Origin of the sequence: Methanobacterium sp., from assembly GCA_012838205.1 — an archaeon.
GTDB lineage: Archaea > Methanobacteriota > Methanobacteria > Methanobacteriales > Methanobacteriaceae > Methanobacterium.
This window is the reverse complement of sequence record DUPR01000065.1, coordinates 1-57,671: the sequence shown is the minus strand read 5'-3', so window position 1 is coordinate 57,671 and position 57,671 is coordinate 1. Positions and strand designations below refer to the sequence as shown.

Annotated in this window: 54 protein-coding genes and 1 tRNA gene (1 of these 55 running past the window's edge); 26 read left to right on the top strand and 29 right to left on the bottom strand. The window is 37.1% G+C overall.

Annotated features, from left to right (window positions below; translation table 11 throughout):
• The 3 genes from GXZ72_09430 to ilvD all read right to left on the bottom strand — a co-directional run.
• On the bottom strand, nt 1–1,024 hold the 5' portion of the coding sequence (locus tag GXZ72_09430; protein ID HHT19765.1) for an arginine--tRNA ligase. 671 nt of this gene lie to the left of the window's left edge; only the first 1,024 of its 1,695 coding nucleotides appear in the window; it begins with the start codon at nt 1,022–1,024; its stop codon lies off the left edge, out of view.
• An 81-nt stretch (nt 1,025–1,105) separates the two neighbouring features.
• Nucleotides 1,106–1,531, bottom strand: a complete 426-nt coding sequence (locus tag GXZ72_09425) for a signal peptidase I (GenBank protein HHT19764.1) — start codon at nt 1,529–1,531, stop codon at nt 1,106–1,108.
• Between the two features lie 68 nt (nt 1,532–1,599).
• Entirely contained in the window at nt 1,600–3,264 is a 1,665-nt protein-coding gene (gene ilvD, locus GXZ72_09420; protein HHT19763.1) for a dihydroxy-acid dehydratase, read from the bottom strand.
• An 827-nt stretch (nt 3,265–4,091) separates the two neighbouring features.
• Between ilvD and GXZ72_09415 the strand changes: the two genes are divergently transcribed.
• From GXZ72_09415 to GXZ72_09400, 4 genes are all read left to right on the top strand, one after another.
• Complete coding sequence (locus tag GXZ72_09415; GenBank protein HHT19762.1) at nt 4,092–5,927, top strand: threonine--tRNA ligase; 1,836 nt, start codon at nt 4,092–4,094, stop codon at nt 5,925–5,927.
• A gap of 86 nt (nt 5,928–6,013) precedes the next feature.
• Nucleotides 6,014–7,180 carry an aminopeptidase P family protein gene (locus GXZ72_09410; GenBank protein HHT19761.1) on the top strand — a complete coding sequence of 389 codons (1,167 nt, stop codon included), beginning with the start codon at nt 6,014–6,016 and terminating at the stop codon, nt 7,178–7,180.
• Between the two features lie 124 nt (nt 7,181–7,304).
• Nucleotides 7,305–8,090, top strand: coding sequence for a ParA family protein (locus GXZ72_09405; GenBank protein HHT19760.1), 786 nt, complete (start codon nt 7,305–7,307; stop codon nt 8,088–8,090).
• Nucleotides 8,090–8,482: an AAA family ATPase gene (locus GXZ72_09400; protein HHT19759.1), complete on the top strand. Its 393-nt coding sequence runs from the start codon at nt 8,090–8,092 to the stop codon at nt 8,480–8,482. The genes GXZ72_09405 and GXZ72_09400 overlap by 1 nt, the downstream gene beginning before the upstream one ends.
• 244 nt (nt 8,483–8,726) lie before the next feature.
• On the opposite strand, the gene GXZ72_09395 is transcribed toward GXZ72_09400, so the two are convergent.
• Nucleotides 8,727–9,857: a radical SAM protein gene (locus tag GXZ72_09395; GenBank protein HHT19758.1), complete on the bottom strand. Its 1,131-nt coding sequence runs from the start codon at nt 9,855–9,857 to the stop codon at nt 8,727–8,729.
• A gap of 149 nt (nt 9,858–10,006) precedes the next feature.
• On the opposite strand from GXZ72_09395, the gene cfbB reads away from it, so the two are divergent.
• The 5 genes from cfbB to GXZ72_09370 all read left to right on the top strand — a co-directional run bounded on the left by cfbB (nt 10,007) and on the right by GXZ72_09370 (nt 16,236).
• Nucleotides 10,007–11,359: a Ni-sirohydrochlorin a,c-diamide synthase gene (gene cfbB, locus GXZ72_09390; GenBank protein ID HHT19757.1), complete on the top strand. Its 1,353-nt coding sequence runs from the start codon at nt 10,007–10,009 to the stop codon at nt 11,357–11,359.
• Nucleotides 11,360–11,866: 507 nt separating this feature from the next.
• Nucleotides 11,867–13,048 (top strand): oligosaccharide repeat unit polymerase, encoded by a 1,182-nt coding sequence (locus GXZ72_09385; protein ID HHT19756.1) that lies wholly within the window; start codon nt 11,867–11,869, stop codon nt 13,046–13,048.
• 586 nt (nt 13,049–13,634) lie between these two features.
• Nucleotides 13,635–14,465 carry a F420-dependent methylenetetrahydromethanopterin dehydrogenase gene (locus GXZ72_09380; GenBank protein HHT19755.1) on the top strand — a complete coding sequence of 277 codons (831 nt, stop codon included), beginning with the start codon at nt 13,635–13,637 and terminating at the stop codon, nt 14,463–14,465.
• Nucleotides 14,466–14,592: 127 nt separating this feature from the next.
• Nucleotides 14,593–15,789: an HD domain-containing protein gene (locus tag GXZ72_09375; GenBank protein HHT19754.1), complete on the top strand. Its 1,197-nt coding sequence runs from the start codon at nt 14,593–14,595 to the stop codon at nt 15,787–15,789.
• Between the two features lie 72 nt (nt 15,790–15,861).
• On the top strand, nt 15,862–16,236 hold the full coding sequence (locus GXZ72_09370; protein ID HHT19753.1) for a hypothetical protein: 375 nt from the start codon (nt 15,862–15,864) through the stop codon (nt 16,234–16,236).
• Nucleotides 16,237–16,276: 40 nt separating this feature from the next.
• Here GXZ72_09370 and GXZ72_09365 read toward each other — a convergent pair whose 3' ends face one another.
• The 6 genes from GXZ72_09365 to GXZ72_09340 form a co-directional block, all read right to left on the bottom strand.
• Nucleotides 16,277–16,753 carry a flavodoxin gene (locus GXZ72_09365; GenBank protein HHT19752.1) on the bottom strand — a complete coding sequence of 159 codons (477 nt, stop codon included), beginning with the start codon at nt 16,751–16,753 and terminating at the stop codon, nt 16,277–16,279.
• A gap of 56 nt (nt 16,754–16,809) precedes the next feature.
• The gene (hisB, locus tag GXZ72_09360; protein ID HHT19751.1) at nt 16,810–17,388 is read right to left on the bottom strand and encodes an imidazoleglycerol-phosphate dehydratase HisB; all 579 of its coding nucleotides are present in this window, start codon (nt 17,386–17,388) and stop codon (nt 16,810–16,812) included.
• On the bottom strand, nt 17,372–17,578 hold the full coding sequence (locus GXZ72_09355; GenBank protein ID HHT19750.1) for a 4Fe-4S binding protein: 207 nt from the start codon (nt 17,576–17,578) through the stop codon (nt 17,372–17,374). The genes hisB and GXZ72_09355 overlap by 17 nt, the downstream gene beginning before the upstream one ends.
• Before the next feature lie 158 nt (nt 17,579–17,736).
• Complete coding sequence (locus GXZ72_09350) at nt 17,737–18,330, bottom strand: flavodoxin family protein (protein ID HHT19749.1); 594 nt, start codon at nt 18,328–18,330, stop codon at nt 17,737–17,739.
• A gap of 244 nt (nt 18,331–18,574) precedes the next feature.
• Nucleotides 18,575–19,795, bottom strand: a complete 1,221-nt coding sequence (locus GXZ72_09345) for a bifunctional 5,6,7,8-tetrahydromethanopterin hydro-lyase/3-hexulose-6-phosphate synthase (protein ID HHT19748.1) — start codon at nt 19,793–19,795, stop codon at nt 18,575–18,577.
• 194 nt (nt 19,796–19,989) lie between these two features.
• On the bottom strand, nt 19,990–21,282 hold the full coding sequence (locus GXZ72_09340) for a TrpB-like pyridoxal phosphate-dependent enzyme (GenBank protein HHT19747.1): 1,293 nt from the start codon (nt 21,280–21,282) through the stop codon (nt 19,990–19,992).
• Between the two features lie 267 nt (nt 21,283–21,549).
• On the opposite strand from GXZ72_09340, the gene GXZ72_09335 reads away from it, so the two are divergent.
• The 7 genes from GXZ72_09335 (at nt 21,550) to albA (ending at nt 27,960) form a co-directional block, all read left to right on the top strand.
• Entirely contained in the window at nt 21,550–22,572 is a 1,023-nt protein-coding gene (locus GXZ72_09335) for a DUF1786 domain-containing protein (protein HHT19746.1), read from the top strand.
• Nucleotides 22,573–22,575: 3 nt separating this feature from the next.
• On the top strand, nt 22,576–23,223 hold the full coding sequence (locus GXZ72_09330) for a PHP domain-containing protein (protein ID HHT19745.1): 648 nt from the start codon (nt 22,576–22,578) through the stop codon (nt 23,221–23,223).
• Between the two features lie 71 nt (nt 23,224–23,294).
• Nucleotides 23,295–24,089: a DUF63 family protein gene (locus GXZ72_09325; protein ID HHT19744.1), complete on the top strand. Its 795-nt coding sequence runs from the start codon at nt 23,295–23,297 to the stop codon at nt 24,087–24,089.
• A 106-nt stretch (nt 24,090–24,195) separates the two neighbouring features.
• A complete protein-coding gene (locus GXZ72_09320) occupies nt 24,196–25,713 on the top strand; it encodes a 2-isopropylmalate synthase (GenBank protein ID HHT19743.1) in 1,518 nt (505 codons plus the stop codon).
• Between the two features lie 125 nt (nt 25,714–25,838).
• On the top strand, nt 25,839–26,579 hold the full coding sequence (locus GXZ72_09315; GenBank protein HHT19742.1) for a response regulator: 741 nt from the start codon (nt 25,839–25,841) through the stop codon (nt 26,577–26,579).
• Nucleotides 26,580–26,628: 49 nt separating this feature from the next.
• On the top strand, nt 26,629–27,387 hold the full coding sequence (locus GXZ72_09310; protein HHT19741.1) for a response regulator: 759 nt from the start codon (nt 26,629–26,631) through the stop codon (nt 27,385–27,387).
• Nucleotides 27,388–27,675: 288 nt separating this feature from the next.
• Nucleotides 27,676–27,960 carry a DNA-binding protein Alba gene (albA, locus tag GXZ72_09305; protein HHT19740.1) on the top strand — a complete coding sequence of 95 codons (285 nt, stop codon included), beginning with the start codon at nt 27,676–27,678 and terminating at the stop codon, nt 27,958–27,960.
• A gap of 226 nt (nt 27,961–28,186) precedes the next feature.
• On the opposite strand, the gene GXZ72_09300 is transcribed toward albA, so the two are convergent.
• From GXZ72_09300 to GXZ72_09285, 4 genes are read right to left on the bottom strand one after another with little or no spacing between them, the layout of a single operon-like run.
• Nucleotides 28,187–29,425 carry a PQQ-binding-like beta-propeller repeat protein gene (locus tag GXZ72_09300; GenBank protein HHT19739.1) on the bottom strand — a complete coding sequence of 413 codons (1,239 nt, stop codon included), beginning with the start codon at nt 29,423–29,425 and terminating at the stop codon, nt 28,187–28,189.
• 46 nt (nt 29,426–29,471) lie between these two features.
• On the bottom strand, nt 29,472–30,674 hold the full coding sequence (locus tag GXZ72_09295) for an ABC-2 transporter permease (GenBank protein HHT19738.1): 1,203 nt from the start codon (nt 30,672–30,674) through the stop codon (nt 29,472–29,474).
• Entirely contained in the window at nt 30,675–31,757 is a 1,083-nt protein-coding gene (locus GXZ72_09290) for an ATP-binding cassette domain-containing protein (protein ID HHT19737.1), read from the bottom strand.
• A 3-nt stretch (nt 31,758–31,760) separates the two neighbouring features.
• Nucleotides 31,761–32,213: a PadR family transcriptional regulator gene (locus tag GXZ72_09285; protein HHT19736.1), complete on the bottom strand. Its 453-nt coding sequence runs from the start codon at nt 32,211–32,213 to the stop codon at nt 31,761–31,763.
• 191 nt (nt 32,214–32,404) lie between these two features.
• On the opposite strand from GXZ72_09285, the gene GXZ72_09280 reads away from it, so the two are divergent.
• The 3 genes from GXZ72_09280 to GXZ72_09270 all read left to right on the top strand — a co-directional run bounded on the left by GXZ72_09280 (nt 32,405) and on the right by GXZ72_09270 (nt 35,029).
• Nucleotides 32,405–33,190, top strand: a complete 786-nt coding sequence (locus GXZ72_09280; protein HHT19735.1) for a sugar phosphate isomerase/epimerase — start codon at nt 32,405–32,407, stop codon at nt 33,188–33,190.
• A gap of 16 nt (nt 33,191–33,206) precedes the next feature.
• Nucleotides 33,207–34,310, top strand: coding sequence for a DUF362 domain-containing protein (locus GXZ72_09275; GenBank protein HHT19734.1), 1,104 nt, complete (start codon nt 33,207–33,209; stop codon nt 34,308–34,310).
• Nucleotides 34,311–34,498: 188 nt separating this feature from the next.
• On the top strand, nt 34,499–35,029 hold the full coding sequence (locus tag GXZ72_09270; GenBank protein HHT19733.1) for a hypothetical protein: 531 nt from the start codon (nt 34,499–34,501) through the stop codon (nt 35,027–35,029).
• A 456-nt stretch (nt 35,030–35,485) separates the two neighbouring features.
• On the opposite strand, the gene GXZ72_09265 is transcribed toward GXZ72_09270, so the two are convergent.
• The 3 genes from GXZ72_09265 to GXZ72_09255 form a co-directional block, all read right to left on the bottom strand.
• Entirely contained in the window at nt 35,486–36,274 is a 789-nt protein-coding gene (locus GXZ72_09265) for an HAD family hydrolase (protein ID HHT19732.1), read from the bottom strand.
• Nucleotides 36,275–36,351: 77 nt separating this feature from the next.
• The gene (locus tag GXZ72_09260; GenBank protein ID HHT19731.1) at nt 36,352–36,984 is read right to left on the bottom strand and encodes a LysE family transporter; all 633 of its coding nucleotides are present in this window, start codon (nt 36,982–36,984) and stop codon (nt 36,352–36,354) included.
• 132 nt (nt 36,985–37,116) lie between these two features.
• Entirely contained in the window at nt 37,117–38,100 is a 984-nt protein-coding gene (locus GXZ72_09255) for an alanine dehydrogenase (protein HHT19730.1), read from the bottom strand.
• Nucleotides 38,101–38,338: 238 nt separating this feature from the next.
• On the opposite strand from GXZ72_09255, the gene GXZ72_09250 reads away from it, so the two are divergent.
• The 3 genes from GXZ72_09250 to GXZ72_09240 all read left to right on the top strand — a co-directional run bounded on the left by GXZ72_09250 (nt 38,339) and on the right by GXZ72_09240 (nt 42,189).
• Complete coding sequence (locus tag GXZ72_09250; GenBank protein HHT19729.1) at nt 38,339–39,118, top strand: DUF1624 domain-containing protein; 780 nt, start codon at nt 38,339–38,341, stop codon at nt 39,116–39,118.
• Nucleotides 39,119–39,251: 133 nt separating this feature from the next.
• Complete coding sequence (gene gatA, locus GXZ72_09245; GenBank protein ID HHT19728.1) at nt 39,252–40,628, top strand: Asp-tRNA(Asn)/Glu-tRNA(Gln) amidotransferase subunit GatA; 1,377 nt, start codon at nt 39,252–39,254, stop codon at nt 40,626–40,628.
• Nucleotides 40,629–40,689: 61 nt separating this feature from the next.
• Nucleotides 40,690–42,189: an AAA family ATPase gene (locus GXZ72_09240; GenBank protein HHT19727.1), complete on the top strand. Its 1,500-nt coding sequence runs from the start codon at nt 40,690–40,692 to the stop codon at nt 42,187–42,189.
• Between the two features lie 46 nt (nt 42,190–42,235).
• On the opposite strand, the gene ribB is transcribed toward GXZ72_09240, so the two are convergent.
• The 4 genes from ribB to sepS all read right to left on the bottom strand — a co-directional run bounded on the left by ribB (nt 42,236) and on the right by sepS (nt 45,788).
• Nucleotides 42,236–42,913, bottom strand: a complete 678-nt coding sequence (gene ribB, locus GXZ72_09235; GenBank protein HHT19726.1) for a 3,4-dihydroxy-2-butanone-4-phosphate synthase — start codon at nt 42,911–42,913, stop codon at nt 42,236–42,238.
• A 119-nt stretch (nt 42,914–43,032) separates the two neighbouring features.
• Nucleotides 43,033–43,425, bottom strand: a complete 393-nt coding sequence (locus GXZ72_09230) for a CTP-dependent riboflavin kinase (GenBank protein HHT19725.1) — start codon at nt 43,423–43,425, stop codon at nt 43,033–43,035.
• Between the two features lies 1 nt (nt 43,426).
• Nucleotides 43,427–44,092: an endonuclease V gene (locus tag GXZ72_09225; protein ID HHT19724.1), complete on the bottom strand. Its 666-nt coding sequence runs from the start codon at nt 44,090–44,092 to the stop codon at nt 43,427–43,429.
• A gap of 34 nt (nt 44,093–44,126) precedes the next feature.
• Nucleotides 44,127–45,788, bottom strand: a complete 1,662-nt coding sequence (gene sepS, locus GXZ72_09220; GenBank protein ID HHT19723.1) for an O-phosphoserine--tRNA ligase — start codon at nt 45,786–45,788, stop codon at nt 44,127–44,129.
• Between the two features lie 134 nt (nt 45,789–45,922).
• Here sepS and GXZ72_09215 point away from each other — a divergent pair, with 134 nt between their 5' ends.
• Nucleotides 45,923–47,569: a fumarate reductase subunit A gene (locus GXZ72_09215; protein HHT19722.1), complete on the top strand. Its 1,647-nt coding sequence runs from the start codon at nt 45,923–45,925 to the stop codon at nt 47,567–47,569.
• Nucleotides 47,570–47,584: 15 nt separating this feature from the next.
• On the opposite strand, the gene GXZ72_09210 is transcribed toward GXZ72_09215, so the two are convergent.
• The 6 genes from GXZ72_09210 to cfbD all read right to left on the bottom strand — a co-directional run bounded on the left by GXZ72_09210 (nt 47,585) and on the right by cfbD (nt 52,221).
• Nucleotides 47,585–47,656: transfer RNA gene (locus tag GXZ72_09210), tRNA-Arg, on the bottom strand.
• A 174-nt stretch (nt 47,657–47,830) separates the two neighbouring features.
• On the bottom strand, nt 47,831–48,298 hold the full coding sequence (locus tag GXZ72_09205; GenBank protein ID HHT19721.1) for an HIT family protein: 468 nt from the start codon (nt 48,296–48,298) through the stop codon (nt 47,831–47,833).
• Nucleotides 48,299–48,638: 340 nt separating this feature from the next.
• Nucleotides 48,639–49,070 carry a hypothetical protein gene (locus tag GXZ72_09200; GenBank protein HHT19720.1) on the bottom strand — a complete coding sequence of 144 codons (432 nt, stop codon included), beginning with the start codon at nt 49,068–49,070 and terminating at the stop codon, nt 48,639–48,641.
• A gap of 44 nt (nt 49,071–49,114) precedes the next feature.
• Nucleotides 49,115–50,479, bottom strand: a complete 1,365-nt coding sequence (locus GXZ72_09195) for a hypothetical protein (protein HHT19719.1) — start codon at nt 50,477–50,479, stop codon at nt 49,115–49,117.
• Nucleotides 50,480–50,545: 66 nt separating this feature from the next.
• Nucleotides 50,546–51,154 carry an imidazole glycerol phosphate synthase subunit HisH gene (gene hisH / locus GXZ72_09190; protein ID HHT19718.1) on the bottom strand — a complete coding sequence of 203 codons (609 nt, stop codon included), beginning with the start codon at nt 51,152–51,154 and terminating at the stop codon, nt 50,546–50,548.
• The gene (gene cfbD / locus GXZ72_09185; protein ID HHT19717.1) at nt 51,151–52,221 is read right to left on the bottom strand and encodes a Ni-sirohydrochlorin a,c-diamide reductive cyclase catalytic subunit; all 1,071 of its coding nucleotides are present in this window, start codon (nt 52,219–52,221) and stop codon (nt 51,151–51,153) included. The genes hisH and cfbD overlap by 4 nt, the downstream gene beginning before the upstream one ends.
• A gap of 300 nt (nt 52,222–52,521) precedes the next feature.
• Between cfbD and GXZ72_09180 the strand changes: the two genes are divergently transcribed.
• From GXZ72_09180 to sfsA, 3 genes are all read left to right on the top strand, one after another.
• On the top strand, nt 52,522–53,262 hold the full coding sequence (locus GXZ72_09180; protein HHT19716.1) for a hypothetical protein: 741 nt from the start codon (nt 52,522–52,524) through the stop codon (nt 53,260–53,262).
• A gap of 75 nt (nt 53,263–53,337) precedes the next feature.
• Nucleotides 53,338–53,487 carry a hypothetical protein gene (locus tag GXZ72_09175; GenBank protein ID HHT19715.1) on the top strand — a complete coding sequence of 50 codons (150 nt, stop codon included), beginning with the start codon at nt 53,338–53,340 and terminating at the stop codon, nt 53,485–53,487.
• A gap of 127 nt (nt 53,488–53,614) precedes the next feature.
• Nucleotides 53,615–54,352, top strand: a complete 738-nt coding sequence (gene sfsA / locus GXZ72_09170) for a DNA/RNA nuclease SfsA (protein ID HHT19714.1) — start codon at nt 53,615–53,617, stop codon at nt 54,350–54,352.
• A gap of 181 nt (nt 54,353–54,533) precedes the next feature.
• Here sfsA and GXZ72_09165 read toward each other — a convergent pair whose 3' ends face one another.
• Nucleotides 54,534–57,269: a cation-transporting P-type ATPase gene (locus GXZ72_09165; protein HHT19713.1), complete on the bottom strand. Its 2,736-nt coding sequence runs from the start codon at nt 57,267–57,269 to the stop codon at nt 54,534–54,536.
• Between the two features lie 232 nt (nt 57,270–57,501).
• Nucleotides 57,502–57,671 (bottom strand): hypothetical protein (locus GXZ72_09160; protein HHT19712.1); only part of this gene is annotated, 170 nt, incomplete at its 5' end.

The window sequence follows — 57,671 nt, the reverse complement described above, 5'->3', positions numbered from 1 at the left end:
TAAGTTGATCAATAGCCAGCTTATGGTCAGAACCAAGAACATCTACCACCCAATCCGCTTGTTCAGATTTTTGGAGGTGATAAGCGAGATCTCGGGTGGTGTAAAGAGAAGTTCCATCTGAACGGGTGAGAATTAGTTCTTTTTCAATACCATAATCTGTAAGATCTAGGTAACTCACATCGTTATGGCTAATATGATCTTTCAGATTTTCCATAATTAGGTTCACCGAACCATCCCTGATAAACTGACTTTCCCAAACGAAACGGTCGTGGGTGATCTGAAGGCGATGTGATGTTTCTTTCACTCCTTCCAAACACTTGTTAACCACGTTTTTAAACATGAATTCCAATTTTTCCGGGTTTTCTTCTTCATAAGTTCTTAGAATCGCACTTACCTGATTTTTAACATCAGGATCTGCTTTTAATTCCTGGTTAACCTCGAAATAAAGTTTACCTATAGCTATATCTGATTTTTCATCAGGATTCAGATGGTAATCCAAGTTTTGAAGGCCCCATACGATCATTGCAATCTGTCGCCCCATATCATTCACGTAGTATTGTGTTTCTACTTGGAAACCAGCTGCTTTAAGGATACGGGCCAAAGAATCACCAATTATTGCATTACGAATGTGGCCTATGTGTAAAGGGCCGTTAGGATTGGCAGAAGTGTGTTCAAGAATCACTTTAGTGTTTTTATCTTCAAGTGAACCATAATTTTCTTGTACAGATTTTAAAACCAACTTAAAAAAAGTTTCATTATCTAAAAAGAAGTTTAGATATGGGCCTATGGATTCTACCTTTTTGAATGGAGATTCTACATTCAATACTTCTTTAATTCGCTTTGCAATGTCAACTGGGGAACTTTTTCGCTGGCTTGCTATTTGGAATGCCACTGAAGTGGCCAGATCACCCATATTGGGATTGGGGGGTTGTTCAAATGCGATATCTTCAATTACTTCCCATTCTAGGGATTTCAATGCCTTTTCAACTGAATTACGGGCATTTTTTTCCAGAATTCTGTACATAACTTCACCTTAATGAGCTTAAATTCATGTAATAATAAGTTACTCTTTAGAATAAATTATCAAAAATTATGTCTCTGTGGATTAAAGTCCACGAATTAATAGGGTGATATAACCTATTTTAGGGATCACCAGTGGATGGTTCCCAATTGTAATTACTTTAGCTTTAACTTGGGCTCCTGAAACTAGTGCAGGGTCTGCATTAGAGTTATTATCTCCTTTGGTAATATAATATTTTTTTCCATCTGAACCTTGTTTTATTCCAACAATTCGATGAATAACCGGTTCTGCAAACCAAGTAGCATCATATATTATAATGTCTCCTATTTTAAGATCTTCGGCATCCATCTCACTGAAACCCATGAAGTTTGTTTTTTCAATTATCACCACATCTCCACGATAGAAGACCGGTTCCATGCTCCCAGATACCACTACGTTAAGGTGTTGTGCCAGAATTAATCCCAAAAGTATTATGGCAAGGTAACTAATTATTTCTCGCTCTGTAGCAATATCATTTTCTTCAGAGTAGTTTGAATTTTCATCAACCTTTCTTTGGCTTCCTGAACGCCTTTTGACCATTAAACCACCCAATCTAAAATGGCTCCTTTATCTGCAGAGCTTACTAATTTACTATATCGTGATAACCATCCTTTTAATTTTTTTTCAGGGTGTTTTACTTTACTAAACCTTTTCTGGATTTCTTCCTCTTCTAACATTATTTCCAGTTTCCTGTTCGGTATGTCAATTTTTATTATGTCTCCGTTTTCAACAATAGCGATTGGGCCATTTGCCATGGCTTCTGGAGAAACATGACCTATGCATGGTCCTCTAGTACCGCCAGAAAATCTACCATCAGTAATCAGCGCAACTGAGTCTAATCCTCTTCCAGATATGGCTGAAGTAGGGTTTAACATTTCCCTCATTCCAGGACCTCCTTTGGGACCTTCATAACGGATAATGACTACATCACCATTTGTGATCTTGTTTTGAAAAATGGCTTGCACACATTCTTCTTCACTGTTATAAACTTTGGCTGGACCTTCATGTATTAACATATCTTCAGTAACAGCAGCTTGTTTAACAACAGAGCCATTGGGAGATAAATTGCCTTTAAGAACTGCAATACCTCCTTCACTGTGCACCGGATTGTTAATTGGGCGGATAACCTGGTCATTTTTGACTCTAGCAGCACTGATATTTTTTTTCAAGGATTGTCCAGTACAAGTTAGATTTCCTCCTTTGATTTCATCTTCTAGAACCTTTAAAATCGCAGGTATGCCTCCTGCTTTGTCTAAATCCATCATTGTATGGCTTCCGGATGGACTTATAGCAGTTAAATGAGGTATTTTTCGACTGAGTTCATCAAAAATGTCTAAATTAATTTTAACTCCTTTATCAGATAGTTCATGGGCTATGGCGGGTAAATGAAGGGTGGTGTTACTGGATCCTCCTAGGGCTAGATCAACAACTACTGCATTATAAAATGCGTCTTGGGTCATAATCATGGAGGGGGTGATGTTTTTTTCCACCAATTCTATTATTTTTTCTCCGGATTCCCTGGCCATCTGGATCTTCTTAGAATCCACTGCATGAGTAGTTGCACAGTAGGGTAGGCTCATTCCCATAGCTTCAGTAAGACATGCCATACTGTTGGCGGTGAAAAGACCAGCACACGATCCTGCTCCAGGACAAGCGCAGCGTTCCAACTCATCTAATTCTGTTTCACTCATATTTCCTGCTGAAACTTTTCCCACACCTTCAAAAACATTAATAAGATCCACAGCTTCACCTTTGTACTCTCCAGGTAGCATTGGACCACCAGTAACTACAATAGCAGGAATATCTAGCCGGGCCGCACCCATAAGCATTCCTGGGACAATTTTATCACAAGTTGGTAAAAGAACCAAGGCATCCAAGCTATGGGCTTGCGCCATACTTTCCACGGTGTCAGCTACAATTTCACGGCTGGCCAGGGAATAACGCATTCCCTCATGGTTCATGGCGATTCCATCACAAATAGCCATGGTGTTGAATTCGAAGGGAACGCCTCCGGCTTGACTTATCCCAAGTTTAACTGCATTTGCAATCTGTTTTAAATGAATATGTCCTGGTACTATGTCTGTAAAACTGTTAGCCACTCCTATAAATGGTTTTTCCATCTCGGCATCAGTCACGCCGCATGCTCTCAAAAGGGAACGATGTGGGGCCCGCTGCATTCCCTTTTTTATTTTATCACTTCGCATTATATCACCTGTGAGTTAGAACAAATGGTAAATTGTAATAATATAAATATGTCATTTTATCTTTTAAATGCTATCTTTATAAACAATTTTAATATTAATTCATCAAATCTCAATCTTATTAATACTCATTCATCAATCAATTCCTTTTTTGGAAAATTTTTTATAGAATTTGATGTTTATGAACTAACAATTATTGTCTTCACATCCTCAAATTTTTAATCCTAATGAAATGCTTACATCCTATTTAAAGACAAAAATACGTGAAAAAACCTACAATTTAGATTATTATATTTTTAATCATATTATTGCTAAGATTACTACCATTTTTTCCGGTTATTCTTTCTTTTTGGATTATTATTTTGATTGATGGCTACAGAATGTTTTTAGGGTAACGGTTGGTTAAAATAGGGATTTGAGCATCTGCCCAATTTTTATCTTAAGTTTTCCATAAGGTGTTATGCTGTACTAATGGAGGCATAGTAATGCATATTACTGACTTTCAGCAACGCTTTTAAAACAGTTTTTAATGTTTATTTATCATTAATCATCCTTCAACGTAATATTAATGCACGGAATCTGCGGATAATGGGATATTGTGATCATATTAAAAATTACGATTTTTGGCAAACAGTTGTGTTAAATCTTTTTTTTTAAGGGTTAATATTCTGAGAATTAAATTCATGATAAATCCGAGATGAATAAAAATTCTAGTTATTTTACCAGTTAGAGGTAGCTTATAAATAACATCATGACAGAACTTTATTTTTAGTGAATCATTCTTGACAGGAATAAATACTATTACAGTTATTTAATTTACAGGTGGTTACATGCGCATACTTTTGATTCATTCTGATCATTTGAAGTACCAAACCAAATCTAAAACACGAATTGCAGAGAAAATTAGCGAAAATAAGAAAAAAGGCGAATTTCAAAATGCACTGGTTGTTTTCACTGCAGTTGAGAAAGAAGATGAGCCAAAACCGGAAGAAGTAGCTGAAAATGCAGTAAACGAGATAATCAACGTTTTTAGGAATGTCAAAGCAGAAAACATTGTAATATATCCCTATGCCCATTTAAGTTCCTCTTTAGGCTCACCAGAATCTGCTAAAAAAATTCTCAACAACCTAGAATCAAAACTGGCCAAGATGGATTTACCAGTTAGCAGAGTTCCTTTTGGATGGTACAAATCTTTCGAAGTGTCATGTAAAGGGCACCCCTTATCAGAGCTTTCAAGAAGTATTACTCCCGAATCAACTCCAAAAGAAGAAGAAAACGTGGAAAAAGGGGAAAAATCACACTTTTTTATTTTATATGATGGAGAATGCGCTGATCTTGACCAATTCAGTGATCTTAATCAAGATATGAATAAACTGATAGATTATGAATTGGGTCGAGGTGAATCAAGTGGAGAAGAACCACCCCATGTTAAACTCATGAGGGAAAAGAAATTGGCAGATTATGAACCTTCTGCTGATGTAGGACATCTTAGATGGTATCCTAAAGGTAGATTGATAAGAGATCTTCTTTCTGATTATGTTTACACACTGGTAACTGACCGAGGAGCAATGCCAGTTGAAACTCCTATCATGTACGACTTGGCTGATGATGCAATCCGTGTGCATGCTGAAAAATTTGGAGAACGCCAGTACCGTATGGGTGGAGGTAAAAAAGATCTCATGCTCAGATATGCTTGCTGTTTTGGAGCGTTCAGAGTCCTGTCTGATTCCTTTTTAACTTGGAAAAACCTCCCAGTAGGCATATATGAGTTATCAACTTACAGTTTCCGATTGGAGAAGAAAGGTGAAGTGGTAGGTTTAAAAAGACTAAGGGGATTTACCATGCCTGATTTACACACTGTTTGTGCTGACTTAACCCAATCAATGGAAGAGTTCCAAAAACAGATCGACATGTGTAAAAAGACCGGTGAAGACCTGAAAGTTAATTATGAAGTTATTTTCCGGACTACAGCTGAGTTCATGCAAGAAAACAAGGATTGGATCCACCATGCCGCACAAAAGATAGGCAAACCAGTTCTTTTGGAAATTTTACCTGAAAGAAAGCATTACTGGATATGCAAAATGGATTTCGCAGCCATTGATTACCTAGGAAGGCCAATTGAAAATCCTACAATTCAGATGGACGTAGAAAGCGGAGAAAGATTTGGAATTACATATATTGACCAAAAAGAGCATGAAAATCATCCTATAATATTGCATTGCAGCCCCACTGGAAGTATTGAACGGGTTATCTGTAGTTTGCTTGAAAAATCGGCGCTAGACATGAAAGAAAAAGCCCCCATGCTGCCTTTGTGGCTTGCACCCACTCAAGTCAGGATTATTCCCATTGCCGAAAGACACTTAGAATACGTTGCCAAGTTAGCTCAAGAACTCCGTGATGCTCATATACGGGTGGATGTAGATGACCGGCCTGAAACAGTGGGTAAGAAAATCAGAAATGCTGGGGGAGAATGGGTACCATTCGTGGTAGTAATTGGAGATCGTGAACTCGAAGGTGCAGAATTAACTATAAATGTTAGAGAAACTGGTCAAAAGGTTTCCATGGGCCTTAAAGAACTAATCGACATTATTCAGCTTGAAACTAAAGGAATGCCATATCGACCATTACCTCTCCCCTTGAATATTTCTAGAAGGATCAATTTCTGATAATTATATCTTTCCAGTCCTGATGTTGCATATGAATTAATGATATATAGGGGGTTATTCCTTTGAAAAAAACTCCGGTATCTGAAATGGAAAATAGAATGGGTAAATTTAAGGAGGTCATGTCTGCAGTTGATCCTGAATGGGATATGGCTGTAATTTTTAGTAATATTAATCTTTTTTATTTCACTGGAACCATGCAAGATGGGATGCTGCTTATTCCTAGAGATGAAGAACCCACATTTTGGGTGAGGCGTAGTTACCAGAGAGCACTGGATGAATCATTTTTTCCAGATATAAAGCCAATGAATAGCTTTCGTGATGCAGCAAAACATATGTGTACACTTCCAAATAGCATACATCTTGAAACAGAAGTTGTTCCTTTAGCGCTATATCACAGATTCAAAAAACATTTTCCTTTTCAGAATTATAAACCTTTAGATTCTTGTATAGCTTCTGTCAGGGCCGTTAAAAGTGAATACGAGCTTTCATTAATGAGAAAGTCTGGAAAGATACATCAGCATGTATTGGAAGATATAGTGCCGAATATACTTTGCGAAGGGATGAATGAGGCTACTCTCGCATCCAAACTTTTTTCTATTTTAATAGATGAAGGGCACGATGCGGTTACTCGTTTTGGAATGTTTGACACCGAAATTATTGTTGGGCATGTGGGGTTTGGTGAAAGTTCACTTTATCCAACATATTTTGATGGTGCTAGTGGAAATAAGGGGCTTAGTCCCGCGGCACCAGTTTTGGGAAGCCGTGACCGGAAATTGAGGAGGGGAGATCTTGTTTTCGTAGATGTTGGTTGTGGAGTTGATGGTTATAACACTGATAAGACTATGACTTACATGTTCGGCTGTTCATTGCCTCAGCACGCCATTGAAGCACACCAAAAGTGTGTTGAAATACAAAATGAGATTGCAAAAATGCTTAAACCAGGAGCAATTCCTTCTGAGATTTATAGGAAAATAATGGATAATTTGGATGATAAATTCCTTGAAAACTTTATGGGTTTTGGAGAACACAAGGTAAAATTTATTGGACATGGAATAGGTTTATTAATTGATGAAACTCCAGTTATTGCAGAAAAATTTGACGAACCAATTCAAGAGGGGATGGTATTTGCGGTGGAACCTAAAAAAGGCATCGAAAATATTGGAATGGTTGGAATCGAAAACACTTTTTTGGTTACTCCCTATGGAGGGGAATGCATTACTGGAACTAGTCCTGGTTTGATTCCAGTTTTTTAGATATACGCATTTTCTCATTTAAATTTATGATATTAGCATTTTTATCTAGATCTCCCCAGACTTGGTGAAAACTATAAATATTATAACTTATAACTTATAATTTATAAGATTTAGGAGATCAATTATGGCGGAAGTTATAGCAATTTTAAATCAGAAGGGAGGTTGTGGTAAAACCACCACTGCAGTTAATCTTTCTACTTCATTAGCACTTTATGGAAAGAACATATTGGTTATAGACATGGATCCTCAAGCTAATGCTACCACTGCATTTGGTTTGGAGAAAAATGAAGATAATTCAATATATCGAGTTTTAACAGGACAACAAACTCTGGATGAGGCTATTGTTGCAACTAAAATATCAGGATTAGATCTTCTTCCCAGCCACATCTCTCTGAGTGGTGCCGAAATCGAACTTAGCAAGGATATAGGATTTCCATTTATTCTTAAAGAGACTATGGATGATGTTCAGGAGAATTACGATTATATTTTTTTGGATGTGCCGCCTTCCTTAGGTATACTGACAATAAATTCATTAGTAGCTGCTGATAGTGTCATAATTCCAATTCAAGCTGAATTTTATGCATTAGAAGGAATGGCTGATCTGTTAGATGCCATGAACTTAGTGGAAACTCGTTTAAACAGTCCTTCACCCATCAAAGGAATCTTAATCACCCTTTATGATTCTCGAACTAGGTTAGGTAGGGATGTTTACCAGAATGTAAAGCAATTCTTTGGTGAGACAGAGTATATCTTTAACACAACGATCCCTCGTAATGTGAAGCTGGCTGAAGCACCTAGCCATGGCAAACCATGTGTAATTTATGATGAGGAATGTGTTGGAACTGAAGCATATAATGACCTTGCCAAGGAAATTTTAACAATGAACGGGCAAGGAACGGAGGAAGCATAATGACTCCATCAAAAAAGAGTGAAAAAGCATTAGGTAAGGGATTAGACGCTTTAATTCGTAAAGAAAAATCAGAATCTACCGTAAATACGAAAAAATCTCCTATGAAGGGGAACGTTTCGATTAAAGGTTCTGCTATAGAAAAACCAAAGACAAGAAAAGTCAGGAAAACTCAAGAAGATCCTTACAAAATGATTTTTGAAGGTGTTGTACTAGAAGTTCGCAAGAATCCGCGCATATCCCTTTGGTCAGCAAAATCCGCAGCCGTTTTTAGATTTTTAAAAAAAACTAAACCTGCATTTAGTATTAGCAAAGAGGCGTCAGTGCTTATTGAAGAAGCCGTGCAACAGAAGTATCCTGAAATCTGGGAATTGTTTGAAGACGAAGAATTTTAATTTTTTTAAATTTTCTCATGAGGTTACGATTATCAGAGAAAAAAATCTTTCAATATCCTGTTCAACATATTAATTAATAGCTATACTACTTTAAAAATTGATTAACTATTTGACACATTGATCTTGATAAAAGATGATTTTTGATTTGAATATCACAAAAATTGATTTTCTATTGTTGCGTCTAGAACTCTAATCAAAAATATGAAATGACATGAATTATAACATATAAGTTATAACTAATAACTTAGAACTTATAAGACAATGTTGTTTGATGATTTTTATCAAGTTTTAAGAATGGCTCTGCTCTTTTAACAACCACCCCTAACCTTTTAATCTCATCCAATTTCGTAAATTTCATTCCATTTTTCCTTGCTTCAATAATCTTTCTCGCAGAAATTTTACCTATTCCTGGAACACGAAGTAATTCTTTAAAACTAGCTTCATTTATTTCCATGGGGAACAATTCTTTATGGAGTTTGGCCCAGACCAATTTTGGATCATCATCCAAGAAAAGAAATCCATCATCATCCAACACCAACTCATCAAAAGAAAAACCATACGAATTTAAGAGAAACTGAGCCTGATACAAACGAGGTGTTCGATTATCAGCAGGTTTTTCATGCTCTTCCATCGGAGTCTTTTTCAGAGGTTCAAAGGGGCTTAAATAACTTAAATTTATATTCAGATGTTTATTCAGCCATTCGGCCCGTTTGAGTATGTCTTGATCTGTTTCATCATTAGCACCCACAATTAACTGTGTACTTTGGCCAGAAGGCGCCATTTGAGGGTGGCGTTTCTTCAAACGTTCGATCCATTTCATTCTACGCAAAACATCATTATGATAATCTTTGGTACTAGTGAGTTCTTCAAAACCAGAAGAAGTAGCTGATTCGAGGTTTACACTGACCCGGTCAGCAAGGCTCATTGCCCTTTTTATCATATCATAAGAAGCCCCTGGAATTATTTTCAAGTGTATATATCCACGGTATTCATATTCTAATCGTAACTTCCTGGCCACAGCAATCATTTTTTCCATGGCTTGATCAGCATCTCCCGGCATTCCTGAACTTAAAAAAAGTCCTTCCGCATAATGATTCTGATAGTAATGAAGGAAAACCGTTATTAATTCTTCTGGAGTGAATTCAATTCTCTCAAAACGATTGTGGCAATGGTTTATGCAGTAATTACAATCATTAGTGCAAAAATTACTCATTAAAACCTTGAATAATGGAACTTGACAACCACCTTGTGTTCGTGCATTATAAATTCCTGGAAGATTTTTGGATGTGAAATTTTCCTGGTTTAAACTCACATAGTTACAAAGGTCGTATTGTGAGGCCTCCCCTAGAATGCGTAGTTTTTCTATGTCCATCATTTTTTTTATGTTTTTAATGATTAATATACAATTTCAAAAAGAGGTATTGGGAAGTATTTAACCTTCTTTGTCTGAAATAAACATCTATCTATAATTTAGCATCTATTAACCCTCTATGTTTTTAAAGCATTGATAACAATTCATAGTATATGCGTATTGTCTTAGCTGGAACAGGAAGTGCAGTGGGGAAAACAACAGTCTCCACAGGAATTATGAAAGCTCTCTCAGAAGAACAGAGAGTTCAACCTTTCAAGGTAGGTCCGGATTATATTGATCCCACTTACCATACTCTAGCCACAGGCAATATCAGCCGAAACCTGGACTCATTTTTCATGAGTTACCCCCAGATCAGGGAGGCTTTTGAAAGGGCTTTAAAGATCTCAAACTCCAACATGGGAATTATTGAGGGTGTAAGGGGTCTTTATGAAGGTATTAGTCCTATTGAGGACGTTGGCAACACAGCTTCCATAGCAAAAGCACTTAATTCTCCTGTTATCCTTATTTTGAACTCTCGAAGCTTAGTGAAAAGTGCTGCTGCAGTGGTTATTGGATTTAAAACTCTAGATCCATCTATCAAGATTGAAGGGGTCATTTTGAATTTAGTAAAAAATCGTAAACACTACCTTAAAACCAAGGAAGCTGTTGAAAAACTAGCTAATACTCAAGTCATTGGAGGAATACCACGTGATGAATCTATTAGTGTGGAACAAAGACATTTAGGTTTGGTGCCGGCCGTTGAACATGATAGCATATTACGCAACATCGAAGATTGGGGTCAGGTTATGGGGGAAAATATTGACCTAGACGCCCTCATGGCCATAATGAAAGCAGCAGGAAAACTCCCTGATGGACGTGAGCCACTATTCCATAAAAAAAATAAGAAAAAGCTTAAAATCGGCATAGCAAAAGATGAAGTATTCTCTTTTTATTATCAGGATAATTTGGAATCTTTCGAAGCTAACAACGCTGACTTAGTATATTTCAGCCCTTTACATGATGATGCTGTGCCAGATGTGGATGGTATCTACATTGGTGGGGGTTACCCTGAAATTTTTGCCAAAGAACTTTCAGCTAACCAGTCAATGCGCACTTCTATGAAAAAATATCATGAAAACAACCAACCTATATATGCTGAGTGTGGAGGGCTCATGTACTTAACCCGTTCAATAAACCATCAGGAAATGTGTAATATTTTTCCTTATCAATCCCACATGACCAAAAAACCACAAGCATTAAGTTACGTTGTTGCCAAAGCGATTCAAGATAATATTATCATCCCAGGGGGGGAGATGTTCCATGGTCACGAATTCCACTACTCGAAACTGGAATTGGAAGGTCAAAAACCAAAATTTGCATTCGATATTTTGAGGGGTCGAGGAGTGACTGATTCCATGGACGGGCTTATGAGTAAGAACACTTTAGCCAGTTACGTTCATACTCATGTGGCAGCTTGCCCAACTTTCGCCACTCAAATTATTAAAAGTGCATTAGGAGATTTTTAATATATTTTTTACATTTTCCAATGTAAATGAGTGGTCTTTTGTTTAAAAACTTGCAGTGATTGATTATATAAGGTCTACAGTAGAAACAAAAATCTTGTAGATCTCAAAATTGCTATTATTCATCTTATTATTTGTGCCAGAAAATGTAAGAAACATTTCTACTGTAGACCGATAGTGCTCGGTGAATTTGCTGAATTTGTGATTTTGCACTGTATTTATTCTACAGTAGAAGTAAATAAGTTGGATCAGCATAACAAATAATGTCATATTGTTAGAATCCCGCAGGAGCTTAAACACAAACGAAATAATATAAGCTAAAAAAGGCAATAAAAGAATTTGAGATTAAGTAGTAGATAATTTAAAAATATAAAATTCTGGATATTCAATTTAGACCACTACAATCTGCATCAAAAATAGCAATTCTAATTAAGAATACACTCATATCTTAATCCACATCATATCATATACCTTACTTCATCATGAAGAATATATTCAGGAGCATTATTCATGAAGTTTTCAGAATTAAAAAGAGTTGATCTATTTTCACCATACATTTTGGTGCTAATAATTGTAATATATGTATTATTAGCAGCCATTGCATATCAAGAGCACTTGAGAAATCTTCAATGGATTTCAAGCACATCTTTTCTCTACATTTTTATTGGAACCTTATTTTTCACAATAGGTGTATTTGTTCCTAAAATAATTCACGATCATAGTGTGAAACTAAAATCTATTTTTAGGGATCTTAAAGTCACTGAAGATAATTCTGAACAATGGTACAACAAATGCCGTGTCTTGTTAGATGAAAGGGTATTGTTAGCCGCAGTATTCATTGCTATTTTTCTACAAGGTCTTAACATCTATCTTCTGGGAGGCATACCAATTTTAAGTGGATATCTGAAATTTAAAGCCACCACTGACTTATGGCGCATTGCATATCCCCTTTTTTTGCCTGCCATTACAATTCTACTGGCTAAATATCCTCGTAAATGGTACTATGTAATCTTCATAATAGGTCTGGTTGTATTTGCCATTAATGGATATCGTACCACTACCATGGCCATTCTCATAAGTGCTTTCATCACCTTATATTACACTCGCAAAATGAAAACCACCTATGTATTAATTTCAATACTTATTATTGCTTTAATTGGAATAGCAGCAGGATATATAGCTGTAATGTCAATTCAATGGCAACAATGGAGTTTAAACCCATTACAACTAGTTGCTTACCGCGCTGGATTCACCATGATGGTATTTGACAAGATCGTGCACATGGCTGGAGCTACTGGAGGAGACTTGATCCATCAAGCCCTTACCACTGGACACCCACGAGTTACTGTGGGACATGTCGTTTTGAACTATCCAGTAGGGGGAAATACTCCCACAACCAGCATTACATCCACAATTTTTGGACCAGCAGTACTGGACTTTGGATTATATGCCATGATTGTGCAGATGTTTGTTATGGGAGTGGTGTTGAAAATAATCCATGCCACACACCAGAAAGCAAACGGAGCGCTCACAGCTTTATATGCAATTGTACTCACCCATACGATGATTTGGGTCGAGACTGGCCCCACCGATAGTGTAGTCTATCTATTCTATATTTTAGCCATTGTTGCAGTGATAATATATGCAATCCAGCTTTTTAGAATATCCCAGAAAAACCAACAAATTAAATGACTTTCATTTTTTTGGGGTGATTTAAATATTTTTTAAATCATTATCAAATTTTTTAGATAAAAGTTACACTTGAAACCCATGTCTAACTTGTTGAAATAGTATCACAAAATTCTTGAAAAAAAAACAACTATACGTATATAAATAAAATTAATTCTCGTTTGGTGTTATTGAGATATGTTATTGGGAATACAAATCTTTGGAAACCGCAGTGGTTTTTGTAACTCTGTTGGTATATACTAACCTCCAAATTGGCATGCAATATAAAAGTTAACACCCTAATAGAAAAATTTTCTATTTATTTACTATTATCCATGTGAACTATCATCAACACATCCAGAGACGGATATTAGGGCTCAAAATATAATAATCATTAGAATATTTACAAAAAATTTCATAATAATGCCTATTCAAATAGTGTTTTTTTTTATAAATGTATTTTAAATCAATTCATTGTAACTCCTTTATATCACAGCAATCTGTTTTTAAACTTTTTCGCAAACTCAAAAATCTCATATATAAATCTTCCCCTATAAATTAAATGAAAAAATACTTATGCCGATCTTCCAAATAGCAAAACGGTGATAATATGGTAGTAAAAATAGGAGTTATTAAATGCGGTAACTTAGGTACCTCTCCTGTCATTGACTTAGTACTAGACGAGAGGGCCGATAGGCCTAACATAGACGTTAGAGGTGTAGGTTCTGGAGCAAAGATGAACCCAGAACAAATCGAAGAAGCCGTGCCAAAAATAAAAGATTTCGACCCAGATTTTGTTGTATTTATCAGCCCAAACCCTGGTGCTCCTGGCCCTGCCCGAGCAAGGGAACTGTTATCTGAATTCGACATCCCGGCAGTCATCGTTGGTGACGCTCCTGGAATGGGTAAAAGAGAAGAAATGGATGAACAAGGCTTAGGATACATGATCGTACTAGGTGACCCAATGATTGGTGCCCGAAGAGAATTCTTAGATCCTACTGAAATGGCATCATTCAACGCTGATGTGATCAAGGTTCTAGCTGCTACTGGAGCATACCGTGTTGTCCAGGAAACCCTAGACGGAATGATCGCTGCCTGTGAAGCTGGAAGCGATGTGGAACTACCAAAAGTAGTCATCGACGCAGCAAAAGCCACAGAAGCAGGTGGATTCACCAACCCATACGCCAAAGCCAAAGCCATGGCAGCATACGAAATCGCCGCCAAAGTAGGTGATGTTGACCTCAAAGGATGTTTCATGGTTAAAGAAATGGAAAAATACGTACCAATAGTGGCTTCTGCCCACGAAATGATTGCAGCCGCCGCCAAGTTAGCTGTGGAAGCTCGTGAAATTGAAAAAGCTAACGACACTGTACTACGTAAACCACACGGTGGAGAAGGCCAGACCTTATCCAAAACCGAGTTAGTTTCCAAACCACAGTAAATGAGTATTTGAGCGGTCCATCTGGGCTGCTTATTTTTAATTTTAATTTATTATTTTTCAAATCCTTTTTTTAATCATAATCTCATTCCTTCATACCAGTTTTCACATAACATGCTCAGGCGGTATAATGATTGAAAATATTATAGAACGATTTTCTAAAGCAGCCAGCATGCAACGCTGGAACGACCACATTCGCCCTGTTGAATTTACTGAATTGGATAAACAGGCACATAAAATGGTTATAGCGTATGTAATAGCTAGATTTGAGGAAGAACGCATGGGTCAGGGTAGTGTGGACTGGATAGCCCTAATAGAAGGTGGAATTTTTGAATTTTTGCACCGAACAGTTTTAACTGATATTAAACCACCAGTATTTCATCGAATGATGAAAGAAAAAGGTTATGAACTTAATAAACATGTTTTTGAAAAGCTTGAGATGGATATGGATGGTTTGGATAAAAACTTTCAGCAAAGATTTAAAGATTATTATCTAAAAAGTACCAACACTCTTGAACGGCGGATTTTAAGAGCAGCTCACTATTTAGCCACACAATGGGAGTTCAAAATTATCTATCATACCGCGCCTTTCATTTATGGTATTGATAAGACCAAAGAGAACATTGAAAACCAGATTGAAGATCATTATGACCTAATTGGTGTTCAAAAGATACTCTTGGGTAAAAAATCCTTTGGGTTCATTGATCTTTGTGGCCAGCTCCGTTTTCAGAAGCGTTGGGCTCATATTCCTAGAATACCAGAGACTTCGGTGCTGGGGCACATGTTCATTGTAGCCGCCACCAGTTACCTCTGTACTATGGAGATGGGTATTGAAGCATGCTCCAAACGTTTATATAACAACTTCTACGCTGGTCTCTTCCATGATTTGCCAGAAGTTCTTACAAAAGACATCATATCACCAGTTAAAGGATCTGTTGAAGGGCTTAAAGATATTATTAAGGATTATGAAGATTTTCAAATGAATGAAGAGCTTTTACCTCTTTTACCGCGGCCTTGGCATGAAGACATGAAATATTTTTCTGAATCAGAATTTAACAATAAGATAAAAAAGAACCAAAAAGTCTTGTTAGGTATTAGTTTCCATGATATTAATGAAAAATACAATAAAAACGAATATCATCCTTTGGATGGAGAACTTCTTCATGTTGTTGATCGTTTAGCTGCTTTCATCGAGGCTAAACTTTCCATTGATCATGGTATCAAATCTGAAGAACTAGAAAAAGCAGCAGAAAATATATTTCAGGAATACAATGGGCTGAAGATTTCAGGAATAGATTTTGGAAGGATTTTTAATTATTTCAGATAGATTTAAAGAAATACATTAGGTTTACAATAAAGAACTTCAAAAGATTAGACTTTATAAAGGAGAGAACTCGAAATGGAACCTCAATTTGTAACTTGTCTAAACTGTATAGATGGTCGAGCTCAGTTGCCAGTTATACAATGGATCGCTAAGAATTACCCAGTTGACTTTGTGGACATGATCACTGAACCCGGTATGGATGGAATACTGGCAGACGAAGATTCCAACCTGGACGAAATTTTAAGAAAGTTGGATCTTTCCAGGGATGCCCATAACACTGATGAACTGTTTATAGTAGGACATTACGATTGTGCTGTAAATCCAGTGGATACGCAAACTCACCATGAACAAATTAAACAAGCAGTGATGCGAGTGAAAATGCTACGACCTCACTTTGAAGTTTATGGATTATGGCTAGCAAATCAACATTCAGTTGAATTAGTATTTTAAAAAAATTTATTCAACTATATAAAAAAGCATAACTCCCCTTTTAATTCTCGTTAATTAGTTTTTGGGCAAATTCTTTAGTCATTGTTTCCCATTCACCACTTTTTTGTGCACTGCCACCGATAATTAGTTTGTCAATAAACTCCATTTCTTTTGCTTCCAGACCATTCCGTATCTGAATGGTGGCTAATTGATTCCCATCCCCTCCCATGGTAACCAGAACTGCAAATTTTTTGCCTGAAGTGTTAACCAATTCATCTAAGTACTGGATAACACCAGGAGTTGTACGACCGGCCCAGATAGGGCAACAAACAATCAAACAATCATAGTCATCAATATCTGTAGTGCAAGGTTTGATTGGCCATTTTTTTTCTAAATATGCGTGTATGGCTTTTATCAAATACCACCGATCTTTAACAGGTTCAATACGTGTGAAATCTGCATTTATCTCTTTTTGTAGTTTCTCAGCAACAGTCAATGTTTTCCCGGAATGGGAGTAGCAAGCAATTAAACTTTTCATGTTTTTCTTCTCCTTAGTTTCTTAATCTCTTTAAATTCAGCATTAATTATATTTTTTTATAAAACACCTTTGGTGCTGGGCATTTGTTCGTGAACCACGCGAGTTGCGTCAAACAGAGCCCGAGCCAATGCTTTGAACAGAGCTTCTACTTGATGATGGTCATTTTCCCCTTCACAGCGGGCATGAAGGTTTATTTTCCCGGTTTGGGCAAAAGACTCAAAAAAATGACTTACATTTTCAGTACTGAGATCTCCTACTTTATATTGGTGAAAATTCATGTCTAAAACAGTGTAATTCCGACCAGAGAGATCTATGGCCACCATTGCCAGAGATTCATCCATAGGTATCAGTGCATGGGCCATTCGCCTGATTCCTTTTTTATCTCCCATGGCTTCTTGAAGGGCCTCTCCCAGCACTATTCCCACATCTTCTATTGTGTGGTGGTCATCTATTTCAATATCCCCGATGGCTTCAACTTTAAGATCAAAGAGGCTATGTCTGGCAAATGATTCTAGCATATGGTTGAAAAAATGGATTCCTGTTTCCACACTGTATTGGCCGGTACCATCGATATTTAGTTCAAGACATATTTCTGTTTCAGAAGTTTTCCTTTGTATTTTACTTTTTCGCATCATTTGGGGCATCCCTCACTATAGTAATTGCATCTTCCGGGCATTTAGAAGCACAAATAGTGCACAAGTGACAGTAACGGAGATTAGTGGCCACGGCATTCTGATTCACATTCCAGATCTTGGGGCCTTTGGGGCATGATTCTTTACAGATCCCACAACCAGTGCATTTTTCTTCATCAACATCAATCCTCATGAAATCTCCTTTACTAATAACTTATAACTTATAATTACTAATTCATTTTTTAAAATTTGATTTAATTTACGTTTGAAACATTTAATCTTATTAACGCTCTTATGGAGTTATAAGATATAACTTATAACTTATAATTTTTATACCAGATTCATGTTCATTCACTGGTATTTTTCCAAAAATTCATGAAACCTCTTAATTGTTTTATTGAGACTTCTGAATCCTTCTTCATCTTCTTTAACACCTTTTAAAGTGTCATGAGACCAAAAATTTGCTCCAAGATTGGAACCGAAAGGCCCCCCACTAACTGGTATGGCACCATTTAAAATGAAAAAAGTCATTATCTGTTGAATTGCCAATTCTTGACCTCCAATACGATCTCCACCAACAGTGATTGCCATTCCCACTTTATGTTTAAGGAAGTCGATGTCAGCTGCTGCCGCCGCCCTGGTACGGTCCATGATTGCTTTGATCTGGGCAGTGACACCACCATTATAAACTGGGGTGGCTATTATAATTCCTTGAACATCTTTAAAAATCGGATAAAGTTCATACATGTCATCTTTCAAAATACATTCTTTTTCACGTATGCAATAGTCACAGTTTCGGCAGGGGCTTATGTTTTTCCCCCGAACCGTGAATAATTCGGTTTTGCAACCCCTTTCTTCCATCAAATTCAGAGCTTCTCTTAATACATGTTCTGTGGACTGTTTCCTAGGACTCCCGGATATTCCTAAAATTGTCTTGTTCACCATTAATTCCCCCACATAATGATTATTTGAATTTATTAAGTTTTAACTTTTTTCTCATCAACATTAAATTTTTATTGCCTTTAACTTAACAATTTTAAAAAAGTACATCTAATTTAATTCCAAAATCAGAAATCTGTTTTTATTTTGTTGGAAAAATCTAGTAATTATAGAATTATAGATTTTTTTAATGTTTATTTAAAGAATAATGTAAAAAATGAATTAAGAGCAATAAAAAGAAAAGTTCTTATTATAATGATTCGTCTTCGTCCAGTGCTAACCGCATGGTATCTGGGTCTTGGGGCATCTTCTCCAGGAAGTCGTCTGCTGCTCTACGAACATCTCGGGAGCCGATAATGTAACGACCCACCACAATTATATCTGCATTGCTATTTAATGCTTGTTCCATTTTATTTGGCACAATTCCTCCAGCAACAGCCACCAAACCATTATTGCCAATAATTTCTTTAATCTGGTTAATGTTGCCCCACTCTGTTAGGTCTTCTTGTTCTTCACCACGTTCCGCTTTCATAGTTTCCAAATCCACATTGCGGTGAAGTAGCACAATATCAGGTTTGTAACTGAGCATTTCGAGCTTTTCAGTGAAGTTTTCCACATTCATCATGTCCAAAATGGAATAAATACCTTGTTTTTGAGCTTCATGCACTGCTTTTTCAATTGACTCCTGAGTACCAAGGCCAGATATAGCCACAGCATCGGCAGTCTCATCAGCAGCCATTTTAACTTCTATTCGGCCCACATCGAGGGTTTTAAGGTCGGCAATGATAAATGCATCTTTTTTGAGCTCTCGGATTTTGCTGACAATTCCCACTCCAAATTTCTTAACCAGTGGAGTACCTGCTTCAATAAGGATTCGTTCCCTGTCTGGTAGGCTGTCAATAATGCGCTCCATTTCCTGTAAGTTATCTAAATCAAGAGCCACTTGCAAGTATGGAGGTTTCCATAATCTTGTAACTTTGAAGCCCATTATAGGATGTGCTCCTCTGTCTTTTTCTGCCAACACTTTTTCCACAGATGGATATCCTTCCATGGCTCTTCTTATGGCCAATTTAGTAGCCCCATAATTGTACTGGTAGATTTTACGGAAATCTGAAGCTTCAGGATGGATGAACACGCTGATAATTATGACTAGTTCTTCTGCATTTTCCGCAGGCAAAATTCCTTCTTCCACAGCATCAGCTACTGCCCTACCCACTGCAGTTTGAGCAGGTCCAAAAATTTTGTTAGCATCATCAAGGCAGCGTACACTGACTTTAGGCACTATGAGAGTTGCTGGTTTGGTCATCAAGTTAGGCCTGACCACTGACAGTAAGGGTGTGTGGCCCAGTGAGAGGTTGGCCATGTTGTTTACAAAGGCTGTCCCAGCAGGACCGTTTTTATCTCCAATTACCAAATCAATGTGAGCTATTTCATTACCATTTCCGATCAAAGCTTCCCCTATTAGGTACATAAACATGATCCTCCTTTTCTAAGTCTCTATTTAATCTATTGGTTAACTGGTATAAATAGGGTTTGATGAAATGGTTCATCCGCGATTATGAAAACTACAAAGAAATAAGTAAAAGTGTTAAAAATGATGAATGACTGAATTTGCGAGTAAAGGAAATAAATTCAAAAAAAAAATAAAAAAAAGAAGTAAGATGATTAATCTACTATTTTACCTTCTAGATAATCATCGTAACCTGCTAGATCCAAGAGACCGTGACCTGAAAAGTTTATAACAATATTTTTTTCTTCACCAGTCTTCTTACATTTAAGGGCCTCATCAATTCCAGTTTTTATAGCATGACAAGTTTCTGGGGCGGGAACAATTCCTTCAGTTCGGGCAAAAAGCACTCCACTCTTGAATACTCCGGTTTGAGGAATTGCTCTTGGCTCCACAATGCCTTCATGTACAAGTAAAGCAACTAATGGTGACATGCCATGGTAACGCAAGCCGCCAGCATGATCTGATGGTGGTATGAAATCATGGCCCATGGAATACATCTTGATGAGGGGTGTAAGTCCGGCAGTGTCTCCAAAGTCGTAACAGTATTCTCCTTTGGTTAGGGTTGGGCAGTGAGATGGCTCAACTGCAATGAATTTGCAGTCTATTTTTTCGTCTAAATGGTCTTTGATGAAGGGGAATGTAGCTCCAGCAAAGTTACTTCCACCACCAACACAACCAACCATTACATCGGGAGTTTCATCGAATACTTCAAGTTGTTTTTGTATTTCCTGACCAATAACTGTTTGATGCAACATCACATGATTTAGGACACTTCCCAAGGAATAATTCACTTTTTCATCATTTAAAGCATCTTCAATAGCCTCCGAAATAGCCACACCAAGGGTTCCAGGATGGTCTGGATTTTCTCTTAGAACTTTTCTACCAAAATCAGTCTTATCACTGGGTGATGGTAATATTTCCCCATCATAAAGTTCCATAATAGTTTTACGGTATGGTTTTTGGTCAAAGGACACTCTAACCATATAAACTGTGCAATCAATACCCATAAGTTTGCATGCTAATGAAAGCGCAGTTCCCCATTGTCCTGCACCCGTCTCAGTAGTTAAACGTTCTATTCCATCTTGTTTAGCATAGTAAGCTTGTGCTATAGCAGTGTTTAACTTGTGACTTCCAGTGGGGGAGGTGTCTTCTCTTTTGTAGAATATTTTTGCCGGGGTTTCTAGATATGCTTCCAAGGCTTTAGCTCTGACTAGGGGGCTGGGCCGCCCCATTTGCATGTAAATATCTCTTACTTCCTTTGGAATATCAATATACCTTTCTGTGGATAATTCCTGCTCTAGCACACCTTTTGAAAATATTTTTGGAAGATTTTCAAGTTGTTTACCTTCTTCGGTCTGATCATATGGTGGAAATTCAACAGGAAGATCCGCTGCTATGTTATACCATTTTTTCGGGATTTCTTTTTCGGTTAATTTTACACTGTACATGCATTTCACCTCATTTTTGCATAGTATTAAAAAATTTATTATATTATGACAATCATCACAATTGGGATTTAATATAAAAATCAAATTATAATATCTTCCATCCAGTTTTTGTCATTTATAAATCTTTTTAAACATTAATTTTTTTGGCAAATATTATTAGGTCTAACACCAAAATATAACCAGAGTACTATTTAAATCTTTGTTGTATATATTTGTACTTCATCTTGTGATTCTATTATATAATGCGCATGAACATAACAGTAAAACATGAAAATACTGGCAATTGATGTGGGTACAGGGACCCAAGATATAATGCTGCATGACACTAACCACTCTATTGAAAACTCAGTGAAGATGGTTCTCCCTTCTCCCACCAAAATAATGGCGGATAGGATAAAAAGACATCATCATGATCTTTTCTTAACTGGTGATACCATGGGTGGTGGTCCAGTAAACAAAGCCATTAAAAATCACCTTGATAAAGGTTATCGGGTACTGATGACAGAACAAGCGGCTCGAACAGTTAGGGATGATTTAGAACGAGTAAAATCAATGGGCATTGAAATTGTTCCATCTGGGGCAACACACCCCCAAATTGCAAAATTAGAGCTTAAAGATGTTGATTTACAAGCTATTAGTGGGGCATTATCCAATTTCGATGTCAAAATGGAATTCGACCATATTGGGGTGGCAGTACAGGATCATGGTTATCAAGAGGGAACTGGTGACAGAAACTTTCGGTTTGAAAAGATCAAAGAGAACCTTGATGTTCCTCGCTCTCCTGAAAATTTTGCATATCATGATAAAGTCCCAGAATACTTCACCCGTATGCAAGGGGTTTTAAGGACTCTCAAAGAATACCATCCAACAATTATGGACTCCAAATTTGCATCAATATCTGGAGCCACTCTTGACACCACGGTTGCTGAGATGAATAGATATGTGGCTATGGATGTGGGCAATGGGCATACATTAGCTGCTTCATTTAAAGAAGGAAAAATTAATGGAGTTTTTGAACACCACACCGGACTTCTTACTCCTCAAAGGATAGAAGAACTAGTGACCCGTCTTTCAGAAGGATCAATAACTCATGCGGAGGTTCATAGTGAAGGTGGGCATGGGGCATGGGCAGTCAAAGGAATAGGGACTTTTGACTGTGTAGTAGCAACTGGGCCAAAACGTGCTATTCTTAAAGAAACAGATCTGGAAATTTACAACGCTGCACCAGGAGGGGACGTGATGATGACTGGTCCTGCTGGACTAATACAAACAATTATGCATAGGAGATAATTAATGATCATTGACCCCCACATTCACAGTACATACTCTGGAGACTCTACCGCATCTGTAAAAGACATTATAAAACATTCCCGAAAAATTGGTTTAGATGCAATAGCCATTGCTGACCATAATTCCCTCAAAGGTTCTGAAGTAGCTTTAAAAAATTATGGGAAAATGGATGATCTGGTGATCATACCCGCCATGGAGGTATCAACAAGTAAAGGACACATTGTGGCCTTAGGCATAAGTGAAGAGATACCGAAAGGAATCTCTCCTGAAGAAACTGTTGATCTCATTCGAATTCAGGGAGGAATTGCAGTGGCAGCCCATCCATTTGTTACTTATCGTGAAGGACTGTTTACCCAAGTAAAATATGTAGATGTGGATGCCATGGAAACTCTGAACTCACGTTACATTTTTGGATATTCAAATTGGCGAGCTAAAAAAATGGCCATAGAAAAGAAAATTCCCCAAATAGGTGCTAGTGATGCACACTTTCTAGGGGCCATAGGCAGCTGTGTTACCCAACTGGAAGCAGATTTTTCAGTAGATGGCATTATCAAAGGAATTCTATCTGGGAAGACCAATGTTTTCGGAGATCGGACTCCCCTACCACTCATCCTGAAAGAAGTTATAAACAAGAAGATCAAACGAATTTAAGAGATTTTTCATTTTAATAATATTTAACAAGTCAAGATAAGTATAAATATTCTAAATCCCTACCTAGTGTCATGTTGTTTGATTCTATCCTACAGTACATCCAGGAAAACTTTATATACTTACACCCTGGTTACACTACCTTGAATACTATAGTCTTTGGAATAATATTGGGTCTAGTAATCCTAGTAATAATCAAAATGTTCAGATGGATAGAAAAAGACCCGAAAGATCTTTTGATACCATTAATTCCCTTCATATTCTTCGGGTCCAGTGCTCGAGCACTAGTCGATAATGGAATATATCCTTTAACCTACATCATGGTAACTCCTGGAATATATGTTTTAACTGGATTATCAGCTATTTTCACATTATTAGCATCAGTTTTCATTGAACGCAAGATGGGATGGAATTATCGTTACATTATATTTATAATTGGTGCAGTTATTTGTCTTCCAAATATATATCACACTCCACACCTCAACCTCACAGCAAGTATTGAGATTTTGAGCTCATGGGGTCTAATATCACTCCCATTTATATTATTAAGTAAAAAATGGAGTCTTCTAAAGGACAAATTCAATTTAAGTATTTTATTAGCTCATTTATTAGACGCAAGCACTACCTTTATAGCTGTGGACTACTATGGGTATGCTGAACAACACGTTCTACCCAACGCACTCACTCAATTAGCAGACACTGCTATTATAATGTATCCCTTGAAAATTGCAGTCATATTACCGGCTCTTTATGTTATAGACACTTATGTTGAAGATCGAACTATTCGAAACATGTTAAAATTGGCAATATTCATTTTGGGCTTGGCACCAGGTCTCAGAAATTTCTTGAGCTTGAGCATGGGAACCTAAAATTTATTACCACTATCAAGTTTCAAGATTTTTTTCCATCACAATTTTTTTATCTAGTCCCATCTAAAGATCAGATTGACATGTCAAACCATATAGGGGACTTCCCATGTACATAGATGAGATTAAAAAAGAAATGAAAATACCCGAAAAGGTGCTAATATTCGATACCACCCTTCGTGATGGTGAACAAACGCCGGGAGTAGCTATAACTCCGGATGAAAAGATTAGAATAGCCAAAAGGCTGGACCGCTTAGGAGTAGATGTAATAGAAGTGGGATTTCCAGCTGCATCACAGGGTGAACGGAAAGCAGCCCAGCAAATTAAAAGTTTAGGTCTCAATACGCAAGTTTGTGGTTTGGCAAGAGTACTACAGGAAGACCTGGATGCTGCCTTAGACTCGGATGTGGATTACATTCACACCTTCATTGGAACATCTCCACTTCACCGGAAATACAAATTAAAGATGGACCAAGATGAAATACTCCAAAAATCAGTGCAAGCAGTGGAGTACATTAAAGACCATGGAATAATTGCTGAATTTTCAGCAGAAGATGCCACCCGCACCGAACTGGAATTCCTCCAAAAAATTTATTCTGCAGTAGAAGAAGCAGGAGCCGACATAATCAACGTGCCAGACACAGTGGGGGTCATGCTCCCAGTATCTATGCATAAACTAATAACAGACATCAAAAAAGCAGTAAAAATTCCAATCAGTGTGCACTGTCATGATGATTTTGGTTTGGCAGTGGCTAACAGCCTTTCGGCAGTGGAAGCTGGTGCTCAGCAAGTTCATGCAACAATCAACGGATTAGGGGAAAGAGCAGGAAACACTTCCCTGGAAGAGGTTGTAATGGCCCTTATGATCAATTATGGAATTAAAACTAACATCAACACTGAACTTTTAGTGGGAACTTCTGAACTCGTTTCCAGAATCACTGGAGTGAAAATGCCTCCAAATAAGGCTATAGTTGGAGATAATGCCTTTGCCCACGAAGCAGGAATACATGTCCACGGAGTTTTGCAGAAAGCAGAGACATATGAGCCCTTGAAACCAGAAATGGTAGGTCACACCCGCCGCATAATCATGGGAAAACATACTGGGGCCCGTGCAATACGGTCTAAACTGGATGATTATGGAATTGAAATGGATGAAGATCAGTTCTGCAGCCTATATGATCAAGTGAAAAAACTGGGAGATAAGGGAAAAATGATTACAGACGCAGATCTGCAAGCACTGGCTGAAACAGTAATAGGAAGACCTAAAGAGGAAAAAGTAAGATTAGAAGGTTTCACTGTGATTACTGGGGACAACGTTCTTCCCACAGCCACGGTGAAACTTAACATTGACGGCCAGATAAAAACCGCAGCTAAAACAGGGGTGGGTCCAGTTGACGCTGCCATAAATGCTATTCAAAGTTTAGTGGGAGAAACAGCTGATATAGAGCTAAAAGAATACCATATTGAAGCGATAACTGGGGGAACAAATGCACTAGCTGAGGTATTTGTAATTCTAGCAGATAACGAAGGTAACAGCGCTACAGGACGATCTACTGTGGAAGACGTGGTAATGGCCAGTGTTGAAGCTGTTTTAGATGCAATAAACAAGATTCTTATAGGAAGATAAAACTACTGGAATTCATTACTACTTTAAAAATCCTTATATTAAAGCAACGATATAGTAAAGAAAGAATATCATATTTACCTAACCATTGTATATTTGTATATAATATAGTCAGGAGTGCAGATGGTGTGACTCGTGCAACAATTTTAGTGGTGGAAGACGAAAGGATCACCGCCGAAGATATCAAAGCAGGACTGGTATCTGCCGGATATAAGGTGCCTATTATTTGTTCTACAGGGGAAGGCGCAGTTCGTCAAGCAGCTAGGCTGGAACCTGATTTAGTTCTAATGGATATTAAATTGAAAGGAGAAATGGATGGTATTGAGGCAGCTGCTGAGATCAGAAAGGTACAAGATATTCCAGTTATCTACCTAACTGCTTATTCCGATGAAAAAACAGTAGAAAGAGCTAAACTAACTGAACCATCAGGGTTTTTGGTTAAAGGGCAAGGAATGTTAAGCAAACCATTTGAAGAACGTGAACTTCATGCTGCCATAGAAATAACTCTTTACAGGCACCAGATGGAGAAAGAGCACGATCAAATTTCTGGTGCTATGTTACAGAAAACATCAGAAGCAGTTATTGCCACCAATTCCACAGGACAAATCAGATTTATTAATGCTTTAGCAGAGAATTTAACTGGTTGGACTAAAGCAGAAGTTCTTGGAAAGGATATAACAGAAATTTTCCCGCTTTTGAAAGAAGTAACTTATGAGTGTTCACTGGCAGAGGCTTTAACATCAGATGAAGAACCTAAACTCATTTCACAGGGAGGGGGTCATGTTTTTGTAAACGGCACCATTACTCCTATCAAAGATAACCAACAGCGTGTAAATGGGTTGGTAGTAGCATTTACCGCTAAACAATAGTGTTAAGCATATTCTGATCATAGGGGAGTAGAATAGGGAGGTAAATAAAGTGTCGACTGTGAAAATTCTTGTAGTGGAAGACGAAAGAATTACTGCTGAAGATATGAGAAAAGCCCTCAATAGTGTGGGTTACGAGGTTCCAGCCATTGTTTCTTCAGGAGAAGATGCAATCAAAGTCTCGGAAGAAATAAAACCAGATCTAGTTATAATGGATATCAAGTTGGAAGGAGAAATGGATGGTATTGAAGCGGCAGAAAAAATACGATCCAAACTAGGCATTCCAATTATCTATTTAACAGCTTATTCTGATGAAAAAACAGTTCAAAGAGCTAAAATAACTGAACCATCAGGATTTATCCTAAAACAACCGTACGGATTTTTACGTAAACCATTTGAAGAGAGCGAACTTAACACTGCTATTGAAATTACCCTATACAGGCACCGATTGGAGAAAAGACTCCGTAAACATGACCAATGGTTGGGAGCAACACTTAGGAGCATAAGTGACGCTGTGATTGCCACTGATCCCCAAGCACAAGTGCGTTTTATGAATTCCATGGCTGAAGAATTAACAGGATGGCTAGAAGAAGACGCATTAGGGCATGATGTTCGTGATATTTTCAAACCAATAGGGTTTAAATTTCCCCTTGGTGAAGATATCTCCTTGAAAGGCGAATATTCATTCAACATGGCTTCACTCACAGCCAAAGATGAAACCACTATTACTGTTAATGGTAGTGTAACACCGATTAATAACATCGATGGCAAAATGGATGGTTTTGTAATAATATTTCGTTCAGTGGAATAAAAAATATGTTTAAAGATCATCTATGTTTTTTAGAGAAAATTAGAACAAAAGTACTCGTGGATAGTGATATTTAGTAGTTTGATAACAAAACTCGTTTTTTCATTATATTCTCATTTTTTTCTATGTTAATTCGATAATAATCATTTTAACAATTCAAATGGATTAATTTTCAATATTTTAATCATTTACATGCAGAAAAGCTTTTATTTCCTTAAAAAAGGGTGTGCATAAAATATATATAATACTAGTAACACAAAACAACAATAGTATAATCATGGAGGTTAAGTGATGTCAGAGGAAAATGTGGTGTACATTGGAAACAAACCGGTAATGAACTATGTATTAGCTGTAGTAACACAAATGAACGGTGGCACAAATGAAGTAATTCTCAAAGCAAGGGGAAGAGCTATTTCTAGGGCAGTTGATGTTGCAGAAATAGTCAGAAATAGATTCATAACCGACGTGACTATTGCCAGCATTGACATATGCACTGAAGAAATCATGAGCAATGAGGGTACTTCAACTAATGTTTCTGCCATTGAAATACAACTTTCGAAGGATTTCAGCAAATAGTTAAATAAACCTCCTATTTTTTATTTTTTATCTTTTTTTAACTATATATTAATAAATATATTCCTTTTAGAATTGATATATAGTGATAGTAGGCTAAAACAACAATTTTAAATCAAATAATTGATTAAAAAAAATTTTTGAATCAAAAAAAAGTAAGACTGAAGACATTTTTAAACATACGTCTTCAATCTGGTCAGTTTTTTTTTTAAATGTTTCTTAAAAGTATTCATTCTGCTTTCTTACTTCGTTTACGGATTATTTTAACTGCAACCAAGAAAATGGCCAAGATCACAAGAGTTCCACCTATGTAATAAGCGTATACTGAGGTTGGTCCATTCATTTTGTCATTGTTCAAGGCATACAGGGATCCATCATCAGCACCGATGTAGATCATGTTTCCATAAACTGCTGGAGATGATTGAATGGCTTGGTTAATTATGCCATAACCTGGATTATAATTCCATTCAAGGTTGCCATTATATTTGTTTACAATGTAAACAGTGCCTCCATCTGATCCGAAGACTATTTTATTTTTCACGATAGCTGCTGATGTTTTGACAGCGCCAGTAGCATTATAACTCCATTTTTCGACTCCATTTCGCGTGTCTAAGCAAACCATTTTCCCATTATCAGCTCCTACAAATAAGCTATTGTCATTGGTATCAATTGTTGGTGATGAATATACTGGTTTTCCCATGTCATAGTTCCATTTGAGCGTCCCATTATTGATATTAATAGCATATAGTTTACCATCATCTGATCCAACATAGGCAACATTATTCATCACAGCGGGGGATGATTGTACCTTATCCCCAGTGGTGTATTCCCATTTTTTATCCCCAGTTTCCATGTTTAATGCGTAAATTTTCCCATCATCTGAACCGATAATCAAATAATCATTTATGATAACGGGGGATGATTTAACTGCGTTGCCAGTGTTATATTCCCAATTTTTAGTCCCATTTGATTTATATATGCTATAAACTCTTCCGTCATTTGAACCAATGAATATCATGTTGTTTTGGATTAGGGGGGATGATTCTATGGAATTTCCAGTTTTATATTTCCATTTAACATTTCCATTTTTAATATCTTGTGCGTAAATGTATCCGTCCTTTGATCCCACATATAAATAGTCTCCAGAAATTGAAGGGGATGATACTACAGCTCCGTCGGTTTTATAATCCCATAATTTACTACAGTCTTCTAGGTTCACCGCATACACATGGCCATCTGATGATCCGAAATAAGCTACTTTGTTTAAAATTGCGGGTGATGACTTTATTGAGCCTTGAGTGCTGAAATACCAGACAGTGGGGGTGAAATCAGCGGGTTGTTCAAGATATCCTGTTCGTTGGGGGTTTTCATGGAACATATTCCAATCAGCCCCTGCAACTAGAGCTGGTGATGCCAAAATGCAAGTTATCAGAAATCCTAATAAAATTTGTTTAGTACGTACGTTCATATTATCACCTTATTCAATTTTTAAATTTTCAATTAGATTTAAACTCCTAAATATCTCTGTTAAACCTAGTTACACCCATTGCAAAGAACAAAAATGTGAAACCCAAAAGAACAGCGACATCGATCCATATATCCCCTATAGTCGCTCCTTTTAACATAACTCCTCGCATTGCGTCATTAGCATAGGTTAAAGGTGCTATGTATGCTATTTTTTGGAATATCCAAGGCATAGTTTCCAGTGGATAGAAAACTCCAGAGATGAACATCATGGGCATGGTAAAGGGCATGACCATCTGAACGTAGTCTTCTTGAGTACCAACTCGGGCTGAAACCATTATGCCGAAACCCACAAAACACAATGCAATCAGTATTAGCAAGACGATGGTGAGTAACAAACTACCAGATATTGTAATATTAAACAGTAAAATGGCTGAACCAAGCAATATCATGGCTGTTGTGGTTTGAATGACGAGTCTTGATATAATTTTACCTGCTACCACTGTGGCAACACTGGTGGGAGTCATGAAAAGTCTGGCAAGCTCACCTCGCTCTCGTTCTCCTGCCAAAGACTCGCCCATACTCATCATTGCCCCCATCATAACTGTCATGGCCAGAATTGCTGGTACAAGGAAGTCAATATATTTTGTGTCTCCATAAATCTTGTTGACTTGGAAGTTGATGGAGTTCATAATGTTCTGGAAGTTAAGAGAAGGTAATGATGAACTGGACTGAACTTCTTGGGATTGTACTTGCATGGAAGACAATTGAGTTGATTGAGCTTGTAATGCGTCGAGTTTTTTCATTCCAATTTGAGATGATATTTGGCTAAAGAGGGCTTGGGTTGCTGGGACCAACATTTGTGTGGCCATTTGATCGGATGAATCAACGTAAACAACCACGGACTTTGAGTTGCTGCTATTAATATTCTCATAATCTGGAGGCAACAAGATAGCTGCTTTGATCTGTCCTGTTTCAACCATTTCTCGACCCCGCTGGGGGTCACTGATAATATCCTTAACATCGTATAGTGACATTTCTTTAATAGCGTTAAGGGTTGCGTCGGTCACCGGACCATCAGTCTGTTTAACCACAACCACCGGAATGTTTTCAATTTCTCCCCCCATGCCATAACCAAAAAGGGCGATCATAAGAATTGGGAATAGTAATATGGATGCTAAACGGGGTTTATGCCTCCATAGAACTAATAAATCCTTTTTAATCATCCACCAAATTTTTTTTGTTTCAGACATTTAATCACCCTCCTTTTCTATTTTTTTGGCCTTTTTCGCAGTTACTTTGATGAACACATCTTCTAAAGAGGGATCTTTAGTTGAAATTGAGTTTATGTTACTTCCTGTCTCCATAATTGCAGATATCACTTGAGTGATTGCAGTTTCGGTATTGGCTAATTTAAAAGTAAGCCTACCTGATCGGTGAGTTTCAATGTCCAGAACACAAGGAATTTGGAATAATTTCTTAATCAACTTGTTATCTGAATTATCTACTATCAAGCTCATTTCCCTGGCTTCATCCATTTCAGATTTATTTATCGCTTTTTTAAGTTTATTAAAAGAAGGATGGGTATTAGCATCGGATTTTTCAATTTCCTGCATAATTTCATTCACATTGCTTTTAATAGTATTTTTTTGCTTTAATATGGTGTCTTTTAGACCTTGTGGGGTGTCATAGGCTGATAATTTTCCCTGGTTAATTATGCCTACATGATCACAGAGCATGTCCACTTCGTACATGTCGTGGGAGCAGAGAATGATGGTATGGCCTTTTTGGTTTAGTTCATCAATAAGGTTCCATAGGACGCTTTTAGTTGTAGGATCTAATCCGATGGTGGGTTCATCCAAAAATAGAATTTCTGGCTGATGTACAAGGCTAGCAACCACCGATACTTTTTGTTTTTGTCCTCCTGATAGTTGTTTAACTAGTTTATTCTCAGCATATTTGATATCAACTAATTCCATCAATTCATTGATTCTCTTTTCTTTAAGGTCTTTAGGCATTCCATAATAATCTGCACATAATTCAGCATTTTCTCTGGCAGTAAGATCAGCGTATAGGCTCACTAGTTGCGGGACCATGCCTATTTTTTGGCGAACTTCATTTGGATTTTTTATCACGTCATAACCGGCCACATGAGCTGTTCCAGATGTTGGTGGGATTAGACAAGTCAACATTTTTATAGTAGTAGTTTTACCAGCCCCATTAGGGCCTAAAAATCCAAATATTGTTTTATTTTTAACTTTCAAATCTAAAGCGTCCACGGCTGTGAAATCACCGTAATATTTGCTAAGATCAAATGTTTCTATAGCGTATTTCATTTATTAATCTCCAATTTCTCCATTAAGGAAAAACATGTCCATCATGAATTCCTTCCACAAGTCTGTTGTACCCATTTTCCTCCCATGAGCAGCGATTTGACGTATTCGATTCAGGCTATTCTCGCCTTCATCAGTTATTTCATAAAATTTCACTTTTCTCTTTCCCTGCTGATCCCATGTTCCGCTAATCAGCCCTTCTTTTTCTAATTTATGCAGTACTGGATAAATCATGCTGGCACTAGGCATTTTTTTATCAAGAGGGGATGAGGCATGTATTTGGGTCATTATTTCATATCCATGCTGTTTCTTCTTGCTGATGAGCCATAATATCATAATCCTTGCAAAACCTCTCATCAGTCCTTTGATCAGCTTTTTATCATAGGGATTTAGGTCGTCAATGTGACATTCCCATTCCTGTTCCTTCGGGGTATCAGCAGTTTTTGAATCTTTGTCCATTTACAGTTCCAACCTATTGTTCTAATCAGTGATATATTGATTTTGTATATATCGATTTTTGATATATTATTTTTAGATATAAAATTAGTGTATGGGTAATATAAAAAGGTTTGTACAATCATCTAGTTCGAGCAAAATTTCTAGCAAAAATTCGAAATATTTATCAGAATTATATATGAAAGATTCTAAACATGAAAATAGGATTTTCTACTTTGGCATTATTCATGCGTCCTTTGGAAGAATGTCTGGAAATTGCCGAGGGTGATGGCTTTGATCTTATTGAAATACTCTGTGAAGGTCCTTACTGGCCTAGAAACATACTCAACCTATCAAATGAGTTGGAAGTTTTTTCATCTTATGATATAGATGTTTATTTACATGCTCCTACAATTGATCTTAATCCGGCCAGTCTAAACCCTGGAATAAGGGATGAAACCCTCATTCAACTGGAAGAAACTCTTGATTTGGCAGTTAAAATCGGTGCTAAGGCAATAACCACTCACCCTGGATTAATTCATCGATTAGAAGATCGTATCAGGGACATGGCCAAACAATATTCTATTGAAACTCTTAGGAAGGCTAATCAATATGCTGAAGATGTAGGTGTGATTTTTTCTTTAGAAAACATGCCTTTTCGCTATGCATATTTCTGTAATACTGCTCATGAACATGCTTATTTTTTAGATCAATGCGGATGCTGTGCTACTGTTGATCTGGGTCATGCCAACACTAATGAAGATCCTAAATCATTTTTGCAATTAAAAAACACCCATTATTATCATTTAAGTGATAACAACGGAAAAAAAGACCAGCACTTATCACTAGGCAAAGGTACACTTGATTTAGACCTAATTTCCGGTATAGAAAGGGGAATAATTGAATTAAATAATTATGATAATGTTATAAAAAGTAGAAATGTACTGTATGAAAATTTTGATAAATCAACAGCATCAATGCATTTAAAAAAAGATTTATGATATTCTGGGGATTAAAATGTCTAGCGATGTGTATTTTTCTAATTTCAGGTCTCGAAACATGGGAGAAAATAAAAATAGCAAAATTAAACAGTTATTTGACAAAGCAGGTTTTGGGGGATTACTAAAGAAAAATGATTTAACTGCAATCAAACTTCATTTTGGAGAAATGGGAAACGACACATTTCTCAAACCAGTTTTGGTGCGTCCAGTTGTTGAAAAAACTTTAGAAAATGATGCTAATCCGTTTTTAACAGATACCAATACTCTTTATTATGGGAGTCGCCATAATTCAGTTGATCATCTGCAAACTGCCCTTAAAAATGGCTTCGCCTACGCAGTTACTGATGCACCTATCATAATTGCTGATGGTATTTGTGGAAACAACTGGGTCCCTGTAAAAGTTGGCTTAAATTATTTCAACGTGGTAAAAATAGCAGGAGATATTGAAAATTCTGATAGTATGATTGTTTTGTCACATTTTAAAGGTCATGGGATGAGTGGATTCGGGGGAGCTATTAAAAACTTGGCTATGGGATGTGCTGCTGCTCCTGGAAAGATAGAACAACATCACTGTTCCAAGCCAGTGGTAACCGATTCTTGCACTGCTTGTGCCACGTGTCTGGATTTTTGCCCTTTATCTATAATATCCATTCAAAACCAAAAAGCAACTATAGATTTAAAAAAATGCATTGCTTGCAATAATTGTCTTTCTAACTGTCCAGAATCTGCCATAGAAATTGATTTTGATTCTCTACCTGAGTTTTCCAAGAGAATGGTTGAATATGCCTATGGTGCAGTTAAAAACAAACAAGGAAAGGTGGGTTATTTGAATTTCCTTATGGACATCACCCCTGACTGTGACTGTGAATCATTCAGCGACGCTCCAATTGTTCCGGATATCGGAATCATGGCTTCTATTGATCCCGTGGCACTTGATGCTGCATCATATCATCTCGTAAATCAACAAATTGGTTTGAAAGACTCTTTACTTGAACATTATCATCAGATTGGCGGTGATAAATTTAGAGGGGTTTGGGAAGAAGTTAATGGAAGGGTACAACTAGAGTATGCTGAAGAAATTGGAATGGGGACTACTGATTTTAATTTAATTGAATTGTAAACATTGTATTCCACTTTGAAGAATAAGTTGCATCATGCCTTAGACTGTTGAATTTTCAATTACTCCCTCAAAATAACTTATAAATCTTTCCATTTGATTCCCGGAGGAAGGTATTAAATAAATGATAATTGAACGCAAGTAATGTGTTTTTATAAATAATAACTCTATACTTTTTGGGGGGTTATTTAATGGACATGGCTTACACCTGGCTAATACTGGGCATTGTAGTTGCAGTTATATTACTAGGGGTTCAATTTTATTCCAAGAGATTTTTAAACATTAAAAGAATTGTTGAAATATTTCTGCTTTCTTTTTTGGTCTTTACAGTCGGTATTGGTTCCTTATGTGAATTTGTAGGACACGCGTTTTTTGCAAATCAAGTTGCATCTAATATTGGTTGGGCCGTTGGGAACCCATTCCAAATGGAGGTCGCATTTACCAATCTAGCATTTGGTGTTTTAGGATTATTGTGCTACTGGATAAGGGGTAATTTTTGGACTGCAACAGTAATCGGCGTTTCTGTTTTTTATTTAGGTGCGGCCATAGCCTATATTAGTAATATGCTTTCTGTTTCTAATTATGCCCTTGGAACTGTGGGAGCAACTTTAATTGTGGACATTCTGATACCTTTACTGCTAATTGGATTACTGGTAGCGCATAAGGTAGTGGAAGAAAGAGCTGTTCGCAGTGCTATTAAAAGCTTGGAAAGATCTTTATAAATTAGAGTACCTTCAATTGCAGGAAAACTACAACCAAATCAGTTCTACTAATATCAACCCTTAAATGATTGAAACTCGGTGGGTGGTGTTTTTTTGTCATTGCGTTAACTCTACTGGTTTTAGGAATTACAGTGCTAAATATAATTAAATCCCACCAAAACAATCTTATACCGCTCTGTACTTGATATATCCCCTAATTTATGGAATATTTCATAAATTTCCTTCTCGTGGTTTTTTGGAGAATAAATCACCATTCTAATTCTAAGATTGTTATGGAGGTCAAGAATTGTTTACCTTACATTTCCTTTTTTCAAAGGTGCACTGATAACTGAGTATGCCATGGAATTAATAATTTCAATTATGCATTAATAGTATAATAATTCCTAATCTGGAGATAATATGTTAAGAAAATGAGGTAAATTTCCAATAATATTTTCAGATAAATAACAGTTTTAGTTAGAAATTAATATCCAAAATTTCTTTTATGTTATTCACAACCACATCTGCTGCATTAATAACTTTTAAAGAAGGTTTGTCATCTTGTTGGGTAGTTAACACTCCAACATCTGCTTCTTGAAGGGCTAAAATATCATTAGCACTATTTCCAACCATCATTACACTATAACTCTTTTTAAGCTCCTTAACTATCTCTTGTTTTCTCTTGGAATTTGCAGTGCCAAAAACATTTTCAGATGGAATGTTGATGTAATTGGCTAGTTCTTCCAAAGATTTAGTTCTATCCCCTGATGCCACGTAAATGTGGAAATTTCTTCTTTTAAGTTCTTCCACTACTTCTAAAACCTCTGGAAATATTTTTCCACCAGCAGTGATGGTAAAGTCGATCTGACCGGTATATATATTCAGGATAAATCCAGATCCACTGCATATTTGTACATTGTATTTTTTGTCAATCACGGCTCTAATGGTGTCTTGAATGTCACTTACTCGTGTTTTTTCATATTTAATAAGATTCAATATTTCTTTTTTTTCAAAATCTAAAGAAGAATAACTTATATCGAAAGAAATATTATTTCTACTGATAAATTCATAAATAGTCTGTTTTGGACGGGCATTTATAATACAAGTAGCAGGGTCTGTCTGTAGAACAACAAGGGCCCGATTGGGGTCTTGATCCACTAGATCAATTGAACAGACATTATCATTTATAAGTCCGGATTTAATGTCTTTAATTGCCCTGTATCGTGAAATTAATGTTCCGGAGTTGTCAAAAACCACTGCTTTCATATATTTAATCATTTATAAATAACTTAAATAAAAATCTTTCTGAAAATTAGGGCGAAAAAAGTTTTTTTTATCCGTAGCTATTTTATTATAGTTGAATAGATAAAATAAAGTCCTAATAATATTAAAAAAATTCCACACATGTTCATTACTATTCTATAACGTTTTCCAGATAATAAATATCTTCCTTTACTTGCAAAACAAGATACTAAACTATACCATGCTAGATCAGCCCCCCAATGGCCTATTAAGAAACCAAATATTCCAATTATTCCTGCTAATTCGATTCCCTTAACCATGAAAGCCCAACCCACAGTCGCCCACCACAAATAGAAATAGGGGTTAGATAAACTGCTTATAATTCCACTAAGAATCGATCCCCTAGTTTCAACAAGATTTTCTTTTGAAGAATTTTTTTCGGGCACCGGAGATTTAGACATGGAATAACCGATATAAATCAGCATTAAACCACCCATGCCTCCGATTATCATAGTGACAATTTCAGATTTAATCAACCATCCAAGTCCAAGAATCAAGAGTATTATTATGATTATCTCAGCAATATAGTGTCCAAATACAACCAGAGGACCAGCTTTTGATCCTTTTTTCATGGAATCAGAGATGGTAACACTGAGCATTGGACCTGGAACCATTGCACCGGATAAACCAACCCAGAATGATGCCACAACAAACAATATAATTTCTATCCACATTCCAATCAAAAAACTCCATTTATCAATTTTTACTCAATTATTTTGTTTAATATAGTTTTTTTCTCTATCAATAATATATGTAATTCTCATAAATTGAAAGGTTTGGATTATTTGGACACAAAACGCATTAAATCATTTTAAAAAATTAAATTCTGTTCCAAAGCCCTTTTTTCTAGCTTGTCTGTAGATCATTCCAGCAGTTACCACATCTTGAACAGCCAAGCCAGTTGAATCAAAGATGGTGATTTCATCACCTTCTCTTCCTGTTGCATTTCCAACTATAACATCTCCCAGTTTAGCGTGAATATCTTTTCTTTTTAAGATTTTCCGGGCCACAGGAGTATTTATTTCACCACTGTGGCTGGCTTGAGCCCAAGAATCTATGATTATCTTTGATTTGAGGAGTAACTCAGGTTCTAATTCTTGTTTAGTTGGAGCATCAGCTCCCATGGCATTGATATGAGTTCCAGGGCTGATCCAGTCAGCTTTAATAAATGGTTTTCGAGAAGGAGTTGTCGTAACAACCACATCTGCATTTTTAACTGCAATTTCAGGAGTTTCAACTGCTTCAACATCCAAACTATAAGTTTTAGAGGCGGTTTCTGCAAATTTAGTCCGCGTACTGCAAGTTCTACAAAATACTCTTGCTTTCTGAATGTCCATAACTTCATTAAGGGCCATTAATTGTGTACGGGCTTGTTTACCAGCCCCAATTATTCCTAAAACCTTTGAATCTGATTTTGCAAGGTATTTAGTGGCCACCCCTGCAGCCGCACCAGTTCTCATGTCAGTTATAAGGGTGCCATCCATAACTGCGAGGGGATAACCTGTTTGAGGATCTATCAATTCTATAATGGCCATAACTGCAGGTAATTTTTGTTTAAGGGGATTTTGTGGATGTACACTAACACATTTAACTCCAGCTTCTTCTTTGCTCTGAACATAACAGGGCATGATTCGCAAATCTCCATCACTGAAAAACAAGTACTCTTTTGCTGGCATCTGAACATCGCGTAGTGCAAAAGCTTTAAATGCAGTTTCAACTACATCTATTACTTCTTTCATTTTGATGAAATTTTTAATATCACTCTGTTTTAAGAGAAGAGTTTTTTGCATGTTTTTACCTAAAATTTTTTATAATTGAATTACATTTTTTTTTAAACTAGGATTTTCGCGATGATTTTTATAATGCCCTCAACATTTAACTTTAACTCCTGTATGGAAATGAGAGTATTTTTAAGGAAATTTGTTATAAATACACTGAAAAATCTGATGACAACTTGTATAAAAAAGTAAAAAGTTAATTCAATATCAGTACCTAATATTCTGTTGATTTACAATTACAGGGAATTTTATGGATATTTATGAGCGTTTCTGGGAGGTGGATGTTTTCAGGGGGTTAGCCATATTGATGATGGTAATTTACCATTTATTCTTTGATTTAACCTATTTTGGAATATGTCAATTGGATGTTTCATCAGGAATTCTTTTTATTCTTGCCAGAACAACTGCTTTCATCTTTATTTTTTTGGTAGGGGTTTCACTTACTTTAAGTTACTCTCGCGCCCAGATTCTGGCTGAAAATAATGGAAAAACAAATTTTTTTCTAAAGTACTTAAAAAGGGGAGTCAAAATATTTTTCCTTGGTATTTTCATAACTCTGGTCACTTGGTTGTTTATACCCTATGATTTCATAGTCTTTGGTATTCTACATTTTATTGGAATAGCAATTATTTTAGAGTATCCCTTATTAAATAAAAAGTACCTTAACTTAGTTTTGGGGATAGTTTTCATAATTTTGGGATTCATTTTTGCACAAATCACTGTAACATATCCTTGGCTGATATGGTTAGGTTTGAAACCTTCCGTATTCATCACCGTGGATTATTTCCCTTTACTCCCCTGGTTGGGTGTAGTTTCCCTAGGGCAATTTACAGGCAGAACCCTTTACAAGAATTATAAGCGAGGATATTATCTACCTGATCTTTCGACAAATATGTTAATTAGGATATTCAGCTATATTGGTAGGAATTCTCTTTTTATTTATTTAATTCACCAGCCAATTTTAATAATACTTCTCTATTTGCTGGGGGTCCTTGATCCAGGGAATCTATTATATTTTCTGAAAAATTAGAATAATAATAAAAAAAATATCAAGTTTTTTTTATGTGTTCATGTGTACCAATGGTAAATATAATAAGATTAATTTTCTAAATCAAAGAATGGTAGAAATTAGGGCAAGTCACTACTCACGTAAAGGTGGGAACATGAATATTTTGGAAAAATCACAATCAATCAGGAACCGCGAGAAGAAAGCATCAGATAACTTGGAAAAATTCATTGATAGAATCAATAAACACAATCCAAAAATAAATGCATTTGTAGAGTTAAAAACTGATGAAGCTCTGAAAAATGCTAAAGAGATTGATAATAGGATAGCTAATGGTGAAAAAGTTGGGAAACTTGCTGGTTTGGTCATAGGAATTAAAAATAACATTAATGTGGAGGATTTTCATGTCACTGCTGCCTCCAAGACACTGGAAAACTATATTGGAACTTATGATGCCACAGTAATCAGACGGATAAAGGCCGAAGATGGTATTATTGTGGGAATGACTAACATGGATGAATTTGCTGCAGGAAATTCCACTGAAACATCATTCCACGGTCCTACACTAAACCCTAGAGCGCCCGAACGAATACCAGGTGGATCTAGTGGGGGAAGTGCTGCAGCAGTAGCTGCCCAAATGTGTGATCTTGCTCTGGGCTCTGACACAGGAGGATCCATCAGAAACCCAGCATCCCACTGTGGTGTGATGGGATTCAAACCTACTTATGGTGCAGTAAGCAGACAGGGACTTCTTGATCTAGCCATGAGCTTCGACCAAATCGGCCCATTTGCAGTGGATACAAGTGGAATCGCTTTAATGATGGATGTTATTGCAGGAAAAGATAGTTTGGAGTGTACAACTATTGACTGGAATGTACCTGATTTTTCAGCCAGCATCAAAGATATGCAAGATTCCTTAAAAGGCATGCGGCTGGGGGTAGTGCAAGAATTTTTTGATGTCTCTGATGAGTCTATCGTCAATATAATTGAAGATCGCATCAACCAAATGCAAGAGGCAGGTGCTGAAGTAGTGGAATTAAACTTCGATTCTCTGGAATTATGTCTGCCAACTTTTTATCTAATAAACTTTGTTGAATTCTTCTCAGCCACTAGAAAATATGATGGTCGAAAATATGGGGAACGCATTGAAGAAGCTTGTGGAGATGAAGTACTCCGCAGAATACACATGGGATCCTACATCAGCCAGAAAGAATACAGTGGAAAATATTACAAAAAAGCATTACAGGCTAGATCACTCATAAAAAAAGAAATTACCGGGCTTTTAAAAGATGTAGACGTGCTTGTAGGTCCAACAGTACCTAAACTACCGCATAAAGTAGGCATGGAACTGGAACCAATGGAAATATACGCCTATGACATCCTGACAGTTATGGCTAATTTGTCAGGGATACCTGGAGCCAGCACCCCTGCAGGTGATGTAGATGGAATCCCGGTGGGAATACAATTCCAAGCTAAACCACTAGAAGATGAAAAAATCATCCAAATAATGGCAGCGTTTGAGGAGTTAAATTAGTCTATTTTTTAGAAAAAAGCTGTAATGTTTGTATATTAAAAATATAAAATTTGAGGATTCCATGAAAAGTATTGGCCTCCTATACGTTAACGGATCATTACCTGCCTTCGAAAACTTCGGTAAACTTCCCACCCACCTATTAAAGGAAAATGGCATGATCAAGGGACAAAAGGCTTACGAAGTCTTAGATGGCCTAATACTTCCAGGTGGGAGTATCATTGAATCTCAAAGCATCAGTCGGGAAGTTGAAACTGTTATTAAAAAAATGGATAGTCAAGGCAAATTCATCTTGGGCATGTGCTCTGGATTCCAAGTTTTGGCCAAAAAAACAGATATTGGCAGAAAATCTCCTTGTCCTGTTGAAAGAGATGGATTAGGAATTTTAGATGTTACTTTTCACCCATTAATCGGAACAGATCGGGTAGAATCAGAAGTAGTAGATGAATCTTTCCTCACCAAAGGAATGGTAGGTCAGACTATCACTGGGTTTCACTGCCATACTTACGGAGACATCAGGGGAAATGCACCGCCAATCTTTTTTTCAAAAGTTCAAAGGATAAATTACACAGATAATCCAAGAATGATTTTGTCAGGGGTTCGTAATGACGAAGGTAATGTAATTGGTACAATGGTACATGCTTCTCTGGATGAAAACCCATCTTTAGGCGATAATATCTTAAAATTTATTGATGCCAATCAAAAAGATATTTTAAAAATTTATGAAGATAACAAGGCACTTGTTAAGAAAATGAAAAGAGAAGTGGGGATTGGACTGGATATTTACTCCCATTACCGTTTATCAACAGATAAACCGACACCAACTTGGCTCATGATTGCCGGCACAGGATCAGATTCTGGAAAAACTTTCATCACTACAGGTATTGTGGGGGCTTTGCGTAAAAAAGGATATAAAGTTGGGGTTCTTAAGGTAGGTCCAGATATAAGAGATTTAGTGCCGTCATTATACCTTAATAAAGATAAAATGGGGAAATATTCGTCTATTCAAATTGGAGGATTGGGCTGGAAAAGCTTGGAAGAAATTATTGCCAATGTCAATGGACATAAATACGATTTAATCCTGGTGGAAGGAGTTATGAGTATTTTCACAGGGATTTTAAATAAAAAAACCCCGTTTTCTGCTGCTGAAATCGCTAAAGCAGGAAAAATTCCTGTCCTACTTGTCACTGGTTGCAATAAGGGGGGTATAGAAACTGCTGCAATAGACCTTGCTTCCCATACTGATATGATGCAGAAAATTGGTATTAAAGTCCAAGGGGCAATATTAAACAAAGTTTACGATGAAAAAATAGCTGAAACAGCATTAACCTATCTCAAAAATACTACACAGCTTGAATGGTTGGGAAAAGTGCCCAAGGTTCAGTTAGCTGCCCGGGGTGGAACTCCAGAAGTGGAGATCAAGCTGGAAGATTTCTGTTATAAAGCTACTGAAACAGTAGAAAAGCATTTGGATCTTAATAAAATTATAAAAATGGGCGAAACACCCAAATTCACCGGTTATTCTTCTTATAAAGAAATAAAAAATGATTTTATTGATAACTAGTTGAAAAAAATAAGAGTAAAAATTATTAAAAATAATTAAAGGTTTTTTATATATCTTTAAATTCATGGTAACCTTCAATTAATTCTGCACCACTTAAAAATACTAAGTCATTTTTTTTGGCATACTCTGCCACATCAGCAGTGGTCATTGAATTACCAGTAACATCATCCATCATTTCACAACAAACTGCAACTTCAGTTAAACCAGCCATTTCAGCCAAAGCAACACTCATCTCAGTATGGCCTTTTCTCTTTAACACATGACCTTCAGATGCTCTAAGGAGAGTCACATGGCCTGGAGATCTGAAATTATTCCCAAAATCTGCGAAGTTACCTTTTTTACATAACAATCCTAATTCTTTAATGGTATAAGCACGATCATTATCAGTAATTCCGGTGAAGGTCTTCCTATGGTTTACAGTGATGGAAAAAGCTGATTTCTCGTCATATGGAATATCTGTGGGTGATAAACTTGTTAAAACAGGATATTTGTCACTTGCTGCTTCCATTACATCGGTCATGAATGGAATACCTAGTTTATCGGATATTTTGGAGGATATTGGCACACAAACCAGACCACCGGCATCATTTCTAATGGTGGTCATGTGCTGAGGGGTTATGAACTCCGCAGCCAAAATCATGTCGGTTTCCCGTTCACGGTTATCATCATCAAAGATTAAAACTATTTCTCCTTTCTTAAAGGATTCTATGGCTCTTTTTATCATATGATCACAAGATTAGATTTTTTTTTGAGTAAATATTTTGTAACTATACTATTGAGTAAGGTCTCATAATTGCATTGATTTTTGAAACATATCAATACTTAAAAAAACAATAATCAATCTCATTTAATAAATCTTACTTCATCAATTTTTACAGTGGTGGGGTCTCCATCTTTAAAGTGATATGCTTTCCTGAGATTTTCCTCTGCCACAAACTCCAAAATTTCATCAGAATGCTCTGTTTTAACTGGAAATAATATAGCGCCACTTATTTCCCTGTTCAACTGGGCTGGTAAGAATTTAACATCTCCAAACTTGCCGCTTCCCTTAATAATTCCCATATGCTCACGTAGATCAATTAATGATTTTGCATCTTTCTTAGATATTTCTAGGTTAAGAGTACCAGGAAATGGTTTGAATCCAAGTTTTTCCTTGAATTCCCCCTGATAGACATCTAAAGACATGAAATAACTCCCTTCATGGGTTCCAGAGACAATAATTCCTTTAATTTCCATTTTATTTCCTTCTGTTTTCATTCAATTCATGTTTAAAAGTTTCAGTTGCCAGCATATGGGCTTGCCTTAAGGGTTCAGGGGTTTTATAAATGCTGGTTATCATTGCAATGTTTAAAGCAGTTTTCAAGGATATTTTATGGCCAACACTAATGTATTTTCCCCTAAAAAAGGCCCCTACTATGCGATTATCTTGTTGTATGAGTTGGGCTTCATTATTGGCGTGGTCTTGTTGGGTGGCCTCCTTTATATAACTTCCACCAGTTAACCTTTTTGCCACACCCATGGTGGGCACATCTAAGAACACACCCACATGGGAAGCCAGTCCAAAACCATGGGGATGCATAATACCATGACCGTTAACTATTAGAACATCAAAATCACTTTCAAGAGTATTAACAACAGAAATAACAGCATCGGCCTCTCGAACACCTAGAAACCCGGGTATGTAAGGGAAAAATAACTTCACATTCCTGGTTTTTTTCTCAACAACTTCCAGCCCTTCAGCTTTCATAACTACAGCAGCGGCAACAGCCTCATTATCAACTGCAAATGAAACATCAACACCTGTCAAAACATTTACTTCATTGAAACAATCGTGTTTTGTGACTTTATCTGCCATACTATATTGTATATTGGCTAAAAGTTGGGTCAAGTTATATGAAGACATTATCGGGGGTTCCCATATATAATATTAATTGATGTTAATCCTTAATTTCCCCAGTTATGGTACAGAAAATTGGGCCTCGAATATCAATAACCTTATTTTTACTTGTAATGTAACGAACAGCCATTTCATCCAGTTTAAGGTTGACATCAGATGGTAATTTGGCAATGGTGGTTCTTAAATTAATTCGTTCTTCTCCACTAACCACCATCTCTTCCATACGGTAGGCTGCTTGGGCAGCTACTCCTTCCAGATAACTTATACTTGTAGGAACACCTGATTTTAGGGCCTGAATAGCCAAATCATCAACGATTTCTTTTCCCATGCTCTCAATGATTTCTTCAACCATATCTTCAGGAGGCTGAAGACTGTTAATGGTGTGAGGATGGGGCACTCCTACAATGTTACCATCATGAACGTATATACGGTTCCAACTGGCAGGACCCAGTAGTTTAGTGCCTGCTTCTGGCTCGACAAGTTTCACTTCAATGGTTTTATCCAAAAAATTACCCTCAAAAACAGTAAAATTGCAAGGTGAAGGCGCATCACCGTGTTCCTGGGCAGTGCTTAAAATTGATTCTGCAAGATTTTTCCCATCTTCAGTCACCGGATATAGATCCATACGGAGCATGGATGCCAATTCACGGTCACTAAGGCTTTTTTTATTGTATATCTGGGGGTATACCATCTTACGAATATCTTCATATCCTCCGAGTATCATGGCCATCCTTTCGGCTCCCACTCCCAGATTCATGACTTCCTGGTCAATGCCATACCGTGCCAGGGCTATTGGAGAATATAATCCAAAGGTGGCCACTTCCACCCAGTCATTTAGTTGGGGATGATAACCATAAACTTCAGTCTGGGTTCCAGGGATGTAATATTTGGATTTTTTCTCATCTGGTAAGAATTTGAACTTTTTAAAACCGAAATATTCAAGCAAACTCTCAGAAACTGCCATTCCCAGATCCAGGGATACTTCATCATCCATCCAGACGCATGATGCAGAATGGTAAGTCATTAAGTGGCTTGCATCTTCCCGTTGCTCACGACGGAAGCAACGGTCAATCGAAAATAATTTAACAGGCAAAGGATAGGTTTTTGCCATGGCCTCCAGGGTTATAAACCAGCCTGAAGTCATGTGTGAACGTAAAGTAGTCTTACTGGGGTTGGGTGTGAGCTTTTGCAGTTCTGGAAATACTTTTTCCAATATTCTAAGCCCATATTCATCTTCAACATCCAGAGCAGCGGATACATCTTGAACTAAGTCATCCCCACTGGCATCCCCTTTTTTATAACTGCGGAATACCTCTTTCAATGATTGGATATTATCTTCATTCAGAGGAACACCCAAGTTTTCTATTCTCTCAATTTTATCCAAACTAATTCCAATATCAGGACGGGGCAACCCTGCCAAGTAGAAGCAGCGGTCTAAAACTGCAGGAGCTTCTGGTCCGAATTGGCGGTAGATATGATCTTCTTCTATTAACAATGGGTTGATGGTTTCGGAAAAACCAAGCATGAGGTATGCTTGACGTAATTTAGCAATAGAATCATTTAATGGGTGATTTTTCCCAGTTTTAAGGCGTAACCGAGGATATTCGTCATCATGATGGGGTTTTTTTAGGTTCAAGCCTGTTTCAACCCAAGCCCTTTCAAAATCCCTCTTTGCCAGTTTTAATATCTCTTTCTTCTTCACTGAATATCCTCCTTTGGATTACAAGATGTTGAAAATTGTTTTGCATAATTTTTATATTTTATGTCTGTTATACAGTTAACATTCTGTTGATCTACTTAAAAAACTTAAATAAAACCGGGGTCAATCACATTAATATGGAAACAGAGAATTACCAAACTGATGTACTGATCATAGGATCCGGAGGAGCTGGGTGCCGAGCAGCTATAGAAGCCAAAAAACACGATAAAGATGTATTAATCGTGTCTAAAGGTCTATCATTTAAATCAGGTTGCACTACTTTGGCAGAAGGAGGTTATAATGCAGCTTTTGCATATGTAGATGCAGAAGACAGCATTCAGGCTCATTTAGACGACACCCTCAAGGGAGGGGGCTACCTTAACGATCCAGAACTGGCACGTATACTGGTTGAAGAAGCACCTGACAGATTAACTGAACTGGAAGGTTATGGCGCATTATTTGATAGGCAAAAATCAGGTGAACTGAATCAGAGACCATTTGGTGGCCAAACATATCGCCGAACATGTTTCCAAGGGGATCGCACCGGTCATGAGATGATGACTGCTTTAAAAGAGGAAATCATTCGTCAAGACATTCAGACTGTTGACGAAATCATGATAACCAAGCTCTTGCAAGACTCAAACGGCAGAATTGGCGGTGCTTGTGGAATATCCTTACCCAACACAAATTTTTTAACATTTGAAGCTAAATCAACAATCATAACTACCGGAGGGGCTGGATGGATATATCCAGTGACATCCAATGCCTTGCAGAAAACCGGAGACGGATATGCACTATCTTGGCTGGCTGGTGCAGATTTATTAGACATGGAACAAGTTCAATTCCACCCTACTGGCATGTTATATCCGGATTCTCGTCGTGGTGTTTTAGTGACCGAAGCAGTGCGTGGTGAAGGAGGAAAACTAATAAACTCTGAAGGTACCAGGTTCATGACCAACTATGACTCCCGAGGAGAACTAGCCACTCGTGATGTGGTTTCACGGTCCATATATACTGAAATAATGGAAGGTAGGGGCACAGAAAATGGTGGTGTTTATCTTGATGTCAGCCACCTAAGTCCAGAGTTAATCGAGGAAAAACTGGAAACCATGCTCCTTCAATTCCAGGATGTTGGTGTGGACATAAGAAAAGAACCAATGGAAGTTGCTCCCACTGCACACCACTTTATGGGAGGTACCAAAATAAATTCCCGGTGTGAAACTAATATTCCCAACCTTTACGCAGCAGGAGAAGCTGCAGGGGGAGTACACGGGGCGAATCGTCTCGGAGGAAATGCGCTGGCTGAAACCCAAGTTTTTGGCAGACGTGCTGGTGAATCAGCTGCAAAAAATGTTTCCAAATCTAATTTTGTATTGAACCCAGCTGATGTCGAGAATGAACAAGTGAAAATTCAAAAACTGTTCAAAGAAGGAGAATACTACCCGTTCCAGCTAAAAAAAGAACTACAAAATGTCATGTGGAATCACGTGGCCATAATTCGCAGGGAAAAAGAATTAAAAATCGCTATCCAAGACATTCTGTCCATAAAAGATAAAATGATTCACATGACAGTTCCCGAAGTTTCTGGATATAATCAGCACCTTCAAGATGCCCTTGAGCTGGAAAACATGATTTTAGTTGCGGAATTAGTCACTCGGTCAGCCATTATCCGTGAAGAAAGTAGGGGGGCGCATTATCGCGCAGACTATCCCAATAAAAGAGATATATGGAAGAAGAGTATAGTCCAAAATATTAATGGAGAAATAAAATTCTTAAAAAGGTAAACTTATAATAAAACATGCCCTGACCGGGACTTGAACCCGGGTAATAGGATCCGCAATCCTACGTGATATCCACTACACTATCAGGGCATAATAGAACAGAAATCATGATTTCCAATAGCAGTTTCAATAACATTTGTTGAAACCTATAATATGTTGAATTGTTTTTCTATTTAAGTTTTGTTTAGGTTTTTTTTAAAAGGGCTCCAATGCATCGGTAATAAACTTATGTTTGATCTAGGTTTGAAGTTGTATTAGAATAATTTACAAATCAAAATATTCCATTATCCTGGTTTTAATCTTTTTTCTAAACTCTTTAGATAGTTCAACACTGTCCCCACGGTTATACATGGTGCTGCTGCCGAAACATAAGTCTTCAAATACTTTTCCATGGAACTCTATGGGGTCCTGATAACGTGGGATGAAATGCCAGTGAAGATGAGGGGTTGGTGGTTTTTCAAGGTAGGAAGAGTTCATCAAACAGCCCCAATTGAACATGGTGGCATTAAATGCTTTTTTAATAGATTTTTCTAGTTTTTTAACTATATGGCTAAAGTCAAACCATTCTTCATTAGTTAAACCAGATAATTCCACCTCATCTCTTTTAAGTGCCACAACGCAGGTGCCTAGGTTCCGTTGGTCCGGTGCCAAGATTATAAGCCAGTGGTGAGTTTCAACCAATAAATCTCCGTACTCATAATCTTTTATTTTTTCAAAATATTCACATTCCATTTTAAACATTCCTTTTACATTCAATAATCATATTGACGGTATCTTAGAAATATTTCGATTATTAATCCAGTATTAACTAAAATCCATATAAAAAAGATAGATCTGCAGATTTTGTGAGAATTTCTTTCTGTGATGCACCCATTTCTAAATCTTTATTTTTAAACATATACTGATATTATGTTTCTAAACACATTTTACAGTGGAAACTATTTTATTATCTCTAATTGATATGAGTGGAGTTTCATGGAAAATTCAAACTGGAATTACATTAAAAGGAAAAAAATAAAATTCACAATAGTTGATTTTCTAATTTGATTTGTTGAAAAGTTTTTAAATTTTTTTATTTAACATAAACACGATATGTGTAGTTTCCACAATTTCGAGAAGCAGTGGCCACATTATTTGTATTTTCAATATCTAATCTTCCAGCCAGGATTTCACCACCTAACTGGTTTTCCTCAATTAGAATATATTCCATTTTTGGAAAGTTTTTATTAAGAATAATGGAAGAAATTTCTCTAACATGCTCTACACTTTCTTTGTCATTGTTTCCAGATTCTAATGTGGTTGATAAAGTTTCTAACACAGACATTTCTCCATTCGGCCGGTACTGTGCCATAAAATCCATAACATCCTGTGCTTTTTGGGAAGCACCGGTGTGATTAGGGGGGTCATGGAATATAGGGAGGTTAGTAACTCCGCAAATGAAAATTATGATTGGTATTAAAGCTAATACGGCGTCAAAAGTGTAACCGAATCCTTTTTCATCCATAAATTTCACGTTTATTAGTTTCAATGTATTAAAACAATCATTTACTAATTATTTTTTTTAATCCTTGCAACAATCTGGTCTTTTTTTGCAATTGCTTCTTGTGCCGCCTTTTCAACTTTGTATTTCATTTCTTCAAAGTCTTCAGGGTGCACGTCACCCACGAACTTTTTGATCTTGGTGTAAGCTGCTTCACGGAATAGTGGTTTAAGTTCAGTTTCTCCATGGTCACTTATCAGTCTGGGGATTCCAGTGTTATCAACTTCTCCTATTCGGCCGATTTTCACTCCGGAGTTAGAAACCACTTTTTCCACTTCCTGGGCCACCTCTTCAGTGGCTATAATCATGAGTGAATCTACGGAAACACCCAATGGGTCGATATCCAGACTTTCTAGCATGCCCAGAACTTTGGGGTTGATCTGTTTTCGGATATCATCCTCCCCTAATGCCATTCCCAGCCCAGTAGTTTGGGATATTTCATGAGCATCACCCCTGAGTCCTCCATTGGTAACATCAGTCATGGCATGGACTTTTGGAAGTAAACCTGCCTGTAATATGGCTTCAGAGGCTTGAATGAAGCTAATGTCCATGGTTTCCCATACAACATCAAATAGCCCATGATACAGGGCGGTTGTGGTTATAGTTCCACCACCCGACCCTTCGGTTAATAGAATAACATCACCTGCTTCGGCTCGTTTCCTGGCAGTGGGGGGATAAGGAGATATTCCCACGGAACCTACCGCACTGACTAGCCGATCTCCCAGAACCATGTCTCCACCTACACGAAGAGTGCTCCCTGCTACCAGGGGGACTCCAGTGAGTTCTGAAACAGCACACACTCCTGCAGTGTAGTCAAAGAGTTTTGCCACATCACCATCATCTGCCAAGTGCAAATCACTCAGTAAAGCCACTGGCTGGGACCCCATAACGCATACGTCCCTCATGGAGGCTCTGGTCACATGAAAACCACCCAAGAAAGGATACTCACTCAACCGTGAATGAATTCCATCTACTGCAGTGGTTATGTACACTTCATCAGTGCCAACTCTTGATTTAACCACTCCTCCGTCGTCTTGAGCTGTAGGGTTGATGAACGCATCAGTGTGGCTGCTTTTAACTATTTCTGCGATTTGTCGGTGGACAAAAAAGTCACCCGCACCTCTGGATCCAACACCCATTTTTCCCATACCCACTCCTGATTTGGGGTAATTTATGAGCTTTTTAAGGGAATCATCAGGATGGTCTTCAATTTTCAGAGTATATTTAACTTCATCCAGAACAGCCTTTGCCATTAGGCTTGCTTGTTCAGGAGAAATATCTTTAAATTCCAGTATCTTTTCCTGAAGACTTTTTTGAACAGATTTTTCGTTACTGTCTACCAGAGAGCGCCTGGCGAAACCTTCCATATCCACACTTACACCTTCTTAGTATTACCAATATATAAATTTTTCCTACTCATGATTATTAAAAACCAATGATTAAACTAGCTTTAAGAAGTTTTCTAATAATTTTAGGCCCACGTTTCCACTTTTTTCCGGGTGAAACTGGGTGGCAAACACATTTTCCTGAGCCACAATGGCCGGAACATCTAAACCATAATTAACAGTTGCAACCACTATTTTATCATCATCAGGCTGCACAAAATATGAGTGAACAAAATACATGTAGTCATTACCTATGCCTTCTACTAACGATGATTTTTTTCGGATGTTGAGGTTATTCCAGCCCATGTGGGGTACTTTTAGGCCATCATTTTTTTGACTTTCTGGAAATCGCACAACCTCCCCTGGCAACACATCCAGCCCTTTAATCCCAGGATTTTCCTCACTTGCACTGAAAAGCACTTGTAAACCTAAACAAATCCCTAATAATGGTTTATCATCTTGGATGTGTTTAAGAATAATCTCTTCATATTTGGTCAGATTCTTCATGGCAGTTCCGAAAGCTCCAACTCCAGGGAGAATCAGTGCATCAGCTTTTGTTAATTCTTTTTTATCATGAGTTATCAGGACTTTGGCACCAATTTCTTGAAATCCATTGCAAATGCTTTTCAGATTCCCACTGCCGTAATCAATTATAGTTATCATTGTTTTTCATTGATTTTTTTTCTTAAAACATTTCCGAAATCAGAAGGAACGATTTTATCAGTGCCCAAAGTTTTTGCATGAGCATCCAGTTCAGTAACCACCCAAACGTAACCTAAATTCTTTAGAGGCTCCACCAACCTTGGACCGTCAGTAATAGCAATTGTTTTGGCCTTTAATTTCTCAATAGGGAGAGCATGAGGTACTCCTGCAACCACCACAATGTCAAAATCATCTTTTTCAAGGAATTTAACTGCTTTTTTTCCAGTTACAGGATATTCATCCAAACCACCGGTTATAAGATCAACTTTCATATCCAGTTCCACCTTTATATTCTGTGCATGTTGACGAATACGAGGTAACCCAATTCCATCATCTAGATTAGCAACGATTTTTGGCGGGTTTTCAGGATAAAAATCCTGGAAATGAATTTTTAAAATGTCAGCGAAGAGATAAGATGTTTCTTTTTTAGCGTTGAGAACAAGAGCAATTTTATCTCCATTTTTAAAGGCATCAAGAAGAATTTTAGCTACTTCTTCTTTATCATCTCCGTAAGATGGTTCGATATATTTTCCCTGGGCCATTCCCCTGGTTTTCTCGATTTCGGTGGCTTTTTTAAGCATAATAGTCTGTCTATCTGCTTCGTCACTAGAGATCACACCTTCTAGTTTTGCAGCATCTAAAACAGCTATGGCTCCTTCTGTGTTATCTCCTTCACTTAAACCACCATGAGACTCCACAGTTAACACTTTAGCAGGGATTTTAGCGTTGTTAACTGCTTCACGCATGTCTTCACCTATGATCATGCTTGCACAAGTGCCCACCACTCCCACAAGTTGAGGATGGAAAAGTTCATCTACTTCTTTAAGAGTTTCTTCTAACTTGGCTGATGCTCCAAAAATGAAATCATTTTCAGACATGGCAGTGGTTACCACGTGCACTCCATCATTTTCCAAGAGACGGCCAGTACGGAAACAGCAACCATGGGGTCCGTGAAGGATAATAACATCAACATTCAAATCTCGGAGAGTATAAAGGGATGCGGCAATGGGGCTGGGTCTTGGATGCAATGTAATTTCACCTCTAAATCTGTTAATCCTTTTTTTGAATTATTTAGCCATTGCAAGGTATTTATTGCAAATTTTGGAATTAATAATTCATTACAATTTACTTATCATTATTAATTAACATTCTGTGTAAACTTATTCTAATAAACTATTAACCATTATTAACCAATACAACCATACTAAGTTTAATCTTAACATCCTATAAATGGAAAGGATGTTGAGTTCTACAGTCCAAATTTTTTAATAAACCTTAAAATAGTACGTATATTGATTTTAATCAAATTTTATACTGAGGATATTCATATGAACAGGGAAACATTGATAGGAATAGGGTTAATAATAGTTATAATTGTTTTAGGAGCTTTTACCAACTATGATGGAACGGCTGTTAATTTTAATGGTTCATTTGATTACAATTCGTCCAATCAGATTAAATCTGAATCTATCACATCTGTTAAGTTCCTTGGCCAACGGGATTATGGTTTTGTAGTCCGTTACGGTCCTTATGGTAATCCAATGTCGCCAGTAAAAGTTGCATACGTCGTGGGGGTGCATCCGCAGGAAGTTCAAGCACACCAAGCCATGATGGCAGTAATTAGCAGCAGTAACTCACTAAAATACTGTTATTATGTTTATCAGATTACTGTAACTAAAGATCGAGACGATTACACAAAGGGAAGGATTAATGGTCAGGAATTAGCTCGAGACTATGCAGTACCAGATATTAAATCATCTAAATATAATTTGGTGGTGGATGTGCATTCAACCAAGGGAGACTACCCTAAAACCAAGTTCATCTCAGTTCCATCAGATGACAAGCGTTCCAGACTACTAGCCCATTTAATAGTGAGCAAAATCTCATGGCTTGTTTTCTATGTTCCCCCATTTGATGGTGGACCCACTAGCGGCCCTTATGTAACTATACCCATCATAGAATCCGGAACACCAGCCATGGTTTATGAAACCTACACTTATGCATCATTTGAGGAAACATTGGGACGTGCTAAAGAATTTGCCAGCGCAGTTGATAGTTTAAATTTTTGATTTTTTTAACAATTACCCATTTTTTTTTATTCACATAACTGCAATTAAAGACTAATACAAATCTGGGTTATGTTCATGGCAATGAATTTAGCACATTTGCAAGCAATAACCCTAAGTTATAATGAAAAAATCCCGGAAAAGACGGATTCGTCCACACAAGAGACACTTTTACTCAACAAAATCTCTAAATACATTATTTCAAGTATTCCTAAAGGAATCATCTAAATAATCATGGACTAGTTAATGTATATAAAAAAAGGGTAAAAATACGTAAATTGCTAAAATAAAAGAAATGGGTATTGATTAAAAATTAAAAAATGTTCACATTATAAAACTGATTTTCAAAAAAAAAATGATACTTGAAAACATTGCAACTGGCAACTTCCTGGAAAGACCTAACCGGTTCACTGTAACCTTTGAATCAGGAAGAATAATAGATAATGCACATTTAAGAGATCCAGGTCGCCTCAAGGAACTTTTACTTCCTAAAGCCAACTTACTCCTACGACCAGCACAAAATCCAACCAAAAGAAAGACAAAGTACGATGTTATTGCTGTGAAAAGTGAAGGAATATGGGTGCTTATAAATTCTGGTTTCCACAGTGATCTTGCCTCAGAATTAATTAAATCAGGAATTATATCTGAACTGTCAAATTACCGTGTTGAAAAAAGGGAATACACGTATGGTAAGAGTAGAATCGATTTTTTTCTAACTAAAACTTTGGAAAAAGGAAAAACGTCACCTGAAAAAGATGATAAGATGCTTTTAGAAGTGAAAGGATGCACTCTGGTTGAAGATGGCCATGCAAAGTTCCCTGATGCTCCCACAGTCCGTGGGAAAAAACATTTAGAAGAACTTATTAAAGCTAAAAAAGAGGGAATGAATTCTGCAGTACTTTTTTTAATCCCCAGAAATGATGCTCAAATATTTTCACCTAACTGGGAGATGGATCCAGAATTTTCCACTACACTGAAACAAGCAGAAAAGGACAAAGTGCTAATATTTGCCTATTCATTTAGTGTTGATTATCAAAAAAATCAGTTAGAACTCAACCCTTTGAATAGGGTGCCAATAAATGTAAATCCATAAAAAAAGATGGAAATTTAGCATAAAAATCACTCTAATTTCTTCCCAATATTCGATTTTCCAAGGGCCAAATATTAATATCTCTGAATTACTGTGAAATCACACCTGGTGTGGTAAAAATTTTCCGTTAGAAAAAACATGTATTTTTTGCCGATGTTTACTTTTAAAAGATTAAGAAAAATAATTAAGTTGATTTTCGGATGAAATATTTACGTAATTCATCTGCCAAAAACATTATAGGCACAAATGAAATTAAATACAACCATTCAGCAAGTCCCAGTGCCGCTGTTTTGAAAATTCCTTGTAATGGTGGGATGTAAATGATAGCCAGAAGGATAGTCACCGAAAAAACAATTCCTCGCAATATCCACTTGTTTTTGAAAATACCTACTTCAAATACTGAAGTACGGCTGGTTTGACATCCCAGGAGGTTCCCCATCTGGGCCATTACTATCCCAGCAAACACCATACTGGTGGCCTTCATGTAAACTGGATCAGCAAATGCGAGTTGTTGGCCCCAAGTCCATCCATTGTTTAACAAGATCCAGAAAAAACCAGACATTACAAGGGCGGACTCAATAATTCCTAGGAAAATATAACCTTTGAATACAACACCAAAGTTTAAAAGACGTTCTTTTCGTTCTCTCGGTGGCCGGTCCATTACATCAGACTCAGAAGGACCAACACCCAAGGCAAGTGCAGGAACCGTGTCTGTTCCCAAGTCAATAGCCAGAATCTGCATAACAGTAATGGGGAGAGGTATTCTGAAAAGAACCATCATGACAAACGGCACGATTTCAGCAGTTTCATGAGAAAAAATATAGGTGATGAATTTCCGTATGTTTTCATAAATTGTCCGACCTTCTTTAATGGCTTCCACTATAGTTGCAAAATTATCATCAGTTAGGATCATATCTGAAGCTTCTTTAGCAACATCTGTGCCAGTAATGCCCATAGCAACCCCAATATCTGCTTTTTTAAGGGCTGGGGCGTCATTAACTCCATCACCAGTCATGGCAACGATTTCATCCATACTTTCCAGGATTCTGGCAATCCTCATTTTGTGTTCTGGCACTGCACGGGCAAATATAACGTTTTCGCCTGAAACTAAAACCTTTTTAACCTCATCATCTGACATTTGGTTAAGTTTCTTACCTTTAATTATGAGACATGGGCCTTCTTTTACAATTCCCACTTCTTTGGCTATTGCATGGGCAGTAAGGCCATAGTCTCCTGTAATCATGATTATGCGGATTCCCGCACGATGACAATCCTCAACAGCTGGTTTAACCTCAGGCCGGGGTGGATCTTGCATGGCCACCATTCCCAAGAAAGTGAGATCTTGTTCAACAGCATCAGCACTATAGTTTTCATAGTCTGCAGGGAGTTTTCGGTATGCCATTGCCAAAATTCTCAGTCCAGAAGCTGCTAACACATCATGTTTTTCTATTATTTTTTCTTTATTCTCATCTGAAAAAGTTAGAATCTCACCATCAACTGATATGGTGTTGGAAAGTTTAATAATCTTTTTAGGGGCGCCTTTAACGTAAGCCACTTGTTTGTCCTTTTCTTTATGTATGCTGCTCATTGATTTGCGCTGGGAATCAAAAGGTAGCTCAACAATTCTTGGATTTTCCATTAACTGTTTTTTCCAGTTAAATCCACTCTTTTTTGCTGCAACTAGTAATGCTGCTTCTGTAGGGTCTCCAATAATTTTCCATTTATCTTCATTACTTTGAGGTTCTATGAGTTTAGAGTCATTGCAGAAGGTGGCTGATCTCATCAAAAGTTTAAGTTCCTGGATTTCGTGATGATTTATGGGATTGCCTTTATGTAAAAAATCTCCTTCAGGAGAGTATCCAGCTCCTGTAACATCTATTGTTTCATAGGGTAGCCACACCTTACGAACTGTCATTTCATTTTTTGTTAAGGTGCCTGTTTTGTCTGTACAGATTATATTAGTTGATCCCAAGGTTTCCACACTTGATAAACGTTTTATAAGGGCGTTTTTATTAGCCATTTTCTGCACAGAAGCAGCTAGGGCAAGGGTTACAGTAGGGAGAAGTCCTTCTGGCACGTTGGCCACTGTCAAGCCAATGGCAAAGATAAATGCAACTTGAATTGGGAGTTTAACTACCCACAAGTTCACTGCAAAGAGAATTACTCCTAAAAGGACTGCTATTATGGCTATGATGCGGGTCACTCTGGATAGTTCATTTTGTAATGGGCTGGTTTCCTTAGTAACTTCTTGAGTTAGGCTGGCGATCTGGTTAAACTCTGTGTTACGCCCTGTGGCAAATATGACTGCCTTTCCAGAACCTGAAGCAACGCTTGTGCCGGCAAGGACTATGTTATGGATCCCAGTAATCTGGGTTTCATCTGATTTTTTTGCATGGGCCACTTTACGCACTGGTTTAGATTCTCCAGTGAGGGTTGAACTATCAACCTTAATTTGATAGGCTTCCACTAGACGGGCATCAGCTGAGATATTATCTCCTTCTTCCAGTACCAAAACATCACCTGGAACTAGTTCTGCTGATAAAACCTCTTTTTTCTCCCCATCACGGATAACTTTAGCTTGAGATGGCAATATTTTCTGGAGTGCTTCTAGTGCTTTTTCAGCTTTGTATTCCTGCCAGAAACTGAAAATTGCATTTATAAAAATCACTGATATTATAGCAAATCCTAGTGGGGGAGTGCCACTTAGAAAAGCAAGTATGCTGGCAGCCCAGAGGAGTAAGGCTAGCAACTGATAAAGATTAGCTAAAAATTTAAAAATAACAGGTTTTTTCTTAACTTCCTCAATTTGGTTAGGCCCATATTCTTCAAGCCTTTTTTGAACGTCGTCAACGCTCAAACCATCTTCAGAAGAGTTTAATTTCCTGTAAACCTCTTCAGGAGGGAGTTCATCAATCTTCATTTTTACACTTGAAACTTACCTCTCTCTGTTTACATATAATTACGATTAGTATGTAACTGGGATAATATAAATTTTGAGCACGATTAAATGAATAATAAAAATAAAATCAACTTATAAACATTAAAAATGGAATTTAAAGTGTTTTAGCAGATTTAAATAAATCTAAAAATGATCCGATTAGTTGTTCATCCTAAGCATCTAATTTATAAAGTCAAATAAAGACATTCCCTGCTCATCCACGTTTAAATGTCCCATTTGCTCCAAATACTCCCATTCTTTCAACATAAACTTGTTGTGGCTGACCGTCTATGAAATTAGTGAAGTTAACAGCTGTATTATAGTCACTTTCATTGAATGAATTGTTATTATAATGATTAAGAGTTATGGTGTTGGGATTTTTGC

What these genes read in the sequence shown, in the direction of transcription:
- GXZ72_09330 (HHT19745.1), top strand. Translation starts at nt 22,576, where the DNA reads ATGATCATTGACCCCCACATTCACAGTACATACTCTGGAGACTCTACC.
- GXZ72_09285 (HHT19736.1), bottom strand. Translation starts at nt 32,213, where the DNA reads ATGGACAAAGATTCAAAAACTGCTGATACCCCGAAGGAACAGGAATGG.
- GXZ72_09385 (HHT19756.1), top strand. Translation starts at nt 11,867, where the DNA reads ATGAAGTTTTCAGAATTAAAAAGAGTTGATCTATTTTCACCATACATT.
- GXZ72_09215 (HHT19722.1), top strand. Translation starts at nt 45,923, where the DNA reads ATGGAAACAGAGAATTACCAAACTGATGTACTGATCATAGGATCCGGA.
- GXZ72_09300 (HHT19739.1), bottom strand. Translation starts at nt 29,425, where the DNA reads ATGAACGTACGTACTAAACAAATTTTATTAGGATTTCTGATAACTTGC.
- GXZ72_09280 (HHT19735.1), top strand. Translation starts at nt 32,405, where the DNA reads ATGAAAATAGGATTTTCTACTTTGGCATTATTCATGCGTCCTTTGGAA.
- hisB (HHT19751.1), bottom strand. Translation starts at nt 17,388, where the DNA reads ATGATGCGAAAAAGTAAAATACAAAGGAAAACTTCTGAAACAGAAATA.
- GXZ72_09180 (HHT19716.1), top strand. Translation starts at nt 52,522, where the DNA reads ATGAACAGGGAAACATTGATAGGAATAGGGTTAATAATAGTTATAATT.
- ribB (HHT19726.1), bottom strand. Translation starts at nt 42,913, where the DNA reads ATGATAAAAAGAGCCATAGAATCCTTTAAGAAAGGAGAAATAGTTTTA.
- GXZ72_09230 (HHT19725.1), bottom strand. Translation starts at nt 43,425, where the DNA reads ATGGAAATTAAAGGAATTATTGTCTCTGGAACCCATGAAGGGAGTTAT.
- GXZ72_09365 (HHT19752.1), bottom strand. Translation starts at nt 16,753, where the DNA reads ATGAAAAGTTTAATTGCTTGCTACTCCCATTCCGGGAAAACATTGACT.
- GXZ72_09400 (HHT19759.1), top strand. Translation starts at nt 8,090, where the DNA reads ATGACTCCATCAAAAAAGAGTGAAAAAGCATTAGGTAAGGGATTAGAC.
- GXZ72_09200 (HHT19720.1), bottom strand. Translation starts at nt 49,070, where the DNA reads ATGGATGAAAAAGGATTCGGTTACACTTTTGACGCCGTATTAGCTTTA.
- GXZ72_09380 (HHT19755.1), top strand. Translation starts at nt 13,635, where the DNA reads ATGGTAGTAAAAATAGGAGTTATTAAATGCGGTAACTTAGGTACCTCT.
- GXZ72_09255 (HHT19730.1), bottom strand. Translation starts at nt 38,100, where the DNA reads ATGCAAAAAACTCTTCTCTTAAAACAGAGTGATATTAAAAATTTCATC.
- GXZ72_09355 (HHT19750.1), bottom strand. Translation starts at nt 17,578, where the DNA reads ATGAGGATTGATGTTGATGAAGAAAAATGCACTGGTTGTGGGATCTGT.
- GXZ72_09165 (HHT19713.1), bottom strand. Translation starts at nt 57,269, where the DNA reads ATGAAGATTGATGAACTCCCTCCTGAAGAGGTTTACAGGAAATTAAAC.
- GXZ72_09250 (HHT19729.1), top strand. Translation starts at nt 38,339, where the DNA reads ATGGATATTTATGAGCGTTTCTGGGAGGTGGATGTTTTCAGGGGGTTA.
- GXZ72_09375 (HHT19754.1), top strand. Translation starts at nt 14,593, where the DNA reads ATGATTGAAAATATTATAGAACGATTTTCTAAAGCAGCCAGCATGCAA.
- GXZ72_09270 (HHT19733.1), top strand. Translation starts at nt 34,499, where the DNA reads ATGGACATGGCTTACACCTGGCTAATACTGGGCATTGTAGTTGCAGTT.
- GXZ72_09370 (HHT19753.1), top strand. Translation starts at nt 15,862, where the DNA reads ATGGAACCTCAATTTGTAACTTGTCTAAACTGTATAGATGGTCGAGCT.
- GXZ72_09320 (HHT19743.1), top strand. Translation starts at nt 24,196, where the DNA reads ATGTACATAGATGAGATTAAAAAAGAAATGAAAATACCCGAAAAGGTG.
- GXZ72_09225 (HHT19724.1), bottom strand. Translation starts at nt 44,092, where the DNA reads ATGTCTTCATATAACTTGACCCAACTTTTAGCCAATATACAATATAGT.
- gatA (HHT19728.1), top strand. Translation starts at nt 39,252, where the DNA reads ATGAATATTTTGGAAAAATCACAATCAATCAGGAACCGCGAGAAGAAA.
- GXZ72_09415 (HHT19762.1), top strand. Translation starts at nt 4,092, where the DNA reads ATGCGCATACTTTTGATTCATTCTGATCATTTGAAGTACCAAACCAAA.
- sfsA (HHT19714.1), top strand. Translation starts at nt 53,615, where the DNA reads ATGATACTTGAAAACATTGCAACTGGCAACTTCCTGGAAAGACCTAAC.
- GXZ72_09345 (HHT19748.1), bottom strand. Translation starts at nt 19,795, where the DNA reads ATGTACCTAATAGGGGAAGCTTTGATCGGAAATGGTAATGAAATAGCT.
- GXZ72_09340 (HHT19747.1), bottom strand. Translation starts at nt 21,282, where the DNA reads ATGTACAGTGTAAAATTAACCGAAAAAGAAATCCCGAAAAAATGGTAT.
- GXZ72_09240 (HHT19727.1), top strand. Translation starts at nt 40,690, where the DNA reads ATGAAAAGTATTGGCCTCCTATACGTTAACGGATCATTACCTGCCTTC.
- GXZ72_09295 (HHT19738.1), bottom strand. Translation starts at nt 30,674, where the DNA reads ATGTCTGAAACAAAAAAAATTTGGTGGATGATTAAAAAGGATTTATTA.
- GXZ72_09325 (HHT19744.1), top strand. Translation starts at nt 23,295, where the DNA reads ATGTTGTTTGATTCTATCCTACAGTACATCCAGGAAAACTTTATATAC.
- albA (HHT19740.1), top strand. Translation starts at nt 27,676, where the DNA reads ATGTCAGAGGAAAATGTGGTGTACATTGGAAACAAACCGGTAATGAAC.
- GXZ72_09395 (HHT19758.1), bottom strand. Translation starts at nt 9,857, where the DNA reads ATGATGGACATAGAAAAACTACGCATTCTAGGGGAGGCCTCACAATAC.
- GXZ72_09405 (HHT19760.1), top strand. Translation starts at nt 7,305, where the DNA reads ATGGCGGAAGTTATAGCAATTTTAAATCAGAAGGGAGGTTGTGGTAAA.
- GXZ72_09335 (HHT19746.1), top strand. Translation starts at nt 21,550, where the DNA reads ATGAAAATACTGGCAATTGATGTGGGTACAGGGACCCAAGATATAATG.
- GXZ72_09260 (HHT19731.1), bottom strand. Translation starts at nt 36,984, where the DNA reads ATGTGGATAGAAATTATATTGTTTGTTGTGGCATCATTCTGGGTTGGT.
- GXZ72_09205 (HHT19721.1), bottom strand. Translation starts at nt 48,298, where the DNA reads ATGGAATGTGAATATTTTGAAAAAATAAAAGATTATGAGTACGGAGAT.
- GXZ72_09290 (HHT19737.1), bottom strand. Translation starts at nt 31,757, where the DNA reads ATGAAATACGCTATAGAAACATTTGATCTTAGCAAATATTACGGTGAT.
- hisH (HHT19718.1), bottom strand. Translation starts at nt 51,154, where the DNA reads ATGATAACTATAATTGATTACGGCAGTGGGAATCTGAAAAGCATTTGC.
- GXZ72_09350 (HHT19749.1), bottom strand. Translation starts at nt 18,330, where the DNA reads ATGGTGAACAAGACAATTTTAGGAATATCCGGGAGTCCTAGGAAACAG.
- GXZ72_09275 (HHT19734.1), top strand. Translation starts at nt 33,207, where the DNA reads ATGTCTAGCGATGTGTATTTTTCTAATTTCAGGTCTCGAAACATGGGA.
- GXZ72_09265 (HHT19732.1), bottom strand. Translation starts at nt 36,274, where the DNA reads ATGAAAGCAGTGGTTTTTGACAACTCCGGAACATTAATTTCACGATAC.
- ilvD (HHT19763.1), bottom strand. Translation starts at nt 3,264, where the DNA reads ATGCGAAGTGATAAAATAAAAAAGGGAATGCAGCGGGCCCCACATCGT.
- cfbB (HHT19757.1), top strand. Translation starts at nt 10,007, where the DNA reads ATGCGTATTGTCTTAGCTGGAACAGGAAGTGCAGTGGGGAAAACAACA.
- GXZ72_09410 (HHT19761.1), top strand. Translation starts at nt 6,014, where the DNA reads ATGGAAAATAGAATGGGTAAATTTAAGGAGGTCATGTCTGCAGTTGAT.
- GXZ72_09175 (HHT19715.1), top strand. Translation starts at nt 53,338, where the DNA reads ATGGCAATGAATTTAGCACATTTGCAAGCAATAACCCTAAGTTATAAT.